Source organism: Streptacidiphilus sp. MAP12-20 (assembly GCF_041262525.1).
Taxonomy (GTDB): domain Bacteria; phylum Actinomycetota; class Actinomycetes; order Streptomycetales; family Streptomycetaceae; genus Streptacidiphilus.
In genome coordinates, this window is record NZ_JBGCCK010000014.1 from 1 (window position 1) to 54172 (window position 54172).

Consider the following 54172-nt stretch of genomic DNA (forward strand, 5'->3'; position numbering starts at 1 on the left):
CGTGCGTGCGGTGAAGCCTAGACACCTCCACCACACCGGAGGTCTTCGTCATGATCAAGCCCCCAGGACCGTCAACAACGCTCGTGGTCAATACACCTAGCCAGGTTTGGTCACCTCAGCCGAAGCGGGGCTCGTCCGCCGCCGCGGAGGCGACCGTTCCGGCGCCCACCAGCTGGTGGCCGAGGTCGAGCAGGGCCCGGCCAGCGGCGAACTCGTCGCCGATCTCGGGCGCGGGCTCGTCGCGCGGGCTGCGGCGGGCGGAGGTGCTGCTTTCCAGCGTGCGGTCCTCGGTGTGCAGGACGGCGTGGACCTTGGTGTCGTCGCCCGCCTCGACGAGCTCCAGGTCGATGGTCCAGTGCTTGCGCCGGACTTCGCGGGCGGTGTCGGTGGTCATGGCGAGTCGTCCTTCCGGCGATCGGCGGACCCGGCCGTGTGTCGACCGGCCCTCACCTCCAGGCTCCTGCTCCCGACGCGTCGGCGCATGCCGAACCGCTGCCGGCTGCCGCCGCTCACACCGCGAGCGGCCGGTCCCAGGCGCTGACCGGCGCGGGCAGCGTCGTCGCCCCGGTCAGGTAGCGGTCGGCGGCCGAAGCGGCCGCGCGGCCCTCGGCGATCGCCCAGACGATGAGCGACTGCCCCCGCCCCGCGTCGCCCGCGACGAAGACGCCCGGCGGGCCCGCGGCGAAGGCCGCGTCGCGGGCGAAGGCGCCGCTCGGGGTGAGGTCGAGGCCGAGCTGTTCGGCCAGTCCGCTGTCCGGCTCGGGGCCGGCGAAGCCGAGGGCCAGCAGCACCAGGTCCGCAGGGACCTCGTACTCCGTGCCGGGCACCGGGCGTCTCGTTCCGGGTTCGGCCTCCATGAGCTCCAGGCAGCGGACGCGGCCCTGCTCGTCACCCTCGAAGCGGACCGTCGCCGCGGCGAAGACCCGGACGTCGCGCTCCGACTCCGGGACGGCGCGGAGCCTTTTCGGCGCGCCCTCGGCGATGCCGCCGCTCGCGATGAGCTCGCGGCCCTCCTCGTGGGAGGGTGAGACCCGGTGGATCCGCGGGTAGGTGGGCCACGGTTCGTCCTCGGTGCGGTCGGGGCCGGGCAGCAGCTTGATGTCGAGCTGGACCACCGAGGCCGCTCGCTGTCGCAGTACCGTGCCCAGGCAGTCGGCGCCGGTGTCCCCGCCGCCGACGATGGCGACGTGCCGGCCCTCGGCGCTCACCGCCGGGGCGGGGAAGTCGCCTTCCTGGACCCGGTTGGCCTGGGTCAGGTACTCCATCGCCTGGTGGATGCCGGACAGTTCGCGTCCCGGCACCGGCAGTTCGCGGGCGAGTGTCGCGCCGACCGCGACCACGACGGCGTCGTGGCGCCGCCGCAGGTCTCCGGCGTCGATGTCCCTGCCCACGGCGACGCCGGTGCGGAAGAGCGTGCCCTCCGCGCGCAGCTGCGCCAGGCGCCGGTCCAGCGGGAGCTTCTCCATCTTGAAGGCGGGGATGCCGTAGCGCAGCAGGCCGCCGGGGCGGTCGTCGCGCTCGTAGACGGCGACCTGGTGTCCGGCCCTGGTGAGCTGCTGGGCCGCGGCGAGTCCCGCCGGGCCCGAGCCCACGACCGCCACGCTGAATCCGCTGAGCCGCGCCGGCGGCAGCGGACGGATCCAGCCCTGCTCCCAGGCCCGTTCGACGATCGCCAGCTCGATGTTCTTGATCGTCACCGGATCCGCGTTGATCGCCAGCACGCAGCCGCTCTCGCACGGGGCGGGGCAGAGAAAGCCGGTGAACTCGGGGAAGTTGTTGGTGGCGTGCAGCAGTTCGCTCGCCGCCGCCCAGTCCCCGAGCGCGACCCTCGCGTTCCAGTCCGGGATCAGGTTCCCGAGCGGGCAGGCGCTGTGGCAGAACGGGATGCCGCAGTCCATGCAGCGTCCGGCCTGTGCCGGGGCGATCGGCAGCAGCGCCCCGGGCCGGTGCACCTCCTGCCAGTCCCCCAGCCGCTCGGGGACGGGGCGCAGTGGCCAGGTGCGCCGCGGAGTGGTGAGAAAGCCCCATGGGTCGGCCATGGCGGACTCCTGAGACGTTCGGGGAGGGACGGCGCGGCCCGTCGCCCCTGCGTCCCACCATCCGCGCAGGCCACAGGGGTGTCAAACGGGCTCGACCGTGGCGGGTTCGGCGGCGGGCCTGTCCGTGGCGGGAGCCGCGGACTTGCCCAGCGGGATGGTGGCGGCGACTGCCGCGGCGAGGAGGGCGACGCCGCAGCCGATCAGCAGGCCGGTGCGGAAGCCGTTCTCCGAGGGCAGGGTGTGACCGCCCAGCTGAATCGTCATGTGAGCCAGGACGACCCCGATCACGGCGGCTGACAGCGTCGTGCCGATGGAGCGCATCAGGGTGTTGAAGCTGTTCGCGGAGCCGGTCTCCGACAGCGGCACCGCGCCCATGATGAGCGCGGGCATCGCGCCGTAGGCCAGCGCCACGCCGCAGTTGCCGATGCAGGTGACGGCGAGCAGACCCCAGGTGGAGCCCAGCATCGCCATCGACGAGCCGTAGCCGAGCGCGATGATCAGGCTGCCGACGACGAGCGTGGTCTTGGGGCTGCGCGCGGCCGACAGCTTCGCGCCGAGCGGCGAGATGAGCATCATCATCAGCCCCGAGGGCGCCATCCACAGGCCGGCCGCCTGCATCGACTGGCCGAGCCCGTAGCCGGTGGCCTTCGGCAGCTGGAGCAGCTGCGGCACGATCAGCATCTGCGCGTACATCGCGAAGCCGACGACGACCGAGGCGGCGTTGGTGAGCAGCACCTGCCCGCGCGCGGTGACCCGCAGGTCGACCAGCGGCGCGGCCGACCGCAGCTCCCACCAGCCCCAGGCGAGCAGCACGACCAGCGCCGTGCCGATCATCCCCAGCGTGGTGCCGCTGCCCCAGCCCCAGTCCGCGCCCTTGGAGACGCCGAGCAGCAGGCAGACCAGTCCGACCCCCAGGCCCAGCGCGCCGACGGCGTCGAAGCCGCCCTCCGCGCGAGCCGTCGCGCCCGGGATGAACAGCCAGATGAGGACCGCGACGACGACGCTGAGCCCGGCAGCGGCCCAGAACAGCACGTGCCAGTTGGCGTGCTCGGCGACCGAGGCCGCGATCGGCAGGCCGAGCGCGCCGCCGATCCCGAGGGAGGAGCTGATCAGCGCGATGGAGGTGCCGAGCCGCTCCGGCGGCAGCAGGTCGCGCAGCGCGCTGATGCCGAGCGGCACCAGACCCGCGCCCATGCCCTGCAGGCCGCGGCCCACGATCATCGGCAGCAGCGAACCGGCGAGCGCGCAGACGACCGAGCCGGCGACCAGCGGCACCGTGCAGACCAGCAGCAGGCGGCGCTTGCCGTAGAGGTCGCCGAGCCGCCCGATCACCGGCGTGGTGACGGCCGCCGCGAGCAGGGTGGCGGTGACGGCCCAGGAGGCGTTGGAGGCGGAGGTGTGCAGCAGCAGCGGCAGGCTGCCGATCAGCGGCACGATCAGCGTCTGCATGAGCGAGGCGACGATGCCGGCGACCGCGAGGACGCCGACGACGGCGCCCGGTCGGGCGCTCTGGGTTGAGCCGTTCACGTGGATCTCCCTGTGTCTCGACGGCGAGGAGGCGGGCGTCCTTGGCCGCGACGTGCACTCTACACATGATGTGCGGCCCACACATCATGTGTGCATCGCATATTCATGGCACCCTGCATACTGACGTGCGGGAACGCAGACCGGAGCGGAACGGGGTGCCGTGGAGAAGCCGACAGACCTGGTCGAGTACGAGAGCATGCTGCTGGGACGGCATGTGCACATGCGCACCCGCGGCATGCGGGAGGCGGAGCAGCTGGACCGCAGCGCTTACATCCTGCTCAGCCGCCTGCGCATGGAGGGGCCGATGACCATCGGTCAGCTCAGCGAGGCCTTCGACCTGGACGTCTCCACGCTGAACCGGCAGACCGGTGCGATGACGCGGGCGGGCCTGGTCGAACGCATCCCGGACGCCGAGGGCGGGATCGCCCGCAAGTTCCGGCTGACCGAGGAGGGCGTGCGCCGCCTGGAGGAGACGCGCGCGGAGCTGGTCCAGGGCTTCGACAAGATCCTCGCGGAGTGGACGCCGGAGGAGGTCGAGGTGTTCGCCGCCTGCCTGCGGCGCTTCAACACCGACATCGAGCGTCTCGAAGGCCGCCCCTGGCCCCGCCCCTGATCCACCGGGGTGGTCTTCGTCGCCGACTCGCGCGGCGCTGCCGTTCCGAGGCCTTGCCGTGTGCTGGCGTTGACACATGCGGACATGGACAGCCCTCGGCCTCGCGGTCGGGCTGAGCCTGACGGCGTCGGCCGCTCCCGGCCGGGCAGCCGACGTGCGACCACTGCCGCTTCCCCTCGCCGGGCGGACCATCGTGCTCGACCCCGGCCACAACCCGGGCAACGCCGCCCACCCGGCCGAGATCGGTGCCCTCGTCGACGTCGGCAACGCCCGCAAGCCCTGCAACACCACCGGCACGGCCACCGCGCGCGGATACACCGAGGCGGCGTTCACGCTGGACCTGGCCCGGCGGGTGCGCGCGCTGCTGGTCGCCCAGGGCGCGCGCGTCGTTCTCACCCATGACGGCGACCGCCCCTGGGGGCCGTGCGTGACGGAACGGGCCGCCATCGGGAACGCGGCCCGCGCCGACGCGGTGGTCGCACTGCACGGCGACGGCGCCGCCCCCGACGGGTACGGCTTCCATGTGATCCTGCCCGCCGTCGTCGTCGCGGGCTCCGCCGACACCCGTCCGATCGTCGCGCCCTCGCGTCGCCTGGGGCTCGCCGTCCGAGCCGACTTCGCCGCGGCCACCGGGGAGCCGTACGCCACCTACCTCGGCGGCGGCACCGGCCTGATGGTGCGAGCGGACCTGGGCGGGCTCAACCTCTCCACCGTCCCAGCGGTCTTCATCGAGTGCGGCAACATGCACAACCGCGCCGACGCCGCCCGGATGTCCGCCGCCGGCTGGCGCGAGGCGGCTGCGCACGGCCTGGCCCTGGGCATCGCCGCGTACCTGGCTTCCAAATCCTCGCTCCCGACTCCGGAACCATGAATCGGCCGCAATCGGGGAGACTGTGCCTCATGCGTCAAGGACTCCCCACCGGGCGGCTCGCCACGCTCGGCGCGGCCGCTGTCGTCGCCGTTCAACTGCTGGTCAGCGGTTGCTCCTCCGGCGGCAGCACCGTGCCCTCGGCCGTGCAGAGCGCGCTGACCGCGCAGTCCAGCGGCGCAGCCACGGGCGGCGCGCTGCCCAGGCCCGCACACGTGGTGGTCGTGGTCGAGGAGAACCACTCCTACGGCGACATCATCGGCAGCGCGGACGCGCCCTACCTCAACTCGCTCGCCGCGGCCGGTGCCTCGTTCACCGCCTCGTACGCGGTGGCGCACCCGAGCGAACCCAACTACCTGGCGCTCTTCTCCGGTTGGACGCAGGGTGTGACCGACGACTCCTGTCCGCACAGCTTCCCAGGCCCGACTCTCGGCTCCGAGCTGCCGGCCGCGAAACTGACGTTCGCGGGTTACTCGGAGTCGATGCCCTCCCCCGGCTACGCCGGCTGCACGGCCGGCGACTACGCCCGCAAGCACAACCCCTGGGCGAACTTCCCCGCCCTGCCCGCCAGCGTCAACCGCACCTGGTCCGCGTTCCCTGCCGACGCAGCCGGTTTCGCTAGCCTGCCGACGCTCTCCTTCGTCGTGCCGAACCTGCAGCACGACATGCACGACGGCTCCGTGCGCGAGGGCGACGACTGGCTCCACGCCCACCTGAGCGCCTACGCCGCCTGGGCGCAGGCGCACAACAGCCTGCTCGTGGTCACCTGGGACGAGGACGACAACTCCGCGTCGAACCAGATCCCGACCATCGTCCTCGGCGCAGGCGTACGCCCCGGCACGTACGCCGAACCCCTGGACCACTACCGCGTGCTGCGTACGCTGCTGGCCCTCTACGGCCTGCCGCCGATCGGCGAGAGCGCCAACCGGGCCCCGGTCACGGACATCTGGCAGCACTGACGGTCCGCCAGTTCCGCTAGGAGACCTGCCGGATCGACGCTCCGACCAGGACGCCGCCGCTCACCGTGTACGTGCCCTCGTAGACCCGCAGCGAGCCGTCGGTCTGCGTCGCGTACAGCACCGCCTGCACCTGGGAGCCGCCGAACTCACTCACCGTGCCCAGGCTGATCGAAGCCGTGGTCGCGTATCCGGCGACCCACTGGTCGTAGCTCTCACCGGCGATGTTGGCTCCGCCGAGGGCCCACGCCGCAGGGTGCCGAACTGCTGGGACTTGACTTCCTGACTGTCACCGTGGGCGCGCGCCGCGCAGGGTGACGGAGTGGGCTGCGGTCGCGCAGGCCCGCTCCGCCGCGTGCAGCGGGGTGGCTCCCGCGAGGCGGGCGGCGAGGTAGGCGCCAGCGAAGGCGTCGCCCGCGCCGGTCGTGTCGACGGCGGTCACCTGGGGGCTCGGCACCCGGCCGAGGAAGTGGCCGGGTTCGGCGAGGGTGGCGCCGAGGGGGCCGAGTTTGACCGCGACGAGCGCGCCGGTGCGGTCGGCGAGGCGGCGGGCGGCCTGGTCGGCGGCCGTGGCGCCGCTCAGCAGGCGGGCCTCGTCGAGGTTGGGGAGCAGCAGGTCCACTCCGGCTGCCAGGTCGAGGAAGGTGGCCGGGCCGAGCACCGCGAGCGGCCCGGCCGAGGCCGGGTCGAGGCTGGCGCCGATCCCGGCGGCGCGAGCGCGGGCCAGCAGCGCCTGCGTGAGTTCCCGGCCGGGGGCGGAGAAGAGCAGGTAGCCGGAGAGGTGGAGCCAGGCGACGCCGTCGAGGAGCGCATCGTCCCAGTCGGCGAGGCCGAGAGCGCCGCTCGCGCCGCGGTCGTTGAGCATCGTGCGCTCGCCGGAGGCGTCGACCAGGCAGACGACGAGCGTGGTCGGCCGGTCGGGGTCGATGCGCAGGACCGGGCGGACGCCGGTGCGTTCCAGCTCTGCCCGGTGCCAGGCCGCCGACTCCGCGCCGACGCGGGCCAGCAGCGTGGTCGCCGCGCCGCGGTCCGCGGCCCAGGCCGCGACGTTGGCGGCCGAGCCGCCCGGCAGCAGCGCGATCCGGGCCGGGGTGTCGGTGGCGGGGGCGAGCGGACGGTCGTGCGCGGCGACGACGTCGGTGGCCAGGTCCCCGACGACGAGCAGCCCCGAGCCGGTCATGCCCGCGCGGCGGTCGCGTAGGCGGCGGCGATCTCGGCGGCGAGTCGCACGTTGCCGCGCACCGCGGCGAGGTTGGCCTCCAGCGAGGCGCCTGCCGTGTGCTCGACCAGGTAGGCCAGTAGGTAGGGGGTGACGGCCTGGCCCTTGACGCCTTCCCGGCGGGCCGCGTCCAGGGCCTCCGCGAGGACGCGGTCGTGCAGGGCCGGGTCCAGCTGCTCCGCCTCGGGCACCGGGTTGGCGACCACGAGCGCCGAGGAGTCCGTGCCGAGCGCGTCCTGAGCGCGCATCACCTCGGCGACCTGCGCGGCGTTCTGCGCGCTCCAGTCGACGGGCAGGCCGGAGCTGTGCAGGTAGAAGCCGGGGAAGGTGCCGGTGCGGTAGCCGATGACGGGGACGCTGAGGGTCTCCAGGCGCTGCAGCGTGGCGGGAACGTCGAGGATGGACTTGACCCCCGCGCACACCACGGTGACCCGGGTCCGCGCGAGCAGGCCGAGGTCGGCGGACTCGTCCTGGTCGGTGACCCAGTCGCGGTGCACGCCGCCGAGCCCTCCGGTCGCGAAGACCCGGATGCCCGCCCGCGCGGCGAGGAAGGCCGTGCCGGAAACGGTCGTCGCCCCGCTCTCCCCCAGCGCCAGCGCGGGCGCGAGGTCGCGGACGCCGAGCTTGCGCAGGCCGTCCTGGAACGCGACCCGCTCCAGCTCCTCCTTACGCAGTCCGATCCTCGCCGTCCCGCCCAGCACCGCGACGGTCGCCGGGACGGCTCCCCCGGCCCGCACCAGCTCCTCCAGCTCGCCCGCGAGCTGGAGGTTGCGCGGCCGGGGCAGCCCGTGGGCGATGATCGTGGACTCCAGCGCGACGACGGGCCTGCCCCGGTCGAGCGCGTCCCGGACCTCGTCGGAGAGCTGCAGCGCGGAGTTCACCATGGTGGTGATCCTGGCCCGGCGAGCCGGCCGCGAAACCCGACCACCGGATCTTGAAAGACTTTGCAGAAACTCGCCGAAAACTCTTCCAGAAGTCTTGTCGACATGCCCGAGCGGTGGCACTGTCGTGCCCGCGCGGTGCGGCGCTGCCGGGGCGGGTCCCGGTGTCGCGGCGACCGTCGCCACGGACCGGTCCACCCACAGCACTGCCCCCGGAGCCGAACATGCACCTCACCACCCACGCGCCCGCAGCTGTCAGACCGAGAAGACTGCGGGCCGCTCTGGCCTCGGCCGCCCTGGTCGCGGCGGTCCTGCCGCTCGGCCTCGCCGGCGGCAGCACACCCGCTGCGGCCTCGCCGCCCGGCACGGGCAACGACGTCATCGCGAACCTGTTCCAGTGGAACTGGAACTCGGTCGCCTCCGAGTGCACCAACGTGCTCGGCCCCGACGGATACGGCGCCGTCCAGGTCGCGCCGCCCGAGGACTCCATCAGCATCGCGGGACATCCCTGGTGGGAGGTCTACCAGCCGGTGGACTACAGCCTCAACAGCCGGATGGGCAACGAGACGCAGTTCACCGCCATGGTCAACGCCTGTCACGCCGCGGGTGTGAAGGTCTACGCCGACGCGGTGCTCAACCACATGACCGGCCAGGGGAGCGTCTCCTACGGCGGGGTCACCGGCTTCAGCAAGTTCAACTACCCCGGCCTGTACTCGAGCGCGGACTTTCACAACTACCCGAGCGACTGCCCCGAGTCGGACGACCAGATCCACAACTGGAACGACTACACCGAGGTCACCAAGTGTGAGCTGTCCAACCTCTCGGACCTGCGCACCGAGTCGGACTACGTGCGCACCCAGCTCGCCGGATACCTCAACCACCTGCTGAACGACGGCGTGGACGGCTTCCGTCTGGACGCCGCCAAGCACATCGGCGAGACCGACCTGGCCGCCATCGAGGCCAAACTGACCAAACCGGCCTACGTCTACCAGGAGGTCATGCCCGGAAGCTCCGGCTCCCTCGCGCCCAGCGCCTTCGAGCCCACCGGCGACCTGCTGGAGTTCACCTACGGCACCAGCATCAAGAGCCAGTTCACCGGCAGCATCGCCAATCTCAAGACCTTCGGTCAGAGTTGGGGCATGGAGCCGAGCAACAAGGCGGTCGTCTTCGTCGCCAACCACGACACCGAGCGCAACGGCTCCACGCTCAACTACAAGAACGGCGCCACCAACACCCTGGCCACCGAGTTCGAACTCGCCTGGGGCTACGGCACCCCGCAGGTGTACTCCAGCTTCGACTGGACCAACAGCGACGACTCCCCGCCTGCCGACGCCAACGGCTATGTCAGCAGCACGACGTGCGGCAGCGGCTGGGAGTGCCTGGACCGCAACCAGGGCGTGGTCGGGATGGTCGGCTTCCACAACGCCACCAAGGGCCAGAGCGTGGCCAACTGGTGGGACGACGGCAGCAACGCGATCTCCTTCAGCCAGGGCGGCAAGGGCTGGATCGCACTCAACAACGAGTCCGCCACCGTCAGCCGCACCTTCGCCACCGGCCTCCCCGCGGGCGCCTACTGCGACGTGATCCACGGCCAGGCCGCCTCCGGCGGCGGCTGCACCGGACCGGTCGTGACCGTCGACGCGAGCGGCAACGCGACGGTCGCCGTCGCCCCCAAGGACGCCGTCGCCGTCGACGTCAACAGCCCCTGCACGGGCAGCAGCTGCAGCCAGGCCGGACAGGTGTCCGTCACCTTCGACGAGTACGCCACCACCTACTACGGCCAGAACGTGTACGTGGTCGGCTCCATCCCGGCGCTGGGCAGCTGGAACCCGGCGGCAGCGGTCCCGCTCTCGTCGGCCGGCTACCCGACCTGGTCGGCCGCCGTCACCCTCCCGTCCAACACCGGCTTCTCCTACAAGTACATCAAGAAGAACCCGGACGGCACGATCACCTGGGAGAGCGACCCCAACCGCTCGTACACCACCCCCGCCTCCGGAGCCGTCACGCTCAACGACTCCTGGAGGTGACGGTCTTCAAGACGAACTGACGCCGCGCCCGAGCGGCCGGCCCCGCGCTCCGGCGCGGGGTCAGCCGCCGAGGGCGTGGACCATCCCGCCTTCACGTACGATCCCCCGGGGCTCACTGCGTCGGCTGTGGGACGGCATCCGCTGAGCAGGGCTCACGCGTGGTCCTTCGGCTCCTCGGGTGGCTCCGGCTCCTCCCCCTCCTTCGGCCCCGCCTCCAGCGACGGCGGTGCGGGCGAGGATGCGAGCTCGGCCTTCATCGCGGCGAGCTCGGCCTCGACGTCTCCGCGCGCGGAGATGGCGTCGAGCTCGGTCTTCAGGCCGTCGTGGGCGACGGGCGAGGTCGCGTCGTCGAGGGCGCCGGAGGCCATCAGCTCGTCCAACGCGCCGGCACGTGCCTGGAGCTGCTCGGTCTTGTCCTGCGCCCGCTGGACGGCCGCTCCGACGTCGCTCATCTCCCCCGAGATGCCGGTGACCGCCTCGCCGATCCGGGTCTCGGCCTCGGCGGCGGTGTAGGAGGCCTTGATGGTCTCCTTCTGGGTCCGGAAGGCCTCGACCTTCGCTTGCAACCCCTGCTCGGCAAGGGTGAGCTTCTCCTCCTCCGCGCGCAGCGTGGTCACCTGCGCCTGCAGGTCCTGGTCCTGGGCGAGCACGGCCGTGCGGCGGGTCAGCGCCTCACGGGCCAGGTCTTCCCGGCCGAGAGCGAGCGCCTGCTGGGCCTGCTCCTGGAGCTTCGCTGCGGACTGCTCCAGCTGGGCGTGCTGCAGCTCGACGCGCTTGCGGCTGGTGGCGACGTCGGCGAGCCCGCGGCGAACCTTCTGCAACAGGTCCAGCTGCCGCTGGTAGGCGTAGTCCAGGGTCTCCCTGGGGTCCTCGGCGCGGTCCAGCGCCTTGTCCGCCTTGACCTTGAACAGTCCGGTGATGCGACGCGTGATGCTCATCCCGCACCACGTCCCTTCTCCTCGAATGCGGATCCCTGCCCCTTTGACCGTCTCACCTGGTCGGGCGCGGTGCACGGCGGCCCGTCGATCGAACCGGACGCGCAGGCCGACCGGGCGGGGTGGTGCAACCTCGGCTGGGGACGGGTAGCGTCGCCCAGGTGTTGAGACTCACCGACGGACGCACCGCACGGCCGGTCAGCCTGCCACCGGACGGGCGGCGCCTGGTGCGGCTGCGGGCGCTGCCGACGCTCCAGAGCGGCGCGATGGGGATCGACGACGTGCGCGTCATGGTCGTGGCGGACGTCCTGCGGCGAGCCCTGGAGGTCAGCCGGGTCGTGGTCGTCCATGCGATGGGGCTCCCCCCGACGGTACCGCGCGAGCTGGCCCGCGGCCTGGAGCGCCACCTGACCGCTTTCAACGTCCATCCGCCCATCGCCGAGGACGACGGGCGCGCCGACGTGGAAGTGGTCCCGACCGGCGGCGCGAAAGGAGACGCGAACGGAGACGCGGGAGCCCGGGTGGAAGTGGCACGCGTACGTTCTCTGCTGACCGCACCGCTTCCCGGCGGCACCCCGGGCGACGCGCCCGAAGCCGACCCGCTCGCTCTGCGCCTGGCGTTGCTCGCGCACCCCTACCGGGAGCCGGTGGAGCTCACGCCCGACGCCGTGGCGGAAGCGGCGCTGAGCCTCGCGTCCTGGCGGGCGCAGGTTGCCGGATGGGCACGGTCCTCCTCGGCGCCGGTTTCCGAGTCGCTGCAGGCCGAGGCCCGCGCCGCGCTCGACGCCGATCTCGACACCCCGTCACTTCTCGCTCTGCTCGACCTCATCGGCACGACGGCCGACCTGCCGGACGGCGCGCGGTTCGAAGCCCTCGTCTGGATGGACAGGCTGCTCGGCCTCGACCTCGCCCGTGACCTCGGCTCCGGCTGACGCCGACGACGGCGTGCCGGTCGCCCCATGGGCTCCGACGCACGGTAGCAGCCACCTCGCATGCGTGCGCGCGCAATCGACGATCCGCTCCGCCCCGGAGTCGCCGGCTCGTCGAAGCGGCAGTTCAGGGCGTGGGGCCGGGGGCGCGCGCCGGTGTGTGCTCCCCTCGCCTGGTACTTGCCGTGTACCGACCATAGGCTTTGGCGTCGCGCAGCCGCGATAATGGACCTCGTGGATGCGATCGAGCCCATGGGCACGGGAGGGCAGGCGGGCGAGGACTTGGCCGCGCTGCTGCGGGGTGTACTGGCCGCGAACCCTGGGTTGACGCAGAAGAAGATCTCCGAGACCTCCGGCATCCCCTACGCGACGCTGAACGCCTGGGTGACCGGGCGGCGGGGCGCGGGCGGCCGGATCGCGGCGGACGACCTGCGGGCGCTGGCCGACGCCCTGCCCCCCGACTACCCGCCCGCACGCGTCTTCGCCGCGGCGGGCCGCCGCACGCCGGCCGATCTGGACGCCGAGCGTGAGGCCCGACTGCTGGAGATCTTCCGCGAGTTGGACACGGATCAGCAGCGGGTGCTGGTGGAGATGGCCAGGGCCCTGGCCAAGCTGCCGCGGGCCGTGCACGCGGAGTAGTCGTCGTTCCGCTGCGTAGCGGGGCGCGCGGTGCAGGTGTTCGCTTCTGGAATTCCTGATTCGTCCTTCACGGGGTCCTCACAGGCCACTCTCGTCGGAGTAGCGTCTTTCCCCCAGAGTGCGGCAACAGTCGCCACCGCGTGCCTGCCGCGCGCTTCCCTCCCGAGGGGCCCGCCCATGTGTATCCACATTCGCATGGCAGACGTCGCACCCCAGGCTGTCGCCTGGGACCCACTCGAAGTCTCCATCGTCGTCAGAAGCGGGACCCCGGCCCGGATCGCCCTCGACGAGGTCTCCGCCGTGCTCCAGGATCTGGGGGCCACGCGGACCTGGGAGGGCTACCGCTGCTTCTGCGGTGACCCGCTCACTCTGCCCGCCGCCCTCGCCGGCCTCGCCAACCACTGAGGCGGCGAGCAGGACGTCCTGTTCGACGGCGGCGTGCAGTTGCGTCAGGCATTCCTGGAACCAGTCGCGTTCGCAGCTGCGGGAGTCCGGCTGGACGAGGTCGACGCGATCCGCGAAGCGGCGGGCGCGGAGCCGGGAGAGCTGCCATGCCGAGGCCGCCCAGGCGACGGTGCCGAGGGCGGCGATTCCGGTCAGCCCCAGCAGGGTGAGGGTGAGGACGGTAGTCACTCCCTGCTCCCCGCCTGGACGGGAACGCTCACGTCAGTGGCGAGCGCGGCGGGCGCGGCCGATTCCTGTTCCGGTTCCGCGGCGGCGGCAGCGGCAGCGGCAGCGGCAGCGGCAGCGGGCGGAACGGCGGCAGGGTCGGGTGCCGCCGGGCGCAGGGCGGCGGGGACGTCGTTGACGTTCCACACCTGGACGCGGACCCGGTCGACCACGGTCGCCAGCTCGCTGTAGACCACCGCGCGCTCACCCCCGCCCGGGTCAGGCTCGGCGCCGTCGCGCCAACGGCGGGTCAGCTCGCCCCCGAAGGCGCGCTGGTACTCGGTCATCTGCGCGTCGTCGGGATCCGGGTGCAGATGCACCTGAAGCCACGGCGCGGACCAGTGCGGTGCGGTGAACAGCTGGACGCTCTCGGGGCGCGGCACCCGCATCAGCAGGCCGGCCAACACCTGGCAGGCGTGCAGGGCCTGCACGCGGTAGGCGTCGGGGGGCGCTCCGAGCGGGAGCGGGGCTCGGGCGAGCGGCACCACCGGAGTGGTTCTCTGGGTGGGCTGGGACATCTGACGGTCTCTCCAGTCGAGCGGCGAGGTCGGGCGGGGCGCCGACGGCTCGACAATCTACGCGTAGATGTAGATGCCTTCCACGAATCCCGAAATCTCTCGGCGCGCGGCGACAGCCGCGCGCCCCCGAGCCGCCGTTGCTCACGCCCCGGGCTTCGGCGCACTCCGGTCACAACGGACGAGGAAGAGCACGCCGCCCACCAGCACCGCACCGACCAGGCCCGCGACGATCGGCAGGATCGTCCCGAAGAGTGAGAGCGCGTCACGGCCCTTGTTCGCGTCGTGCAGGGCGGCCTGCGTGCCCGCGGCGGTCTGCCCGTAGGTGTAGTCCGCGACCGGGAAGAGCGGGATGAAGGTGCTGCTGCCCGGAACCGCCAGTCCGACCGTCCGCGTCTGGGACCGCTGGACGTCGATCACGACGCCCGTCTCCGGGTCGACCCAGAAAGTGTCCGAGCCCTGCAGCGTGTAGGCCAGCGGCACCGGGTCGCTCAGCCGCGGAAGCAGGGCCGCCAGCTGTGCCTTCTGCGCGGCCGACGCGGGCCCGAAGTTCACCGCCAGGGCCAGGGTCTGCCGCGGGATGGAGGGCGGCAGCGCCGCCAGCACCTGGCTGTCGGTGATCCGGGAGGGACCGTAGGCCGACTGGTAGACGTAGGTCGACAGACCCGACTTCGACTCCGTGCGCACGTAGGTCACCGGCGTGGTCGTGAGGGTCTCGGGCACCCAGCCGGTGTAGGTCTGCTTCGCCGCACCGAACGGGAAGCTGACGGTGAGGCCCTTGGCGTCGACGACGGACCAGCTCTTCGGGTGGTTCGCCACCGGCTCCAGGCTCTTCCGGTCCAGGGCGTACTGCCACGACGTCTGCTCCAGGACGTTCCCCGCCTCGCTGGTCGTCCGCTTGTCCGCCACCAGTGCGGTCCCGCCCGAGGTGCTCTTCACGGTGACGGTCCGGTCGACGGTCAACGGCACGTTGGTCTTGAAGGCCGCGGCGAGATTGCCCCGGGCCACCGCGCGGGGGTCGAGCAGCGTCTTGAACGTGCCGGCGTAGCTGCGCTGGGCATTGGTGTCCGAGGGCAGGCGCGCGACCAGGCTGGGTGTGATGGCGAAGGCGAGCACGAAAGCGCCCGCGATCAGGACCAGGCCCAGCACGAGGGCCACGACGCGGAGCGCCTTGTTCGCCAGCATGATCTGCTCCCTGCTGCCCTGCTGCCCTGCTCCGAGGCGGGAAAGGGTCCGCACCCCGGCATCTCCGGCCAGGATCGGTCCGTGCCGACGATCTCGCCACCGGAGGCTTCGAGAACGCGGCCGGACCGGACGCGACGGCTCCGCCTTCGCCTTGACACGCTTGGGGGGCGGGCGTAGCAAGGAGAGATGCGCCAGGGTGGTCCGAAGGGGCCGCAGGGCACCGAAGTGACCGACGGTAGTGGGACGGCACGCGCAGGCCCGGACAAGGGTCCTGTCCGCCGCGCTCGGCGTGGTCCAGAGCCTTCGCCGGCCACATCCGCCGGGGCCTCTCGACGTGCTCGCGAGGCGGCCGGGCACTGCGACGACCTCCTCGCCGCCGCCGTCCGCCGGACGCTCGCGGGGACCGACGCCTACAGCGCCATGGTCTACCTGCGCTCACGCGACCGGCGGTCCCTGGTGCTGAGTACCGTGGCCGGCGTTCCCGTCTCCGTCCTCGGCGCGTTCCGCCGGGTCGCCGTGAACAGCCCGCTGCCGGTGCCGCTGGCCTACCGCTCGGGACGGAGCGTCTCGCTCTCCGGCGCCGAGGAGACCATGAGGCGCTTCCCCCAGCTGCTTGTGGGCCTGCCCTACTCGTTCGCCTCCGCCTACGCGCCGGTCACGGCCGGACAGGAGACGTTCGGGGTGCTCTGTGCGCTGTGGCCCGCCATCGCCGACGGAGTTCCCACGCCGGCCCGTCGGCAGTTGCGCTCGACGGCCAACCGGCTGGGCGTTTCGCTCGCCGAACTGGCCGCGGGCGGCGATCCGGTGGAGAGCCCCGGAGAGACCGTGGTGGTCGAACTGCCCATCCGCTCCGACCCGGCGATCCGGGTCGGCCTCTTCGACCTGGACCTCGCGACCGGCACGGTGGTGGCCGACGAGGAGCTGTGCGAGATCTTCGGGGTGCCCGCCGACTCCTTCGACGGGCAGCTCGCCACGCTGACCGCCGTGGTGGACCCCGGGGACCTCCCCCGCCTGCGGGCCGCCACCCGGCACGCCCTCGTCAACGGACGGTTCCCCCCAGCGCCGGTTCGGGTACGGGTACGGGTCGCGGACAGCAGCCGACGGTCCCGCTCCGTCCGGCTGTGGGCCCGGATTCCGGAGCACCCGGCCGTAGCCGGCGGAAAGCGTCCCCACCTGGTGGGGGCCGTCCTCGACGCCGGTACCAGCGCGGCGGCCGCCGAGGCGGTCGAGCGGCTGCGGCAGGGCATCTTCTCCCTCGACCCGGGCGGCCTCGTCGACTACATGAACCTGGGCGCGGAGCTGCTCCTCGGCCTCCGCCGAGAGGAACTGCTCGGTCGGCAGCTGTGGGAGGCACTCGACTGGCTTGCGGATCCCGCCTACGAGGACCGGTACCGGTCCGCGCTGATCTCCAGGCAGCCCACCGCCTTCCTGGCCTGCCGCCCACCCGACCACTGGATGGCCTTCGCCCTCCATCCGGACGCCAACGGCATGACCGGGACCGTGGTCCCTTCCGCCCAGGTCGGCACGGCCGGCGACACAGCGGGCGGGGCAGCCGGCGGCACGGGGACGATCGCCACGCCGCCGGCAAGGCTCGGTGCGATCTACCACCTGCTCCCGCTCTCCAGCGCGCTGACCCGGGCGGTGACGGTCCACCAGGTGTGCGGCACGGTCGCGGAACAGATCCTTCCGGCCTTCGGCGGCCAGGAGCTCGCGATCTACGTCATGGAGGACAACCGGCTGCACCTCACCCTTCAGGTGGGATACCCCGAGGGCTTCCTCGACCGATTCGAGGGCACGCCGATCCGGGCCCGGCTGCCGGGAGCCGACGCGTTGAGCAACGGCGCGCCGATCTTCTTCGAGTCGGTCGACGAACTCGCCTCCGCCTATCCCGGAATCCCCCTGGACGAGATGTGCGCGTGGGCGTTCCTGCCGCTGATCGCCTCCGGGCATCCGGTCGGCAGCTGCATTCTGGGCTTCGACGAGCCGCACCCGTTCACCTCCGAGGAGCGCGGCGTGCTGACCGCACTCGGCGGGCTGATCGCCCAGGCCCTGGAGCGGGCCCGCCTGTACGACGCGGAGTTCACCCTCGCCCGCGGCCTTCAGCACGCGCTCCTTCCGCGCCGGCTGCCGGAGCTGCCCGGCGTGACCATCGCAGCCCGGTATCTCCCCGGGACGCAAGGCATGGAGATCGGCGGCGACTGGTACGACGCCGTCCTCACTGCCCGCGGGCTCTCCCTGGTGATCGGCGACGTGGAGGGCCACAGCGTGGCCGCCGCCGCGACGATGGGCCAACTGCGCAGCGCGGTACGGGCGTTCGCAGCCAGCGGGCAGGAACCCGGCGAGGTGCTGGCGCATGTCAACCAACTGCTGCCCGACCTCGGCCTCGATCTGCTGGCCAGTTGCTGCCTGATCGAGCTCGACCCGACGACCGGACGGGCCCGCGGCGTCCGCGCCGGACACCTGCCGCCGCTGCTGCGCCACCCGGACGGCCATACGGAGGTGCTGGAGTTGACGGACGGGTTGCTCCTCGGCGTGGACCCGCACGCCCACTACGCGGTGGCGGAGTTCGAGCTGCCGCCGGGCTCGGTACTGGCCCTCTACACCGACGGTCTCGTCGAGCGTCCGGACTCGCGGATCGACCACGGGATCGACCGACTCAGGGTCTCCCTCGCCCATGCCGAGGCGACCTCGCTCGAAGCCCTCGCCGACCGACTGCTCGCGGACGCCCTCCGCGCGACGAACCGCGCGGACGACGTCGCACTGCTCCTCGCCCGGTTCACTCCCGTGCGGTGACCCCGGACGGAGACTCGGCGAACGGGTCCCCGCCGCCGGCGACGGTGCGGAGGGCCTCCTCGGTCGCCGCCTGCGCGATCCCGAACAGGCCGGGGCCGTAGCTGATCCTGGCCACTCCCAGCGAGGCCAGCTCGTCGTGGGAGAGGCCCCCGGGCCGAGCCAGGATGTTGACGGGCATCCCGACGCCCTCGACCAGCGCCGTGATGGTCGGTGCGTCCGCGACGAGGATGGGGTAGAGCGAGTCGGCACCCGCGTCCCGATAGAGGCGACCGCGGCCCAGGGCCTCCGCGAGCCGCTCGGCCTCGGAAGCCGTCTCGTGGAGGAACACGTCGACCCGGGCGTTCAGCACCATACCGAAGCCCGCCGCGTCGGCCGCTGCCCGGATCGCCGCCAGGTACTCGGCCTGACGCCCGGCGGCGTGCAGCTCGCCGGTCCACGCGTCGGTGTCCTCGATGTTGACGCCCACCGCTCCCGTCGCGGCAACACGCTCCACGAGCTCGGCCGGCTCCAGGCCGTAGCCGCCTTCCAGGTCCGCGGTCACCGGGACATTGACGGCACGACAGATCCGCGTGACGGCCGCGAACATCTCCTCGGCCGGCGTCGCCTCGTGGTCGGCGTAGCCGAGCGTGGGCGCGATCGCGGCGCTGGCGGTGGCCACCGCCGGAAATCCCGCGCTCTCCACCAGCCGCGCAGACGCGGCGTCCCAGGCGTTCGGCAGCAGCAGCGGCTTGCCGGGCACGTGCAGCGCGCGCAGCGTCGCGGCCCGAGCACCGGTCGTGGGGCGCACCGGGTCGGTGCCTGAAGGAGTCGGTGTGGTCATGCACTCGACTCTAGGGACCGAACGGCCCAGTGCGCAGGTCCGCATCCGCGCCGCGGGAGTGGTCCACTTCGGCGGTCCGCGTGCTCGACGCTCAACCGGGGTTCGACCCACCACCGAGTCCGGTGTGCCGACGAACGTCCCGGCCGTGCTGAGGCCGTCTGCGCGCAGACCGGTGACGCTCAGGGTCAGCACGCCCAGCAGTACCGCCGTGGTGACCCACACCGTGCGGGGCCGATGTCCGATCGCCCGGCCGACCCGGGCCCAGAAGCCGGTCGCCGTCGGCTCCGGGGGCCCACGGGCTCGGGAAACCCCAAGGGGCCCGCGGCCGTGCGAACGGCGGCGGGCCCTCGGCACGCGCTTGTCGAACGCGTCAGCCCTGGCTGAAGGAGCCCAGGTAGGCGCCCGCCGCCTCCGGGGTGAAGAACCAGTTCGGGAAGTCCGACGGGTTGTCGAACCCGTTGGCGAAGCGGTCGGCGACCGGCTGGATCTCGCCCGCCGCGCCGATCAGCTGCAGCACGTGCTCCGGCGGCGGCGCGAGCATGGCGTTGGTCCACGCGGTGACGTCACTCGCGGCATTCGTCCAGAAGGTGTCGAAGGCCGACTCCATGAACGCCCGGTCGAAGGGGCCTTCCACGTGGGCGCGGATCGAGTCCAGGTAGCTCGCCGCGCACTTGGACGCGGTGTTCGATCCCTGGCCGGTGATCGGGTCGTTGGCGACGACCACGTCCGCCACGCCCAGGACCACGCCGCCGCCGGGCAGTTCGCCGACGGGTCGGCGCACGGTCGGCGCGTAGCGGCCGGCGAGCGTCGCCCGCTCGTCGGTGAGCTCGACACCGCCGAGCGTGCGCTCGTACTCCCACGGGGTGTACGTGCGCATCAGGTCCAGCGTCCGGCGCAGGTGCTCGGCGGGCTCCAGAGCGGGCTCGAAGACGTCGAGCGGTCCGCCGGGGACGCCCTCCCAGAAGAGGATGTCGCAGGGCCCGGAGAGGGTCAGCGCCGGGATGACGAAGAGCTCGCCGACGCCGGGGACCAGGTTGCAGCGCACGGCAGGGAAGTCGTGCTCGGGACGCGGTCCGAGCCCGTGCACGTAGGAGACGGCCAGTGCACGCTGCGGAGCCGTGTACGGAGACCGCTCGGCGTCGCGGCCGAACATCGAGACCAGCTCGCCCTTGCCGGCCGCGACGACGGTGAGGTCGTAGCCGCGCACCAGGTAGTCGAGGTCGGAGACGGTGACGCCGTTGATGACGACCTTGCCGCCGCGCTCGGCGAACAGCTCGAGCCAGCCGGGCATCTTCACGCGCTGGTCGACGGACTGCGCGTTGCCGTCGAGGCGGCCGACCCAGTCGATCACGCGGGCCGCCTCAGGACCGCTCACCGAGACGCCGAGGCCCTGCACGCGAGGGGCCTCCGCCTCCCACAGGTTGAGGCCGAGGTCGCGCTCGTGCTGCAGTGCGGTGGCGAACATGCACTGGGTGGACAGCACTCGGCCGCCGCGGACCTCGTCCGGGGTCCGGTCCGTCATCACGGTGACGTCGTGGCCGTCGCTCTGCAGGCCGAGCGCCAGCTGCAGACCGGCCTGGCCTGCGCCGACGACGAGTATCTTGGCCAAAATGGGCTCCTGGAAGACGTTGTGGAAGATCGTCAGACGGCAAGAAGCTACCGGTTCAGGCCCCGTCGGTGGCGAGGGTGTGCTGAACCAGCGCGGCCAGCGTCAGCGCGGAGGAGGACCGGGAGCGCGCGTCGCAGCGCAGCAACGGCACCGCCGGGTCCAGGCTCAGCGCGTCCCTGATGTCCGCGTCGCCGTACTCGGGAGCCCCGTCGAACTCGTTGACCGCGACCACGAAGGGCAGCCCACTGCTCTCGAAGTAGTCCACCGCCGGGAAGGCTTCGGCCAGTTGCCGGGTGTCGACCAGCACGACCGCGCCGACGGCGCCGCGGGCGAGGTCGTCCCACATGAACCAGAAGCGGCGCTGTCCGGGCGCGCCGAAGAGGTAGAGCACCAGGTCCTCGGCGATGTGCAGCCGGCCGAAGTCCATGGCCACGGTGGTCATGGTCTTGTTGCTGCCGAAGGCGAGGGAGTCGGTGTCGCTGCCGGCGTCGGTCATCACCGCCTCGGTGCGCAGCGGGGTGATCTCGGAGACCGAGCCGACCATGGTGGTCTTGCCGACTCCGAAGCCGCCCGCGATCACGATCTTCGCGGAGGTGACCGGAAGCTCGGTGAGCGGGATGCCGGGGGTCCGGGCCGCCTCGGCGGTTCTGACGTCAGGCGAGATCACGGAGACCTCCGAGGATCCGCTCCAGCACGACACGGTTGGGGCGGGCCGGGACGCCGATGGGCGAACCGCCCGCACGCACCGAGATGGACGAGCCGTGCACCCGGATCCGGCCGGCGTCGACCAGGTCGCTGACCCAGACCCTGACGACTCCGAGCGGGAGCTTGAGCAACGCCGACACCTCGGCGATGGAACGCATCTCCCCCTGGCACAGGGCACAGATCCGCTCGAGCTCGGGCAGGGCGGCCTGCACGGGTTGCCGGGCGGCAGCACTGTGGACCGCAGCACCGTAGTCAACAGCGGAGATCAGCGTCTCGACCAGCAGCACCTGGCCGAACCTGGTCCGGCCGCCGGTGAGCGCATACGGGCGCACCCGCAGCGATCGCGTCGCAGGAATCACCGGGTCGCCTCCTGGCGGACATGTGCGGTCAGGACGTGGCCGGCCTGTTCGACCAGGCGGGCCATCTGGAACGCCGCCACGCTCAGGTCGCAGTCGGCGCTGGTGTAGGCGGCCAGGCAGGCGGTCGCGTCCACGGACATCAGCACCAGCGTGCCCTCGTCCAGGGTGACCACCGTCCGCTTCAGCCGACCGAGTTCGAGCAGCGTGGTGAGCCCGCCGGCCAGTCCGTTGATCCCGGCGACGAGCGTCGCCAACTCGTCGACGGGGCAGTGCTCGTCGACCGCGACCAGGGGCAGGCCGTCGGTCGAGACCAGCGCGAGCGCACGCAGGCCGGGCGTGCCCATCAGCACGTCACCGAGCAGCCAGCGCAGCCGCTGCTGCGGATTCGCCTCGGTCATCCCTTGTCCTCCTCGCCGCGCGGGGCGGCGGCCGCGCGCAGTCCGTTCTGGAAGCCGCCGAGGCGGCGGCGCAGTTCGTCGGCGGCGGAACTCGCTCCGCCGCGGTCGTGGGGCTCGCCGGTCGTTCCGGCTTCGGCGGAATCCGGCGAGTTCGCGGGGCGGGCCAGCTGGCCGCTCTCCCCCGGCACGCGCTTGGGCAGGCCCGCCGCGCCGGGACGGGTGCCCGGCGTCGCGGAACGGGCGCCGGGGACGGCGGTCAGCGTCGGGCCGGTGCGCGGCCGCGACGTCGGCCCGGCCGGGCTGTGCGGGCGGTGCGACGCGGGCTGCCCGAAGGAGGCCGGCTCCGGCTCGGCCGGTGGCGCGACGAGCACCGTCGCCGGCAGCGCGACCAGGGCGGTCACGCCGTCCGCGCTGGGGCTCTGCCGCAGCTGGACGCGCAGGCTGTGACGGTGCGCCAGCAGCGTCACCACGCGGAGCCCGAGCGAACGCCCGCTGCCGGGCCCGACGCCGTCGTCGTCGCGCCCGGCGGCGAGGTGGGCGTTGACCTCCCTGAGCAGCTGGTCGGTCATGCCGATGCCACGGTCCGCGACGGAGACCATGAGCTCGCCGCTGTCCAGGTGCCAGGCCGTCACCGTGACCGCCTCGGTGGGCGGTGAGAAGGCGGTGCCGTTGTCCAGCAGTTCGGCGAAGAGGTGGCTGAGGTCGTCGGCGAGGTCCGGGCGGACCCAGAGCGGCGGCAGCGCGGTCAGATGCACCCGCTCGTAGCGCTCGATCTCGGAGAGGGCCGCGCGCAGTACGTCGAGCAGCGGGGCGGGCTCGGCGGGACGGGCCTGACGCTGGTGGTCGCCGCCCGCCAGCAGCAGCATGTTCTCGCTGTTGCGGCGCATCCGGGTGGCCAGGTGGTCGAGCTGGTAGAGCTCGTCCAGCCGGACCGAGTCCGACTCGACGTTCTCCATGCCCTCCAGCCGGCCGAGCTGGCGCTCCACCAGGATCAGCGAGCGCATCGCGAGGTTGGCGAGCACCTCCGCGCCCTGCGTGCGGCTGCGGCGGACCGCGTCGGCGAGCTCGTCGCATTCCTTGACGAGCCGCACGTTGTGATCCTGCGTCTGCCAGTGGGCCCGTTCGAGCTCGGCCAGGGCCTTGCGCAGTTCCTCATGACCGGCCTGATGCGTCGTCCGCTGTCGCGCAACGGCGCTTCGGGCACGGAGGAACAGGACCAGCAGTACCAGAGCAACCGTCAGAGCCACAGCCGCCAGGGCGTTGGATGTGGACACGAAACCCCACAGTTCGCGCAGCATCTGGCGCATTGGAATCTTCTGTCACATCCATCACATCATACGTATGATTCCGGATTCCACCCCAAGTTGCCGACGGACCGTCAACTCATGGGGTGGAAAGGGAGGTTACGCAGGTCTGACGGTGTGCAGAACTTCCTCGACCGGGAGTCGGCTCGCGCCGAGCCGGCCGAAGGTCCAGCCGCGTTCCCCGGCGACCGCTGCCAGTTGCCGGGTCAGCAGCTCCGAGGCGATCGCGAGGGCAGCCCGATCTCCAGGGCCAGCGGAACGGGCACGCCGTCGGGACCGACGGCCTCGATCGCACGGCCGGCGATCACCTGACCGAGCTCTGCCTCGCTCATGGCACCGGGCCTCACTGGTCGGAGTAGCTGAGGTCCCCCACCGTCCAACTGCTGATCTGATCGATCGCGATGCGGTACATGCCCCCGGTGTGCGGCAGGCCGTAGCTGCCCTGCAGGATGCGGGCCAGATGCACGTGCAGGTGGGTGGGACGGTCCGGCCGGTCCTGTCGGTCCGGTCCGTCCGTCGGCTCTGTTGGGCCACGCTCGGCGGGAGGGACGAAGAGCGCGGCGAAGGCGCCCAGTCGGTCGGAGGCCTCCAGCACCTCGGCGACCCGCTTCTTCCACACCGCCTCGGGGGCCAGTCGGCCGGTGATCACCGCTCCGGGGACGACCACCGTCAGCGGCATCTGGTTGCTGCCCTCGGTTTCCACCAGCGCAGCGATCGCGACGAGAAGCTCATCGGGGTGAGACATGGGAACAGGCTATCGCCCCTGACGATCACGAGCGGGTCGGCGGACCGAGCCGCTCGCGCGGGTCAACCGGCGAGTCGGGCGGGCGCTCGATCAGCGGCGCGCGGCAGGCGGCAGGCGGCGCGGCCGGTTCCCGGTCAGGCTCGTCGCCGCCCTGGTCGGGTTCCGCTTGACCCGCGCTCGCGGTCCCCCGGGTCGGCAAGTCCCACTCCCCCCTCCTTCGCCGTGCACAGGATCCTGCGCCCAGGCCGGTGCCGTCGCGCTGCGTCCCCGGCTGCTGGGGCCGACCCGCTGGCACCTCTCTCCGCAGGCCTCTTGTTCGTGCTCGGAGGGGTGGCCTGCGCTGTCGCAGCCGCCTGCCACCTCCGGGAGTTGAGCCGGAAGAGCCCCGTTCAGGGACCGACGCGGCGCCGCGATCCGCGGTCCCCTCGGGCGTCGGCCAGGCCGGAAAATCTGTCACGGCCGCAGTAGAAAACCGCCCGCAGCCGACGCGGGACCGGGCGACTCGCCGAGCGACGCGATTCTGCTGCCACGCCGGAAACTCTCGCAACGTGCTAGCGTTGATCTCAGTTGCAGTTGTGGTTCCCAAAAGACTTCAAGCGCTCCTCACGGGAAGTTTCCGGCGAGCGCGCTTTATGTATGACCGGTGTCGTTCCGGACGGGTTAATCATCGCGGCGACACCGGCGCCCGCACAGTGCGGACGCCGGGCACTGCCCCGAAGGAGATATGACATGGCTACTGGCACCGTGAAGTGGTTCAACGCGGAAAAGGGCTTCGGCTTCATCGAGCAGGACGGCGGCGGCCCGGACGTCTTCGCCCACTACTCGAACATCGCCACCTCCGGCTTCCGCGAGCTGCAGGAAGGCCAGAAGGTTAACTTCGACGTCACGCAGGGCCAGAAGGGCCCGCAGGCCGAGAACATCGTTCCCGCCTGACGCTGAGCGTCCAACGCGCTGGGGCCCGCACCTTGGGTGCGGGCCCCGGCTCGTTTGCTTTTCCGGGGCCGGACCACGGCTGACTTGAGAACATTCGCGCTCGACCCGTCGGAACCGTTCCAGCCGAACCGTTCCGCCGCAGCCGAGTGGCGATTCCCGTCCCGCCCCCTTTGATATCTGCGCGCCCGGCTTGTTCTTTCCTGTCACGGGCTCGTGTTTCCGGACGTCCGTGCGGTTCCACCGCCGAAAACGTCCCAACGTGCCCAACCAGGAAGGTTCGCTCCATGAACCACACGTCCAGCAGGAACGACCGCTCCTTCCGAGGGCGACCCCGCACCGGGGCCGGCGCCGGGATGAGCAAGGGATCCAGCGGCGCAGCCGCAGGCCGCCCCGGCGCCCGTAAGAGCAGCGGCCCCAGCCGCACCGCTCCGGCCAGGCCGGCCGAGTTCACGGTGCCCACACCGATCGTCCCGAGCCTGCCGGCCGTGGCCGAGTTCGCCGAGCTCGACATGCCCGCCGCGCTGCTGGCCGCGCTGACCGCGGAGGGCGTCACCACGCCGTTCCCGATCCAGGCCGCCACCCTCCCGAACTCACTCGCGGGCCGCGACGTACTCGGCCGCGGACGGACCGGCTCCGGCAAGACGCTCGCCTTCGGCCTGGCCCTGCTGGCCCGGACCGCGGGCCTGCGCGCCGAGCCCCGTCAGCCGCTCGGCCTGGTGCTGGTTCCGACCCGCGAGCTGGCCCAGCAGGTCACCGACGCGCTCACCCCCTACGCCAAGCCGCTGCGCCTGCGCCTCGCGACCGTCGTCGGCGGTCTCTCGATCAGCCGCCAGGCGGCCATGCTGCGCGGCGGGACCGAGATCGTCATCGCCACGCCGGGCCGCCTCAAGGACCTGATCCAGCGTGGCGACTGCCGCTTGGACCGGGTCGGCATCACCGTGCTGGACGAGGCCGACCAGATGGCCGACATGGGCTTCATGCCGCAGATCACCCAGCTGCTCGACCAGGTCCGCCCCGGCGGCCAGCGGATGCTCTTCTCGGCCACCCTGGACCGCAACGTGGACCTGCTGGTCCGCAGCTACCTGCACGACCCGGTCGTCCACTCGGTCGACCCCTCGGCGGGCGCGGTGACCACCATGGAGCACCACGTCCTGCACGTGCACGGCCCCGACAAGTTCGCCACGGCGACCGAGATCGCCGCCCGTGACGGCCAGGTGATCATGTTCCTGGACACCAAGCGGGCCGTCGACCGGTTCACCAAGGACCTGCTCGCCAGCGGCGTCCGCGCCGGCGCGCTGCACGGCGGAAAGTCGCAGCCGCAGCGCACCCGGACCCTCGCCCAGTTCAAGTCCGGGCACGTCACCACGCTGGTCGCCACGAACGTGGCCGCGCGAGGCATCCACGTGGACGACCTCGACCTGGTCGTCAACGTCGACCCGCCGACCGACCACAAGGACTACTTGCACCGCGGCGGCCGCACCGCCCGCGCCGGGGCGTCGGGCATAGTCGTCACCCTGGTCCTGCCGGAGCAGCGCCGCGACATGGTCCAGCTGATGCGACACGCCGGCATCACCCCGCAGACCACGCAGGTCCGCTCGGGTGAGGCGGAGCTGACCCGGATCACCGGCGCGCAGCGCCCCACGGGCATCCCGGTCACGATCAGCGCGCCGGCCGCCGAGCCGACGCAGCGCGCCGCGACATCGACCCGCACCCGCCGCAAGCCGTCCAGCGTCGCCCGCGGCCAGGCCTCCGGCCAGGGGCAGAGCGCACGCCAGGGACAGGGATCGCGTCAGGGCCAGGGCTCGCGTCAGGGCCAGGGGCAGGGCTTCGGCCGTGGCCAGGGCAGCGGTCAGGGTGGCCAGGGCGGCGTCCAGGGCAGCCGGACCGGCGGCGCGAAGCGCCGCTTCGGCACGCGCGGCCAGGCCTGACCGACCACCGAAGAGGCCGCCGCTGACAGGTCCTGCCTGTCGGCGGCGGAAGCTGCCGCCTCGCCGTACGCTTGATTGCCAGTCCGGAGACGGACCGGCTCCAGGCCGACGGGCGCGAAGAAGAGGTGCAGTGGCAGCCAAGACCGACCCGACGCCCAGCAACGCCGGTGATGCCGGAGGCGTCGGGGCCGCTGAGGACGCCGGGGCCGCTGAGGACGCTTTCGATGACGCGGACTACCCGGCCTACACCATGGGACGGGCCGCCGAGATGATCGGCGCCACCCCGGGTTTCCTGCGCGCGCTGGGCGGAGCCGGGCTGATCACGCCCCTCCGCTCGGAGGGCGGCCATCGCAGGTACTCGCGCCACCAGCTGCGCATCGCCCAGCGCGCCCGCGAGCTGGTCGACCAGGGCACCCCGATCGAGGCGGCCTGCCGGATCATCACGCTGGAGGACCAGTTGGATGAGGCCCTGCGCGCCAACGAGCAACTGCGCGCGAGGGCCTCCGCCCAGGACTGACGTGCCGCTAGGGCAGGGTCCACTTCTGATTGGCGTTGCCGGAGCAGTCCCAGATCTGCACCTGGGTGCCCGGGGTCGTGGACCAGCCGGTGTCGTCCAGACACCTGTTCGACTGCGGGTTGTAGAGCGCGCCGTTCGACTGCGGGATCCACACCTGCGCGGCGGTGTTGTTGCAGTCGTAGAGGTCGACGGTCGTGCCGTTGGCGGTGCCGCCGCCGTTGATGTCGAGACACTTGCCCAGCACGTGCAGGGTCGTCCCGGCCTGGACGAAGGTCCACTGCTGCGCCGCCGTGCCGTTGCAGGTGTAGACCTGGACCGGGTTGAAGTTCGCCGTGCTGCCGGAGCGGTCGTCCAGGCAGAGCCCCGCGTAGCCGGTCACCGGGCCGGGCGTGCCGGTGCCTCCACCGCCGCCTCCCCCGCCGCCGCCGGTCGTGGTGTACGCCGCGACGTAGCCGACGCTCATGGTCCCGCCCGAGCTGGTGGCCGACGTCGGCGTGGTGCAGCCGCAGACGCCGTTGGGGAAGCCGCCGCCCATGGCGAGGTCGAAGATGATGGACAGGTTGTGGTCGTAGGCCTGCTGCCAGGTCGCGGTCCCGACCTGGGCCTCCGTCACCGAGAAGTACTGCGTGCCGTCGAGGTAGAAGGTGATGGACTCGGCGGACGTGTTGGTCCGGTCGAGGATCATCGAGTAGGTGTGGAAGCCGGTCTGACATCCTGAACAGTTCTGCAGGCCGCTGCCGATCCCGTTCCCCTCGTTGCAGGGACCGCCGGGGTAGGTGCCGCAGTGGATCGTCCCCGCCACCTGGGAGCGGGCGTTGACGTCCTCCATGATGTCGATCTCGCCGTTCTCGGGCCACTGTCCGGGGCCGAGCATCCAGAAGGCGGGCCAGTAGCCGAGGCCGGACGCCGGGTTCGGCTGCATGATCGAGGCGGTGACCTCCAGCTTGCCGCCGGCCGGCGCGCCGACGTTCGCGCTCGTGGTCTGGATCCGCCCCGAGGTCCAGTTGCCGCCGTTGTCGAGCGCGGTGATGTTCAGATGGCCGTTGCCGTCCAGGTTCACGTTGGCAGCGGAGTTGGTCATGGTCTCGATCTCGCCCGTGCCGAAGGAGGAACCCGGGCCGGTGTCGAACATCCACTTCGACGCGTTCGGGGCGCTGCCGGACGCGCCGGAGAAGTCGTCGCTGAAGACGGTGGTCCAGCCGGACGGCGGACCCGGAACGGTCGCCGCGCCGGAGCTCGCCGGAAAGGCGAGCAGCAGGCCGAGCACGGCGAGAAGGGCGGCGAGGGCGCGCCTGCGGGCGCGCCGGAACGGTGGTGCAGTCAGCATCTACGGCTCCCGGAGGTGGGGGTGGGGACAGCCGTGATCGCGTGCGCAGGGACGGCGTCCATCGCCGTCCCTGAGGGATGCGCCGCGTCTCCGCGGTTCATCGAAGACTCTCCGCGCCTGACGGACACACGTCAAGACCTGTGACCCGGATCCTCCTGCACGGCCTGCCGACTTGAAGTGTTGAACACTGTCACGGCCCGGCCAGGATGTGAGCCGTGTTTGACCGGGCGACCGCGCAGTGCTGCAATCAGGACCGTGCCTGCCGAGACTCCACTGGTGACCCGGGCCCACATCGACTTCGGTCGCGTGTGGTCGGCGGCGTGTCCGCGTTACTGACACTGCCGCCCTCAGTCGACCACCCCTCCTCCGGCTCGGAGTCTCACTTGCCCAACGTCCCGGGCACGCCCGCCCTGATCGACCCGCGCGGCCCGCGTTTCGCCGCCGCGCTCACCACCCTCGTCCTCGCCGCCGCCCTGATCACCGGCAGCGGCGCGTTGCTGGCGGCGCAGACCCTCGTCTTCGCGCTCGGCGCGACGCTCGGCCTGCGCTTCTCCCCCTACGGCCTGCTCTACCGCACGCTGGTCCGGCCGCGCCTCGGCCCGCCCGGCGAGCTGGAGGACGAGCGTCCGCCGCGCTTCGCCCAGGCCGTCGGCTTCGCCTTCGGCGCGGTCGGGACCATCGGCTACCTCGTCGGGCCGTCCTGGCTCGGCGTCGCCGCGTGCGCGCTGGCGCTGGCCGCGGCCTTCCTCAACGCGGCCTTCGGCTACTGCCTGGGCTGCGAGGTCTACCTGCTCCTCGTTCGCAGTCGCGGGAGGCTGGACCATGGCTGACCCGACCGGCCTCATCGTCTGCGCAGCCGTCCTCGTGGCCGCCACCGTCTTCGGCCTGATCCGCGCCGCCCGCGACGGCAAACTCCGCCCCCGCCGACCGCGCGACGACGCCTCGCGCCTCTCCGCCACCGACCTCGGCGAACCCCTGGGCACGCGGGCAACGCTCGTCCAGTTCTCCACGTCCTTCTGCGCGACCTGCCCCGCCACCCGCCGCCTCCTGCGCGAACTGGCCGCCGCCACCCCTGGGGTGACCCACGTCGACATCGACGCCACCGTCCGCCTCGACCTCGTCCGCCAGTTCGACGTCCTCCGAACCCCGACCGTCCTCGTCCTCAACCCCACCGGCCACCTCATCCGCCGCGCCTCCGGCCCCCCGACGCGCACGGAGCTCCTGGCCGCGCTCGAGGAGGCGGCAACCGCCTGAAGGAAACCGCGTGGCGGCGGATAGGCGCCGGTACCACTCCGACTGCCCGAGCAGCCGATCTTCTAGACGCGCGATGGGCGCGGGTAGAGCCGTTGCGAAGCGCGGAGGACGGTGGCGGGATCACCGACAGGTTCGGCCTCATGCCCGGCCAGTGCCTGCGACGCGGTTCAAGCTATGAGCAGGCGGAGGCCGAGATCTGCCGCGTCGAGGTCGGCGAGGTCGCTGTTACGCTCGGCCCACCGGCCGGAGTCGAGGTCGTCGCTGAGGCTTCGTACCGCCCGCTGCTCGGCGTCCGGCCCGACCCTCGTCCACACCGACATCGCGCCGCGCACGTGATCCTCCAGATACGCTCCCGGTCGGCGCCAGTACGCCTCGAACAGGCCGTCAGCGCAGTCCCACGGGATGGGTACCGGCTCAGCGCGGGCGCCGATCGCGTCGGCCATTCCAGCAAGCGAGGGAAATTCTGCGAGGACGCCGGCGAACTCGGGCAGGTAGTCGCGGGTAAGCCAGAACCGGTCCTGCCATCCGGGCTCGTCGGTGTCGAACGTGAGCACCACCACGCGGCGGGCCACCCGCCGCATCTCGCGCAGCCCCGCTATCGGGTCCCCCCAGTGGTGAACGGTGGAGACGGCCATCGCGACGTCGAAGGAGTGGTCCTCGAACGGCAGGCTCTCCGCGGCGGCGGCCATGCACGGCGCCGAGCCGGCAGGCCGCTGCCCCCGCATGACCGCCGATGGCTCCACCGCGGTCACGTTGCGATCAGCAGGTTCGTAGGAGCCGGTGCCGGCCCCGACGTTCAGCACCGTCTGCGCGTCCCCGAGCGCGTCCCAGATCTGCGTGGCGATCCGCGGCTCGGTTCGCCGTGTCGCGGTGTAGGCGCCGCCGATCGCGTCGTACAGCCGTGCACCGAGCATCCCCAACTGTTCCTCCGGTGTCACCATCAGTCCCTTCGCCCGTGCCTCAAGTTCCCTGTCGATAGCCGCCACCATGGCGTCAGCTCGATCACGCCGTTCCAGCAGCAGGCCGCGCAGCCGCCCCAGGCGCGCGACCGCGTCGGTGGCTGGGTCGCCGACCAGTTCCGCAACCTCCCGCAGACCGAAGCCCAGCCGCCGGTAGGCCAGCACCTCCCGCAGCCGCTCCACGTCGCCCGCGGAGTAGGCCCGGTACCCGGCCGCGGTACGCGCCGACGGACACACGAGCCCTATCTGGTCATAGTGATGCAGCGTGCGGACGCTCACGGCGGCAAGCTCGGCCACGCGTCCGACGGTCCAGTGATCGTCCACGGCACCGACTATGCAGCCTGACGCCACGTGAGGGTCAAGAGCCTCACTCACGGCAGCAAGAGCCGAGCGCGAACCAGCGGTCCGAGCCGACTCCTGCAAGCCAGAGCAATCGTCTGGTTCAGAGAATGCCGTGCAGCGAGACGGTGGCGGTCCTGGTAACGCCTCGTGCAGCACGAGTTGATGCTGCGGTGGCGGTGACAGGCGGTCACGATCCAGCGTCGATAGGGACACCGGCCCTGCCCAGAGGCAGTGACCTGAGCCGGCCCGGACGCCGACGCCAAGCGCGACCACGACGCCGGTGCCACCGAATGGCAGTGCCAGTCCACCGGGCACGGCGACGGGTTGGCGGACCCGTTGACCAGGAACTGGATCACTCGGCAGACGCGTCCCCCTCTGCGGCACCTGGTGTCGCTGCCGCCGAGAGGAATTGCCCGCCATGACTGAACTCGGACCCGTCGTCTGGCCAGCTGCCCCGATCAGGACCGAGCGGCTCGTGCTCCGTGAACCCGAGGCCCGGGACCGTGCGGCGTTCATCCAGTTGCTCGCCTCACCGGAGGTGCACACCTACCTCGGCGGCCCCCGGCCGCGTGCCGAGCTTGAGCTTGAGATGCCCGAGGTGCCCGAGCGGTGGCCTGGGAGTTTCGTCGTTGATCTCGACGGGGCGATGATCGGCCAGATCCTGCTCAGGAGGGACCGGAGCACCATCGCCCGGCTGCTGCGGGGAGGGCCGACCTCGGTTACCTGTTCCTGCCACGGGCGTGGGGCTTTGGGTATGCCGCCGAGTCGTGCGCGGCGGCACTTGAATGGCTCGCCGATGTCCTTCCCGGTGAGCCGGTGGTGCTCGCCACCCAGACCGCCAACGTCGGCTCGATGCGCCTCGCGGCAAAGCTGGGGTTCACCGAGGTGGAGCGGTTCGAGGCATGGGGCGCCGAGCAGTGGCTCGGCATGCGGTCCCCAGTCAGGCCGTCCGAATGATCTCGTGCTCGACAGCGCGGATCCGCGAGGCCACCGATCGGTCGTCGGCCTCGGCCGCCGCTTGACCTCGCGGAGCACGTACGCCTGCCGCCAACAGGCGACGTGCGGGCGAGCAGCGTGGCGGCGGGTACGGTGTGGCAGTATCGTCCGCTCTCCCGACCAGCCGCTTTGGTAGCCCCCGACCTCCATCGACTTGGAGTAACACAGATGCTGCTACGTGATGTCGACCCCGGCGACGTCGACGCCTACGTTCGGATGCGATGTGACCCCACCATGATGGCCGAACTCGGTGGCCCGCTGCCCCGCGCGGGCATGGAGGCGAAGGTCCAGCGCGATGTTCAGGGGGCAGCGTCGGGCACCCAGTGGATCAAGATGATCGTTCCCGACGAAGCCGATCCGGCGGTGGTGGCGGGGAGCGTGACCCTGTGGCCTCATGACGCTGATGGTGCCGGGCAGATCTCGGAGATCGGCTGGATGGTACTGCCGGAGTTCCAGGGACGGGGACTCGGCAAGACGGCTGTCCGCGCGCTGCTCGAGCTGGCCCGCGACGACGGTCGCTGGGGGCTCGTACACGCATTTCCTGGGACAACGAACGCCCCGTCAAATGGCATCTGCAGAACCCTCGGCTTCAGGCTCCTGGGCGAGCAGGACGTGACCTTCGCCGACCGAGTCCTGCGAAGCAACCACTGGACGATCGACCCATCCACTGACCTCAGCTGAAGCCTTCGTCCAGTACCGCCCGGATCACGTGCCGGGCGTTGAGCGCCGTCGCAGGGTTCGTCCTCCGGTAGTACGGCAGTGCGATCAGCGCCTGCGAGAGTGTCCGCCCCCGGCCGCGGATCCAGGTCGTGTCGTCCACGGCCAGCGCCTCGCGGAAGACTTCCCTTGCGTCGGCGGGCAGCAGGTTCCAGGGCGGGAGCAGGCCGCAGACCGGATCTCCCACGCCGCCCGGGTCCCCCGCGTCCAGCGAGGCGACCGGCCCACCCCGGTATGCCTTCGGCGCAGCCGATAGTGGGAAGCTCCCCCGCCAGCCATCGATACACCGACCAAGGCCACGGATACCCCGTGGGCAGGCTTCCCGACCCCCAGCATTCAGGGATGCGCGTGGGCACGTGGGGCGCGAGGCGGGGCAGCCACTCCTGCTCCATTGCCAGGTCCTCGGCTCCACCCCCTACCAGCGGCAGCCGCACGACCAGGTCATCACCCAGCCCCACGACCGCTCGTGGCAGCCAGCAGGCGACGTTCAGCCGCGCGGCAGTTGCTCGCCGAGGACGGCAGGCAGTCCGGTCCAGTCGCAGGAGACGAACGACGCGTGGTGCGCGGCCAGTTCGGCGACGCGGGCGGCCGCGTCAGCCGCGGACGGCGCGGTCGCCGACAGGGTCGGGGTGACGTTGTGCGCGTCGGTCATGACCAGGAGATAGTGCTGGGCGTCGTACCAGGAGGTGTCGATGCCGCCGTCCACGTAGGCGTGGGCGTCACCGTCGAAGACGACGAACCACGGGCGCAGCGAGGCGTCGCCGTAACGGGTGCGCGGATCGCCCGAGGCGGCGCCGAGTACCGAGGGGAAGATCTGGGCCTGCCCCAACTGCCCGGCCGCCCGCAGGGCGGAGAGGTGCTGGGCGTATTCGGTGTCGGTCCAGAGGTGGTCGAAGGGGTTGTTCATCTCGAAGGTCCCCGGGATCGCCTCCAGGATCACCTTGCCCGCCAGCGAGGCGCGGCTCGGCCAGTTGCCCGCGCGGGCGGCCGCGTCCAGCGTCGGGTAGCCGCCGAGCAGGTCGGCCGGCCGGTAGACGTCACCGGCCAGGTGGGTCCGGACCAGGGTGTCGAGCTGGGTCGGGCCGAGACCCACGGTGGCGTCGAAGCCGGCCTTCATCTCCAGCTTGACCATGATCGGCGGATGGCCCGGATGGGCGGCCAGCCAGATCCGGATGTCGTCCAGGCAGCTGCCCAGGTCCTTGTTGGCCCCGCCGCGGTAGAGGTCGGCGGCGGACGTGGCGTCGACGCAGTTGTTGACGTTGCCGAGCGGGTTGCTGTGGCTGACCTTCCACTCGTGGGTGAACGGGTCGACCCAGGTGTCGAGCTCGATCAGCGACGCCCCCGTGTCCAGGGCCTGGGCCAGGAAGGGGAACGCCGTCGTGTCGTCGTAAGTGTTGTGCAGCCCGACCGAGGTCGCGGCGGCCAGGGAGAGCGAGCCGGTGTCGGCTGCGGCGGCCTCCCCGGGCGTCGTGGCCAGGGGCAGCAGGCAGGCGGTGGCGGCGAGGACGAGTGCCAGGGCGCGGCGCGGGACGGACATCGGACCTCCGGGGACGGGTCGGGGGGACGTCCGCCGACGTTACCCGCCACCGATGACGAGGACATGACCACTCGTCAAACTCGTGTCGGCATCCAGCCCCACACACCGCCCGCGCGCCGCGCGGCCCGACGCCCGGTCCCTCGCGGACGCCGAACACGGCACTAGCATGCCCCCATGGCCACCTGGGACGACGTACGCCGCATCGCACTGGCCCTGCCCGGCACCAGCGAGCGGCCCTCGCGCGACCATGCGCACTGGTGGGTCGCCGGCAAGGGCTTCGTCTGGGAGCGGCCGCTGCGGCAGCCCGACCTCGACGCGCTCGGCAAGGCCGCCCCCGAGGGCCCGGTGCTGGGCGCACAGGTGGCCGACGAGGGGGTCAAGGCGGCGCTGATCAGCGGGGATCCGGGGGTCTACTTCACCACCCCGCACTTCGACGGCTATGCCGCGGTCCTGGTCCGCCTCGACCGGATCGACGCCGCACAGCTGCGCGAACTGATCACGGAAGCCTGGTTGGTGCGTGCTCCCAAGCGACTCGCCCAGCAGTTCCTCGACGATGCCGAATGACCGAATGACCGGATACCCGAATGGCCGTACGTCGGACAGCAGGAGCCCCTGGGCCCTGCTGTCCGACGCGGCCGGGGTCAGCTCCAGCGGCTGCGACGGCGACGCGTCTCCTGCGCCGGGTCGGCCGGCGGAAGCGACGCGACCTGCAGCGCGCGGGCGAGCGCGACGACGTCGTCCACCGGACGGTTGAGCGCGGCGACCTGGAGGGCATGCGAGACGGCACCGGACTGCTCGCCGCCCAGGGCGGCGACGAGCTGCACCACCTCCTCGACAGGGCGGCTCAGCACGGCCACGCGCAGTATGTCCTGACCTCGCGTCAGCTGGGCCCCGCGCAAGGCGGCGAGCAGCTGGGAGAGTTCGTCGACGGGGCGGCCGGCGGCGACAGCGCTGGCGGGGCTGGGGCAAGGGATCTCCCCGCCCGAGTCGAGCAGCGCGAAGAGCCTGACCACCTCCTCCACCGGGCGACCGGCCACGGCGGTATGGACGAGCGAGGTCGCCCAGTCCGCGCCGGGTTGGGCGGAGGGATCCGCCTCCGCCGGAGGTCGGTCGGCGTCGGCGGCGACGCCGGTCGTTGCCTCGGCCGAGCCGGAGACCTCGGAGAGCTCGGAGACCCGAGTGACCTCGGGGGCGGTCGGTATGAGCGAGATTGCGCGTGCCACGGTACTTCTCCAGTGCTGTTTCAGCCATGACCACAGGCGACCGAACCGAGGGGACGGGCGACCGCCGCGTGCGTGGCATGCACCACGCCTGACCAGCGTCCCCGTTCCCCGAGCGGCCCAACCACCCCGGAGCGCCATGTGGGGGACGGCCGTTGCAAAGCTTTGCGTGTGCACGCCCAGTAGCGCGCACGCTCAGTAGCGGCTGCTCATCGCCGCACGGACCTCGTCGAGGGTGGCCTCGGCGACCGCGTCCGCGCGCTCGTTGCCCGCCCGCAGGACCGCACGTAGGTGGCCGGGGTCCCGCGCGAGCTCGGCGCGGCGGGCCCGGATCGGGGCGAGGAAGCCGTTGACCGCCTCGGTCACGCAGCGCTTGAGAGCGGCTGCTCCTCCCGAACCGATCTCCTCGGCCAGCACGGCCGGCTCGCGGTCCAGACACAGCGAGGCGAGCAGCAGCAGCGAGGCCACCTCCGGGCGGCGCTCGGGGTCGTAGGTGATGTGCCGGTCGGCGTCGGTCTTGGCGCCCCGGATGAGGCGCGCGGTCTCGTCGGCGTCGGCGGCGAGGGAGATCGCGTTGTCGCGGCTCTTGCTCATCTTGGTGCCGTCCGTGCCCAGCAGCAGCGGAGCGGCGGAGAGCAGCGCCTCCGGTTCCGGGAAGACCGGCGAACCGGTGGCCGGGTAGCGGTCGTTGAAGCGGCGCGCGATGGTGCGGGTGATCTCCAGGTGCGGCAGTTGGTCCTGTCCGACCGGCACCAGACCGGCCTTGCAGAAGAGGATGTCGGCCGCCTGGTGCGCCGGATAGGTGAACATCAGCCCGCTGACCGAGGACTGGCGGGAGTGGTTGATCTCGTCCTTGACCGTCGGATTCCGGCGCAGTTCGGCGACGGAGACCAGGCTGAGGAAGGGCAGCAGCAGTTGGTTGAGGGCCGGGACGGAACTGTGGGTGAAGATCGTGGCGCGGTCCGGGTCGATTCCGACGGCGAGGTAGTCGAGCAGCAACTCCTCAACGTAGCGGGGCAGGTCGTCCGCGACGTCACGGTCGGTGAGCACCTGGAAGTCCGCGATCACGACGAAGAGATCGGCGCCGCCCTTCTGGAGGCGGACGCGGTTGGCGAGGGTGCCGAAGTAGTGGCCGAGATGCAGCCGCCCGGTCGGCCGGTCCCCGGTCAGGACGCGCGCGGCGGGCTCGGCGGGCCCAGCGGTGACAGGCTCGGCGGGGGCGGCAGTCGTGGCGGCGAGGGCGATGGTCATGGCTGGGTGCTCCTGGTCGGTTCGTCGGGTGGTTGGCGGGCCGCGCTGCAAAAGGACGGCGGATCCACCCCGAGCCGGGGAACACCGAAGGGCCGTCCAATCGAACGGCCCTTGGCATGCGTGAGGAAGTCGGCCGCTCCTAGGAGGAGCGCCACCAGCTCAGGCACGAAAGTCGATGCATACAGCAAGCATAGCGCGGTAGTCGCTCGGGTGCAGGGGGCCTCGCCTTCGCGCACCCTGGAGTCATGACAGCCGAAGCGGTTTCGATCGACGTCGTGCCGGTGCTCAAGCCCGACGATCTCAATGTGGTGATCGGCCAGTCCCACTTCATCAAGACCGTCGAGGACCTGCACGAGGCCCTGGTCGGTGTGAGCCCGCATCTGCGCTTCGGGCTGGCCTTCTGCGAGGCATCCGGCCCCCGGCTGGTCCGCCGTTCCGGCAACGACCCCGAGCTGACGGCCCTCGCCGTGACGAACGCGACCGCGATCGGCGCGGGCCACAGCTTCGTGGTGCTGCTGCGCGAAGGCTTCCCCGTGAACGTCCTGAACGCCGTCAAGGCGGTCCCCGAGGTCTGCGGCGTCTTCTGCGCCACGGCCAATCCCGTCCAGGTCCTGGTCGCCGTCACCGGGGCGGGCCGCGGCATCATCGGCGTCGTCGACGGCGCGCCGCCGCTCGGCGAGGAGACCGAGCAGGACGTGGCGGACCGCAGGCAGTTGCTGCGCACCATCGGCTACAAGCTCTGACCCCGGGTCGGACACAGGCTCTCAGGGCGCAGGCGCCGGCAGGTGGTCGCTGAGCCAGGTGAGCGCGGGCGGCAGCAGCCGGACCCAGGTGGTGAAGTTATGGCCGCCGGTGGGCACGCTGGCCTGGGCGACCGTCGTGGGCGGGCGGACCAGGGCCGCGAAGGCCTGGCCGTCGGCGTAGGCGGCGCCGTCCTCCCTGCTGCTGGCGAGCATCAAGGAGACCGGAGGCGGCGGCAGATGGAGCAGCCGCCAGGTGAGGTCCGCCTCGTCGCGGCGCAGGGAGCTGCCGCCGAAGAGGTCCCCGGTGGTGATGTCGTGGGCGGCCTTGAAGTAGCCGGAGAGCGACGCGGCGGTGGTGTAGACGCTGGGGTTGCGCATCGCCAGTTTGAGAGCGCAGTAGCCGCCGGTGGAGTCGCCGATCGCGCCCCAGCCCCGGCCGCCGCCGGACTGCACCCGGTAGGAGCCGGCGATGTCGAGCGGGACGTCCGCGGTGAAGTAGGTCTCCGCCTGCGGGCCGCCCGGGACGTCCTCGCACTCGCTGTCCCTCGGCATCGACGGCGAGGGACGCATCAGCACCAGGACCATCGGCTTGATCCGCCCCTCCTGGATCAGCGTGAGCGAGATCGACGGATACTCCAGCTTCGTGACCAGGTTCTTCGCGTCGCCGGGGAAGCCGGTCATCGCGACCACGACCGGGAACCTGTCCTTGGCGAAGGCCGGCTGGAAGTACTGCGGCGGCAGATAGACGTAACCATCGGTGGTGAGGCCCGTCACCGTGCCGGGGATCCGCACGTGGTCCAGGCGGCCTGCCACCTCGGGGGCGCGCAGGCCGATCCCCGCCGCGCCGACGGTCTCCGTGCCGAGCCACTGCACCGCGCCGTGAGCCGGGCCCTGGGTCGCGGGGTGGGTGCCGGAGTGCGGCGCGCCCGCCTGGACCGCTGCGGCGCCCGTCCGGCCGGTGCCGAGCAGGTCGGACCAGCTGCTGTAGAAGGAGAAGTAGTTGTTGGCCAGCAGGCCGAGCGTGCAGAGCAACGCCAGTTGGGTGAACAGGACGGTGCCGAGTCGCCCGAGCACCGCCCGCCAGCTGCGGCGGGCCAGCCTCGGCCACACCCACACCGTCGCGGCCACCGACAGCACGGTGAGCGCGATCGACAGGATCAGCACCCCGCCTCCGGTCAGCCCCATCGCCGGCCCGTCCCTCCGGTCGTCAGCTCGGTCAGCTCGGGCGGCTGCGCTTGGGCAGTTTGGCGACGACGGCCTCGTAGGAGTCGTCGACGGCCGCCAGCAGCTCGTCGTCGGGGATCGCCCCGTCGAGCGCGAGACTGTTCCAGCCGTAGCGGCCGATGTAGGCGCTCGCCGAGGCGGCGTCCGGGTAGCGCAGCAGCCACTCGTCCGCGGTGTCGCGGTCCGGTCCGCACTTGAGCCCGATCGAGGTGCCCGGCGCCGAGCCCAGGAAGGCGAAGATCTTGTCGCCGACCTTGGCGACGAGATCGCCCTCCCAGGGCTCGTCCTGCCAGGCTCCGGGCTTGGCCAGGCAGTAGGCCACCAGTTCCGCCCAGGTCATGGGATCACCTCCACGTTTCGGACTCTAGACCACTCCCCGCGAGGCGGGCTCGGGGCTCGCGCGCGAGAATGGTCCGGGGGGTTCCTCGATCGCCTGGGAGGTCTCGATGAGGTCCCATGCGCGTTTCGCGGCCACGGCCGCAGCAGTAGCGGCAGCAGGTTTCGTCCTGGTCGCGGGCGGCAGTGCTGTCGCCGACACCACCTCGCCCAGCTCGTCCAGCTCCTCCGGATCGATGACGCCGACGACCGTGAAGTACTACGGTGTCTCGACATCGAACAACCTCTATACGGCCGACGGCCGCGTAGTGACCAACCCCAACACCGCACCCGCCGTAGGCGACTACTTCGTGGCGACGGACAACGACTACACCGGCACGCAGGCCAGCCACGGCAGCGATGTCGTGGCCACCGACCACGTCTTCTGCCTGTTCACCAAGGCACCGGCCGCGGCCACCTGCTCGGCGGAGATCGCGACGGGCACCGGCATGATCTACACCGACAACTCGCAGCAGAACTTCGCCTCCGGGGCCCAGTCACAGACCTACAAGATCACCGGCGGCACCGGCGCGTACCAGGGTGCCAAGGGCACCGTGGTCGTCACCCCGGTGAGCGCGACCAGCAACAACTCCGACTTCGTCGTCACCTGGTCGAAGTAGCGTCGAGCAACCGCGCTCAGTGCGGCGTGGCGGCCGGTTCCAGGACGAACACCGGGATCAGGCGCGAGGTCTTGCGCTGGTAGTCGGCGTAGTCCGGATAGGCCGCCACGGCCCTCTCCCACCACAGCTCGCGTTCCTCGCCCTCGAGTTCACGGGCGATCATGTCCTGCTTCTTCGGCCCGTCCTGGAGCTCGACGCGCGGGTCGGCGCTCAGGTTCCAGTACCAGACGGGGTGCTTGGGCGCGCCTCCCTGGGAGGCGACCACCGCATAGTGGTCGCCGTGCTCGACCCGCATCAGCGGCGTCTTGCGGATCAGTCCGCTCTTGGCCCCGACCGAGCTGAGCAGCACCACCGGCAGGCCCCGGATCGTCGTGCCCTTCGTCCCTCCCGACGACTCGATCAGCTCGACCTGCGCGCGTACCCACTCGGTGGGGCTCGGCTCGTACTCTCCGTGCAGCGGCATGCGTCATGTCCTCCGGGCGCGGCAATGATCTGACCCAGCCATGGTGCCGCATCGGGCGCTGCGACGGTCGTCGAATTGCCCCGAACGGCGGTAGCAGCGCGCCCCTCGCGCCCGCGCGACGGAGGATTGGCGGGTAACTCCAAGTCAGCCCCAGTCCGGAGGTGGACAGCGTGGCCCAGGACGCCGGCGATGAATTCGAGGCCGAACTCGACGAGGAGCAGCTCGGGACCCCAGAGCCGTGGTTCTACTGCACCCGCCACCACCGGGTCGAGCAGGGCCGCCAGTGTCCTGGCCGTTTTCTGCTCGGCCCGTACGAGACGGCCGAGGCCGCCGAGCACGCGCTGGAACGGGTACAGGAGCACAACGAGGCCTGGGACGCCCAGGACGAGCCGCGCGGCGAGGGGGGTAAGCCGTGAAGGACATGTCCGAGGACATGGAGCACGACGACAAGGTGCTCTTCTTCACGATCACCGATCCGGACCGGGCTACGGCGGCCTTCGGTGAGGTGACCGCGCTGCCGACGGTGAGCCGTGCCGCGCTGCTGCGCAGGGACGCCGACGGCACGGTGACGATCCCCCAGGACTTCGACCCGGCGGCGGGTGGCTCGATGCTCGGCTTCGGTACCGTCGGCGCGTTGCTCGGCCTGCTCGGGGGCCCGCTCGGCGTCGCGATCGGCGCGACGCTCGGCCTCGGCCTCGGCGCGGTCTCGGACGGCGCGCAAGCCGAGAACGAGACCGATGCGCTGGTCGGACTCGTGCCCTGGGTCGACCCGAACAGCTGCCTGCTGGTCGCGGAGATGGTCGAATCCGACCCGCGCGCCGTCGACGCGATCGCCGCCCGTTACGACGCGAAGCTGGACCGCGTCCCCGCCGCGGAGGCCGCGGCCCGCCTCGCGAAGGCGCAGGCCGCCGCTGCCGGCGGCGTCGACGGCGAGGGCGAGGGCGAAGCAAACGGCCGGCAAGGCTGACCGCTGCCGCCGGCTCGGACGTGGCGAACCGTCAGCGACCGGCGTCCCGCAGACCGGACCGCGCGCCTCGAACAGCCCGCCCCGCGTCGGCCCGACTCCTGGTGCACCTGCATTCGCAACGCACTACCTCGCGATTCCGACGTTCTGACGCCTGAGCGGCGGCCTCTGGACTCCCTCCTGGTTCGCCGGGGCGGGCCCGTGACGCGAGCCGCCTGTGCCACGCGCGGCTTCAGCCCAGGCAGATGACGAGCAACTGCACCCGGCAGGTCGACGCAGGGGCCGGGGTGGATGTCGGGGTCGGGGCGGCGCTTGCCGTCGCCCCCGTGGTTCCCGACGGTGTGGGCAGCGTGCGCGGGGAGGGTGAGGACGAGGCAGGTGTGGGAACCGACGGGCCGGTCGCCGGATTCTGAGGCGTCGTCGCCGCCGGGCCCACAGGCGTGGTGGTCGGGGCAGCGGACGTGCTCGCGGAACCTGACGGCGTGAGTGAAGGAGCCGTGCCGGTGCCCGAGGTCGTCGGCGCGGGCGCGACAGCCGCCACGCCGGCGGTGTGGGTCGGCTGCGCACCCACGCCGGTGGCACCCGGGGTCGACGCTCCGGCAGCAGGGCCGTCGCCGCCACCGGTCAGCGGCGCGTTCGCTCCCGGAGCGGCCTGGGCCGGCCCCGAGCCGGGGCCCGAACCGGCGATCCCGCACAGACCCGCGACGCCGAGCCCCGCGACGAGCAGCGCCGGCACCAGCCGGCGTCCGGGTACCGCACGCCGCGCGTGGTGCGCGGGTGGCGTGACGCGGGTGCGTGGCGGCGTCGCGGTGGGCGGCGGGGATGCGGCCTGCGCCGCCACAGGTGCGAGCGAGGGCGGCGCTTCGGGGCCGACCGACGGCAGCTTCGTGGACGCCACGCCGCAACCGGGGCAGCAGAGCGCGCCATTCACGTAGCGTCGGCAAGTCGGGCAGTACCTCACCCGCTACACGCTCGCAGGTCAGCGCCGCGGGCAGGTCGGACTCCGTGAAAGTCTCCGCTCGTCACACCCTCTCCTGCTACTCTCCGCCCGCTCGCACGTGCTGCGCGGCCCCGCCGCCCTGCCGGTCCGGCACGGCGGCGAATGACACGCGGCGGCCTCAGTCGAGCCTGGCGTCGAAGGCGAGCGAGGCGGTCAGCTCGTCGACACGGCGCTCGGAGAGGCCGCGCGCGACGAACCAGGCGCCCACGTTGCGCACGTCGCGCTCCAGGAAGGAGCGGCCGCGCGGGTTGGCGATGACGTCGACGATCTGCGGGACGTCGATGATCACCAGCCGTCCGTCCTTCACGAGGATGTTGTAGGCGGAGAGGTCGCCGTGGGCGAATCCGTCGCGGGCCAGCAGTGAGAGGCTCCGGCCGAGTTGCTCCCAGAGGCCCTCCAGGTCGGCCTCTTCGGACCGCAGTTGGGCCAGTCGCGGGGCGGCCGTGCCGGACTCGTCGCCCATGAACTCCATCAGGATCTCCGTCCCGAGGATCTGCACCGGGTAGGGCACAGCCGCGCCCGCCAGCCAGAGCCGGGACAGCGCCGCGAACTCGGCTGCGGCCCACTGGCCGGCGATGGCCTGCTTGCCGAAGTCGGAACGCTTGGCCATGGCACGGCTGACCCGCGACTCCTTGTGGGCGCGGCCCTCCAGGTAGCCGGAGTCGCGGTGGAAGAGCCGGTGTTGACCGTCGCGGTAGCGCTTGGCGGCCATCAGGGTGCGGCGGTCGGTGCCGGGCACCGCGCGCTCGATCAGGAAGACGTCGGCCTCCTTGCCGGTCTTCACGATTCCGAACTCGGTGTCGACGGCGCCGATTTCGGTGACAACCCAGCGCGGGCGGGGCTCTGGGCCCTTTTCGGTCGGCGTCGACTGGTCCCAGGTGGACCAGCGGTCGCCCTGCGGCGGGCCGTCGTGGTCGCCGTGTGCGTCCGGCTCCAGGACGTCATCGGCGCGAAAGAAGTCTTCGTAGGCCTCGAAGGCCTCGTCGAACCGGCCATCGTGGCCGGTCTCGGTGTCCCGGTCGCGGTCACGACGGGTGCTGCCGCCCTTCGGGCGGATACGGACGAAGGAATCGCTGTCGGCGAAACGCTTGCTCAAGGTGAGGATGCTCCTGCGAGGGGGCCCGCCGGAGGATGTGAGAACGCGTCAGGAAATGGGCGCGACTCAGCCGGCGAGCGGAAGATGAGGGAAGGCGTCCGGCGCGCACACAACAGCGCGCCCCGTCGGGGCGGTAACCATCCGGCGCACCTCCACTCCCATCACCACCGAGCAGCCCACGGCCAGGCCCGGCATCTGCAAGAACTCCGCCATCGTATCCAGTCGGGCGGACAGCGCAAGCGAATTACTGCGGGACCACAGCGACTGTCCGCTTTCGGCGTACAGACATGCGAACAGCGCCCGATCATGGGCCAATGGGCGGTGCCGTTCGTCGCCGAACCGAGGAGAACGCGCGATGCCTGTCCCCCTGCCCGGAGCCGACCGAGTCAACCTGCGTCCGCCGGACCGGGCCGAGACCGTCGCGATCGTGCGCGGGCTGCGCGGCATGCTCGCGCCCAGCGGCGAGCCGACCGAGCTGCAGCGCCTGCTGATCCGCGCCATCTCGCGCTCCATGACCGGCCACGACGTCGATCCCGACGCCGTCACGCCGCTCCCGCCCGAGCGGCTCGCGCAACTGCTGGAGCGCCGTGACGCGATCTTCCGCACCCGCATCCTGCAACTCGCCCTGATCGGCGAACTCGTGGCCCGCAGCCCCCGGCGGACGTCTGCGCCGCCATCGAGACCTTCGCGCTGGCGGCCGGTGTGGACGACGGCATGCGCCAGGTCGCCCGCGACCTGGCCGACGGCGCCCTCGGGCTCGCCCTCACCGACTTCGAACGCAACGGCTACACCGCCGACTGGGACCCGACCCGCTGCGACCAGCTCCACGCGACGGCCGCACTGGCAGAGCCATGGCAGCAGGCGGCCGACGACCCTGAACTCGCCGCCCGCTGGGCCGAACTGGCGAACCTCGCGCCCGGCACGCTGGGGCGCGGAGTCCACCAGTTCTACCAGGCACGCGGTTTCATCACTCCGGGCCTGCCCGGCAGCGCCCCGCCCTACCTCGCGCAGCACGACTGGGTGCACGTGGTGGCGGACTACGGCACCACGCTCGAGGCCGAGCTCGAGGTCTTCGGCCTGATCGCGCGCGGCATCCCCGACCCGCGCGGCTTCTCGATGCTCGCCATGGTCCTCGGCCTCTTCGAGACCGGCCGGATCGAGCGTGCGGCCGGTCTCTTCGAGGCGGACGCCGGTCACCTCTCCCAAGACGGCATGGCCGTGCGACTGGGCGACGCGATGCGCCGGGGCGCGGTGGCCGGCGTCGACCTGCTCGCGGTCGACTGGTTCGGCCTCGCCCAACTGCCTGTCGACGACGCCCGCCGGGAGCTGGGGCTGCCGCCGAAGCACGACGAGGCGCTGGCGGCCGGCTCGGTCGGCCCCTGGGACCGGGGCGGCATCTCCCCGTTCCAGCAGAAGTCCGGCCGGGCCCAAGCCGACGCCGAGGGCCGCCCGTACCTCTCCTACGGCGCGGAACTGGGCTGAGCTTGGCTGAGCTTGGCTGAGCCCGAGGCGGAGAGTACTGCGGCCGGTCGGACTGCTCCGGCCAGAGCTCCGGCCCCGCGCGGGGGAAACGACTGCCGCGATCCACAGCTGAGGCGGAGCTCCGGCCCCAGGCAGGCGGTCTTCCGGCTACGCGCGGAAGCGCTCGACGTACCGTCGCTGCCACGGCGTCTCCACCGCATGGGACGAGTAGTGAGCCCGTACATACGCGACAGCCTCGCCCGCCGGGACGCCGTCCAGGATCGCGAGGCAGGCGAGCGCCGTCCCGGTCCGGCCGCGCCCGCCCGTGCAGGCGACCTCGACGCGCTCGTCGGCCGCGCGTCGCCAGGCGTTCCGGTAGGCCGCCCGCGCGTCGGCGCGGTCGGTGGGCAGGCGGAAGTCCGGCCAGCGGACCCAGTGGGACTCCCACTCGACGCACGGCGGCTGCCTGCCCTGGAGGTACAGGGCGAACGTCGGCGGCTGTCCCGGCGGCAGCGGATCGCGCAGGCCGCGACCACGGACCAGCCGCCCCGAGGGGAGAGCGAGCAGTCCGGGGGTCGACGGGTCCCAGGTGTCGTTCACCCGGCCAGATTACGGCCGGAGCGGGCGCCTGACCGCGCGCCTGGCCTCCGCGAATATCCGAGGCGGCCCCCCGCGCCCATCTGCAATGATGCGCCCGGAGGAAACCCATGCACCGTCTGTTCGCCCCTTACCGTTCCATCTTCGCCATCCCCGGCAGCCGCGCTCTGTTCGCCGTCGCGTTCCTCGCGCGGATCCCGGCGACGGCGAAGGGCATGCTGCTGACCCTGCACGTCGTTCTGGACCAGCACCGCAGCTACGGAGCCGCCGGTCTCGCCACGATGGCGCTGACTCTCGGCTTCGCGCTCGGTTCGCCGCTCGTCGGCCGACTGGTCGACCGGCACGGACTGCGACCGGTGCTTCTGGTCACCGGCGCGGCGGAGTCGCTCTACTGGGTGAGCGCGCCGTTCCTCCCCTACCCGGCGCTGCTCGCGGCGACGCTGCTCGGCGGACTGCTCGCGGTGCCGGTCTTCCCTGCCATCCGCCAGGTCGTGGCCTCACAGGTCCCCACGGAGCAGCGGCGTCAGGCGTTCGCGCTGGACTCGATGCTCGTCGAGATGGCCTACATGATCGGCCCGGCCGTCGCGGTACTGGCAGTGACGGGCCTGCAGACCGCCGTCCCGTCGATGCTGGGCCTGAGCGCGCTTACCCTCGGCGCCGTCGCCGGCCTCTGGCCGCTTGGACGCGTGCTCCGCCGCAAGGACGCCGGCCCGGACGCCGCGGCGTCCGACGCGCCGGCGGAGAAGCTGCCGCGCGGGACCTGGTTCAACCCCGGCCTACTGCTGGTCCTCGGCGTCTGCATGTCGGCGAACCTGGTCCTTTCGGGGACCGAGGTCTCCGTCGTGGCGACGCTGCGCTCGCTCGGTCAGACCCAGTGGGCGGGCGTGACCATCATCGCCTGGTGCCTTGCCTCGCTCGTGGGCGGCTTCTGGCACGGCTCGACCGCCAGGCCGCGTCGCCTCCCCGTGCTGATGCTGCTGCTCGGCCTGCTGACCATCCCCGTCGGCGTCATCGGCGCGCTCGGCTGGCAGTGGACCTGCCTGGCGATGATCCCCGCCGGTTTCCTCTGCGCGCCGACCATCGCCTCGACGGCGGAGGCGATCAGCAAGGCCGTGCCCGCCTCGGCGCGCGGCCAGGCGATGGGTCTGCAGGCGGCGGCGCTGACCCTCGGCGGCTCGCTCGGCGCGCCGCTCGCCGGGTCCGTGATCGACCACGCCTCGCCGGTCTGGGGCTTCGCCGTGGCCGGAGCGATCGGCACGGTCCTCGCCGCGCTCGCCGTGGCCTACCGCCCCAAGCGGGCCGCCCGGGTCGTCGCCGTGGAGCCGGTCGCGGTCGCCGACGCGGCTTAGAAGCTCAGGCCGGGTTCGCGGGGCGCAGGATGTCGGCCAGGTCGTAGCGCACCGGCTCGTCCAACTGCGCGTAGGTGCAGCTGTCCGGCTCCCGGTCCGGGCGCCAGCGGCGGAACTGCGTGGTGTGCCGGAACCGGTCCCCCTGCATGTGGTCGTAGGCCACCTCGCAGACGCGTTCGGGCCGCAGCGGCACCCAGGACAGGTCCTTGGAGCCGGTCCACCTGCTTGTCGCGCCCGGCATCCGGGAGCGCGCCTGCGCCGACTCGTCCGCCCAGTCGGCCCATGGGTGGCCGTCCGTCGCGTCCGTCCGCAGCGGCGCGAGCTCCTCGACGAGTTCCTCGCGCCGCCGCATCGGGAAGGAGGCGCAGACGCCGACGTGCTGCAACCGCCCGTCCGCGTCGTGCAGGCCGAGCAGCAGGGAGCCGACGACCGGGCCGCTCTTGTGCTCGCGGTAGCCGGCCACCACGCAGTCGGCGGTGCGTTCGTGCTTGATCTTGAACATCACCCGTTGGTCCGCGCCGTACGGCGCGTCCAGCGGCTTGGCCACGACGCCGTCCAGACCCGCGCCCTCGTACTGGCTGAACCACCGCTGGGCCAGCTCCTGGTCGAGGGTCGCGGGCGCGAGGTACAGCGGCGGCGCGATGCCGACCAGCATCTGCTCCAGCGCCGCGCGCCGCTCGCGCTGAGGCTCCGCCAGCAGGCTGCGGTCACCGAGCGCCAGCAGGTCGAAGGCGACGAAGGAGGCCGGGGTCCGCTCGGACAGCAACCGCACGCGGGACGCGGCCGGATGGATGCGCTCGGTCAGCGCGTCGAAGTCGAGGCGGTCGGCGGACACCAGAATGATCTCCCCGTCCACGACGCAGCGCTTGGGCAGCTGGTCCTCCAGCTCGCGCACCAGCTCGGGGAAGTAGCGCGTCAGCGGCTTGCCGCTGCGGCTGCCGATGACGGTCTCCGGGCCGTCGCGATGGATGATCGCGCGGAAGCCGTCCCACTTGCCCTCGTAGAGCATCCCCGGCGGGATCTTGGCGACCGCTTTGGCCAGCATCGGCTTGACGGGCGGCATCACGGGCAGGTCCATGTGCCGATTCTCCGGTGATCCGCGCTGTCCGGCGATCCGAGCCGCGCGGCGTGCCGACGCTCCGCTGTCCGTTCCCACCGCCATCCGGCCGCCGCACGTGGGGCCCTTCACCGGCCGAGGCCCGGCTCGGAGCGCCGATAACAGACTTGTGTTATCGACGCTTGCGCTTCCATCGATAACGTACCACTGTTATCAGCGTAAGCAGACGCCGCGAGGCCATCCCACCTGAGAGACCTGGAGATCCCCCATGACTGACACCCAGACGCGCCGCGTGGCCATCGTGACCGGCGGCTCCCGTGGCATCGGCAAGGACGCGGCACAGCGCCTGGCCGCCGACGGACAGGCCGTCGTCATCGCCTACGCCGGCAACAAGACCGAGGCCGACAACACAGTCGCGGAGATCACGGCCGCCGGCGGTGCCGCCTTCGCCCTGCAGGCGGATGTCGCGGACGAGAACGCGGTCGCCGCTCTGTTCGAGGCTGCGGAGCGCGAGTTCGGCGGTGTGGACGTGGTCGTCCACGCGGCCGGCGTGATGGTGCTCGGCCCTGTCGCCACGTTCGACCTCGATGCCCTGGACCGCATGCACCGCACCAACATCCGTGGCACCTTCGTGGTCAACCAGCAGGCCGCGCGCCGCGTCCGCACCGGCGGAGCCATCATCAACTTCTCCACCACGGTGACGAAGCTCTCGCTGCCGACCTACGCGCCCTACGCCGCGACCAAGGGCGCGGTCGACGCGATCAGCCTGATCCTGGCCAAGGAGCTGCGCGGGCGGGACATCACCGTCAACGCCGTGGCCCCCGGCCCCACCGCCACGGCGCTGTTCCTGGACGGCAAGGACGAGGAGACCATCGACCGCATGGCGAAGATGAACCCGCTGGAGCGCCTCGGCACCCCGGGGGACATCTCCGAGGTCGTCTCCTTCCTCGCCGGTCCGGCCCGCTGGATCAACGGCCAGACCATCTTCGCCAACGGCGGCATCGCCTGACAGGCCCGCCCTGGCGAATCGACGGAACCCGTCCGGCAACACGGCCTGAGCCGCATCCCACTCGGGCCCTGGCCGGGCTCCGCCCAAGCACATACGGGGCCGCATCACGACAGCGTGCCCCGACCCATCTGAAGGAGATCCGATCATGAGCTCTGTCATCCTCGTCACCGGCGCCGGCTCCGGCTTCGGAGCACTCACCGCCCGCGGGCTGGCCGCCGCGGGCCACACCGTGTACGCCAGCATGCGCGACGTCGACGGCCGCAACGCCGACCGGTCCAAGGCCGTGCGCGACTACGCCGCCCAGCAGGGCGTCGACCTGCGAGTGGTCGAACTCGACGTGCTGTCGCAGGACAGCGCCGACAAGGCCATCGCCACCGTCGTGGCGGAGGCCGGCGGCCTGGACGTGCTCATCCACAACGCAGGCCACCTGGTGGTCGGCCCGACCGAGGCGTTCACCCCGGAGGAGATCGCGGCTGTCTACGACACCAACGTGCTCGGGACCCAGCGCGTCAACCGTGCCGCGCTCCCCCAGCTGCGCGCCCAGGGCAAGGGGCTGGTGGTCTGGGTCGGCTCCACCAGCAGCCGCGGTGGCACGCCTCCGTACCTCGCGCCGTACTTCGCCGCGAAGGCCGCCATGGACTCCCTCGCCGTCAGCTACGCCGCCGAACTCGCGCGCTTCGGGATCGAGACCAGCATCGTGGTTCCCGGCTCCTTCACCTCGGGCACCAACCACTTCGCCAGCGCGGGCCACCCGGCCGACGCGGAAACCATCGCGGTGTACGAAACCCGCTACGCGGGCCTGATGGAGCAGGTCGGTGCACGCCTGGCCGCCCTCGCTCCGGCCGATGCCGATGTCGCGGACGTCGCGCGGGAGATCGTCCGCGTCGTGGACCTGCCCGTCGGCGAGCGACCCTTCCGCACGCACATCGACCCGGCGAACGACGGGTCCGAGGAGGTCTCGGTCGTCGCGGACCGGATCCGCTCCGAGTTCTACCAGCGCATCGGCCTCGAGGACCTGCTCCACCCGGCCGGTCTCTGACCGCAACCCGGCCCGGCTTCCTTTGATAACAAGTCTCTGTTATCGTTGATTCTATGAATGGCCGGGCAAACACCAAGGAGCGGATCACGTCCGCCGCAGCCGCCTTGCTCGCCGAGGGGGGCCGGGAAGCCGTGACCACCCGGGCGGTCAGCAAGGCTGCGGATGTGCAACCGCCCACCATCTACCGAATCTTCGGCGACATGCAGGGTCTGCTCGACGCCGTCGTCGCCGAGGGCTTCGCCGAGTACCTGGCCAAGAAGACCAACCGAGTGCGCGCCGCCGACGCCGTCGACGACCTGCGCGAGGGCTGGGACCTGCACATCGAGTTCGGCCTGTCCCATCCCGAGGTCTACAAGCTGATGTACGGGCAGCCCCGCCCCGGCATCTGCTCCGACGCAGCACGGGACGCCGCCAACGTCCTTCGGGATCTGGTCGAGCGGGTCGCCGAGTCCGGCAAGCTCCGCTTCGATGTGGACCGTGCGGCGCAGATGATCCACTCAGCCGGGGCCGGGGTCACGCTGACCCTGATCGGGATCGAGCCGGAAGACCGCGATCCGGAGCTGTCCCGGCAGACAAGGGAGGCGATCCTCGCCGCCGTGACGATCTCGGACGCATCCGAGACGCCGCCCGGATCCGGGAAGACCACGGCGCGGGCAGTCGCCCTCAAGGCGGTGCTGCCCGAGCTCACGGACACGTTGACGCACGCCGAGCGCGGCCTGCTCGCCGAGTGGCTGGACCGGATCGCCGCGACGGCATAGCGGACATGCGAGGACGAGCGAGGACGGGCTCGTCAGCCCGACGCGCGAGCAGACGCTCCGCGGCGAAACAGTCCCCGGGTGGCGTGTGCCCAGCTCGAGGATTCAGCCGCCGGCCGCCTCGAAGGCCCGGCCGGCGTCGGTGGCGACCGGGCCGCTGCGGAACAGCCCGGTGCTGGGCGTGGTGTCGGACGCAGGCAGGGCGAACCAGGCGTAGCGCTGGAGGTAGGACAGCCCGGCGAGCATCCGCGTGGACGCGGTGACGAACGCAGCCTGCTGGGGGCCGGTGGGGAAGCGGGTGCCGTGCGAGAAGTCGATCAGGGCGTACTCGGTGAGCCAGACCGGAAGGTGGTAGCGGTCGTGGACGGCCTGGAGGTAGGCGCGCAGTTGGTTCACCGCGTCCGCCGTGACGAAGTCCCCGCCGTACCAGTGCAGAGCGATGAAGTCGACGCGGTAGCGCTTCGCCTTTGCTCCGCTCATGAAGCGGTCCAGCCAGCCGCCGGGGGTGTCACCGCCGTAGGCGACGGCGGGACTGCCGAGTACGGCACCTTTCACCATCAACTGCGGCCACAGTGACAGTGCCTGACTTACCGTCATATTGGATTGAGCCGCCATGTCGGGCTCGTTGAAGCCGAGCAGGTACGGTCCGGCGCTGCGGGCCTGCGCCAGCGCCGTCGGGGTAACCGCGCCCGGCCCCCAGATCATCGGAACAAAGCCCACATTCGCTGGGCTGCTGATGCCCGCGTGGGTGGTCGACCAGGTGTAGTACCAGCTCGCACCGGACTGGGCGAGCGCACTGTTCACCCCCGGAAAACTCCAGACACCGACGCCCTTCCTGGACGAGCCGGCCGGAGCGGTCACCGGGGCCTTGGCCGCGGTGGGTGCTGACGGTCCGGGAGACGCGGTGAGTGCTGTCACCGGGTGCCCTGCGGCGGGGCGCACCGCCGCCGAGGCCCGGCTCGAAGCCACGGCCGCTGCCGCTGCCGTCGGCGATGCCGCCGGGCGGCCGCCGAGCCCGGAGAGCAGCACCGCGCCGACCGCGACCGCGGCGACAGCAGTCGCGGCAGCCGACGCCGGGAGCAACCGACCGTGCCACAGCCCGTGCCGGCCGGAAGGGAGCCCTGCCCCGGCGTGCGGCTGCTGAGCCGCCCCTGGCCTGATCGTGGCCGGTGCGGTGGCCGGGGCCGAGGTCAAGGTCGGCGGCGGCAGCAGCGGAAGTCCGCCCAGCAGTCGTCCCATCGGGGCGAGCGCCCGGTCGCGTCGCCCGCACATGTCGCAGATGCGCACATGCCGGGCCAGGCGTTTGCGCCACAAGGGGCTGGGCGTCCCGTCCCAGGCCCGGGTCAGTTCGCCCAGCTCCGAGCAGGTCCGGTCGGACTGCAGCGCGCGGACGACGCCGCGCGCACTGTCCAACTGCTCCTTCATCCGCTGCACCCGGACCGCCGCGTGCCGTCCGGACAGCCCCAGCGCTTCGGCCAGTTCGGCCCGCTGGAGCTGTCCGCTCTGCTCCAGCCACCACAGTGCCAGCAGCGATCGGTCGTCCCGGTCCAACCAGCGGGTGGCCTCGGCGAGTTCCCGGCGCTGGTCGGTGAGACCGAGCCGCAGGACGGTGAGCGACGCGAAGTCGGAGCCGGGGTCGGGTATCTGTTCGGCACTGTCCAGATCGGCGCGGTGGCGGAGCGAGCTGCGCTGCTCGCGCTCGCGGTCGTGCACCTGCCGGATCGCGATGGCGACCAGCCAGGACCGGTACGCCTCGGGCCGCCGCAGCTCGCCCAGGCCCCGGACGACCCGCAGCAGGGTCTCCTGCACCACGTCGTCCACGTCGGGGTGCCCGTCCAGCGCGCGTCCGACGATGTTGTAGACCAGCGGCAGCGAGGCGGCCACCAGCTCGTCCAGCGCTCGGGGGTCGCCCTCGCGTGCGGCCAGTACCGTCGCGACGCCCGCTTCGCCGACCGTCGTGCCACGCCTGGATGCCCGCATCTCGCTCTGGTTCCTCTCACTTTTCGTACAACCTGCCGTACAGGAGACGGGACGCGACGGCCCGGACAACGAGATTCCGGCCGAAGATTTCCGTTGTCCGCCATCCACTGCTCCGTCTCCTGTTCGGCAGGGTTCGGGACGACGCCGATGCGTCGCAGACAAGCAGAGGTGCACGTGGCCGGCGGAAAAAGAAGGCGCAGCTCGGGGCGGGTTCGGCAGTGGTCGGCGGTGGTGCTCGCGGCACTGGCGGTGGCGGCGCTGTCGATCGTCCTCCTCTCCCCGTCCTCCCGGCCGCCCGGATCCGCCACGTCGGCTTCCGGCGCCCTGACCTCCGGCTCCACGGTCTCCACTGCGGCGAGCCCGGCCCCGTCCGGGACGACGTCTGCCACTACTCGGGCGACGTCCTCGGCGCGGCCCCACGCTACCCCTGGCACCGTGAACCCCTCGGCCCGCCCCGGCACCAGCGCTACCAGCCCCGCTGTCCCTGTCGCGGCCGCCGGCCACCGCACGGTGACCTTCGTCAACGCGCTGTCGCGGACCGTCTGGGTCGGCTCAGGGCAGCAGACCGCGCAACCCGCGCTGTCCACCTCCGGTTGGGTGCTGGAACCGGGGCAGAGTCTGTCGATCAGCGTGCCGGACCACTGGAACGGGCGCTTCTGGGGCCGGACCGGCTGTGCCTTCGACGCCTCCGGGCACGGCCACTGCCAGACCGGCGACTGCGGCGGGCAGTTCCAGTGTCCCGGCTACGGCTCGATCCCGGCCACGCTCGCCGAGTTCAACCTCAACTCCTTCAGCGGCCTGGACTTCTACGACGTATCCATGGTGGACGGCTCCAACCTGCCGATGTGGATCAATCAGGTGGGCGGCACCAGCCGAGACAAGATCAGCTCGAACGGCTGCTCCGCCGCAGGCTGCACGCGCCCCGTGGTCTGCCCTGCCGCCCTGCAGATCCACTCGGGCGGCGCGGCGGTCGGCTGCGAGTCGCCGTGCGGCGTGCTCGGCACCGACCAGTACTGCTGCCGGGGCCAGTGGTCGGCAAGGGCCGCCTGCGACCCGACGAAGTGGCCGGTCCACTACGCAGAGGTGTTCAAGCGCGCCGAGCCGTTCGCCTACTCCTACTGCGACGACGACGCGACCAGCACCTTCACCGCCACGGGTGAGGCCGGGTACCGGATAACCTTCGGCCTGTCCCCCTGACGGACCATCAGCCGAGCTTCGCGACAGGCGAATGGCGCCGACAGCGGGTCAGTAGCCCCAGAGGCATGTCCACCGCGAAAGCAACCCTCTGTTCGCGTGCTCCGGCCGGACTCGCCTCTACGGCCGTCCGGTTCGCCGAGGTGGCGTCACGAATCAGTCCGTGCAGACCGAAGGGAGGGCGCGGAGCAGGGCGGTGTAGTGGAGGGTGTCGAGGCTCTGCTGGTGGCGGGCGTGGACTGCGGCGGCGGTCAACTGACCGTCGCAGGAGGGTGCCTGGGGGGTAGTTCCGGCTGCGGCGATGGCCTGGACGAGTTCGGTGCCGATGGTGTTGAGCTCGACGCGGACGGTGGCCAGGCTGGGCTTGGTGGTCGGGGCGAGCGACGGGTCGGCGTCCCACTCGGCGAACAGGGCACGCTGAACGATCTTGCTGGCCTCGATCTGGTCGCGGAAGATCTTCGCGACGGGCGCGGGGTCGATGCCCAGGGCGGTGGCTTGCCGCTCGGCGTCGGCGATCACGGCCGCCTCGC

General features: G+C 71.9%; 57 protein-coding genes and 2 pseudogenes (1 of these 59 cut by a window edge). 26 read left to right on the forward strand and 33 right to left on the reverse strand.

Features of this window, described 5'->3' with window-relative positions:
* Positions 1-115: 115 nt before the first annotated feature.
* From ABIA32_RS19950 to ABIA32_RS19960, 3 genes are all read right to left on the reverse strand, one after another.
* Entirely contained in the window at positions 116-394 is a 279-nt protein-coding gene (locus ABIA32_RS19950; protein WP_370097021.1) for a dsRBD fold-containing protein, read from the reverse strand.
* A 115-nt stretch (positions 395-509) separates the two neighbouring features.
* On the reverse strand, positions 510-2039 hold the full coding sequence (locus ABIA32_RS19955) for a glutamate synthase subunit beta (RefSeq protein WP_370097023.1): 1530 nt from the start codon (positions 2037-2039) through the stop codon (positions 510-512).
* A gap of 81 nt (positions 2040-2120) precedes the next feature.
* Complete coding sequence (locus ABIA32_RS19960) at positions 2121-3566, reverse strand: MFS transporter (protein ID WP_370097025.1); 1446 nt, start codon at positions 3564-3566, stop codon at positions 2121-2123.
* Between the two features lie 160 nt (positions 3567-3726).
* Between ABIA32_RS19960 and ABIA32_RS19965 the strand changes: the two genes are divergently transcribed.
* The 3 genes from ABIA32_RS19965 (at position 3727) to ABIA32_RS19975 (ending at position 6006) form a co-directional block, all read left to right on the forward strand.
* On the forward strand, positions 3727-4179 hold the full coding sequence (locus ABIA32_RS19965; RefSeq protein ID WP_370097027.1) for a MarR family winged helix-turn-helix transcriptional regulator: 453 nt from the start codon (positions 3727-3729) through the stop codon (positions 4177-4179).
* A gap of 76 nt (positions 4180-4255) precedes the next feature.
* Entirely contained in the window at positions 4256-5050 is a 795-nt protein-coding gene (locus ABIA32_RS19970; protein ID WP_370097029.1) for an N-acetylmuramoyl-L-alanine amidase, read from the forward strand.
* 29 nt (positions 5051-5079) lie between these two features.
* Positions 5080-6006, forward strand: a complete 927-nt coding sequence (locus tag ABIA32_RS19975; RefSeq protein WP_370097031.1) for an alkaline phosphatase family protein — start codon at positions 5080-5082, stop codon at positions 6004-6006.
* A gap of 16 nt (positions 6007-6022) precedes the next feature.
* Here the strand turns inward: ABIA32_RS19975 and ABIA32_RS19980 are convergent, their stop codons facing one another.
* The 3 genes from ABIA32_RS19980 to ABIA32_RS19990 all read right to left on the reverse strand — a co-directional run bounded on the left by ABIA32_RS19980 (position 6023) and on the right by ABIA32_RS19990 (position 8106).
* Positions 6023-6160: a hypothetical protein gene (locus tag ABIA32_RS19980; RefSeq protein ID WP_370097033.1), complete on the reverse strand. Its 138-nt coding sequence runs from the start codon at positions 6158-6160 to the stop codon at positions 6023-6025.
* Positions 6161-6292: 132 nt separating this feature from the next.
* Positions 6293-7183 carry a carbohydrate kinase family protein gene (locus ABIA32_RS19985; protein WP_370097035.1) on the reverse strand — a complete coding sequence of 297 codons (891 nt, stop codon included), beginning with the start codon at positions 7181-7183 and terminating at the stop codon, positions 6293-6295.
* Complete coding sequence (locus tag ABIA32_RS19990; protein WP_370097036.1) at positions 7180-8106, reverse strand: pseudouridine-5'-phosphate glycosidase; 927 nt, start codon at positions 8104-8106, stop codon at positions 7180-7182. Before ABIA32_RS19990 ends, ABIA32_RS19985 begins: the two co-directional genes overlap by 4 nt.
* A 221-nt stretch (positions 8107-8327) precedes the next feature.
* On the opposite strand from ABIA32_RS19990, the gene ABIA32_RS19995 reads away from it, so the two are divergent.
* Positions 8328-10130, forward strand: a complete 1803-nt coding sequence (locus ABIA32_RS19995) for a carbohydrate-binding module family 20 domain-containing protein (RefSeq protein WP_370097038.1) — start codon at positions 8328-8330, stop codon at positions 10128-10130.
* A gap of 152 nt (positions 10131-10282) precedes the next feature.
* On the opposite strand, the gene ABIA32_RS20000 is transcribed toward ABIA32_RS19995, so the two are convergent.
* A complete protein-coding gene (locus ABIA32_RS20000) occupies positions 10283-11068 on the reverse strand; it encodes a PspA/IM30 family protein (protein WP_370097040.1) in 786 nt (261 codons plus the stop codon).
* Positions 11069-11226: 158 nt separating this feature from the next.
* Between ABIA32_RS20000 and ABIA32_RS20005 the strand changes: the two genes are divergently transcribed.
* The 3 genes from ABIA32_RS20005 (at position 11227) to ABIA32_RS20015 (ending at position 13038) form a co-directional block, all read left to right on the forward strand.
* Positions 11227-11997, forward strand: coding sequence for a hypothetical protein (locus ABIA32_RS20005; protein WP_370097042.1), 771 nt, complete (start codon positions 11227-11229; stop codon positions 11995-11997).
* A gap of 231 nt (positions 11998-12228) precedes the next feature.
* Positions 12229-12633, forward strand: coding sequence for a transcriptional regulator (locus ABIA32_RS20010; protein WP_370097044.1), 405 nt, complete (start codon positions 12229-12231; stop codon positions 12631-12633).
* A 195-nt stretch (positions 12634-12828) separates the two neighbouring features.
* Complete coding sequence (locus tag ABIA32_RS20015) at positions 12829-13038, forward strand: hypothetical protein (RefSeq protein WP_370097046.1); 210 nt, start codon at positions 12829-12831, stop codon at positions 13036-13038.
* A gap of 224 nt (positions 13039-13262) precedes the next feature.
* On the opposite strand, the gene ABIA32_RS20020 is transcribed toward ABIA32_RS20015, so the two are convergent.
* Both ABIA32_RS20020 and ABIA32_RS20025 read right to left on the reverse strand, forming a co-directional pair.
* Positions 13263-13820, reverse strand: a complete 558-nt coding sequence (locus ABIA32_RS20020) for a hypothetical protein (RefSeq protein WP_370097048.1) — start codon at positions 13818-13820, stop codon at positions 13263-13265.
* 141 nt (positions 13821-13961) lie between these two features.
* Positions 13962-15002 (reverse strand): porin PorA family protein, encoded by a 1041-nt coding sequence (locus ABIA32_RS20025; protein WP_370097050.1) that lies wholly within the window; start codon positions 15000-15002, stop codon positions 13962-13964.
* A gap of 225 nt (positions 15003-15227) precedes the next feature.
* On the opposite strand from ABIA32_RS20025, the gene ABIA32_RS20030 reads away from it, so the two are divergent.
* Positions 15228-17795 carry a SpoIIE family protein phosphatase gene (locus ABIA32_RS20030; RefSeq protein WP_370097051.1) on the forward strand — a complete coding sequence of 856 codons (2568 nt, stop codon included), beginning with the start codon at positions 15228-15230 and terminating at the stop codon, positions 17793-17795.
* Here ABIA32_RS20030 and ABIA32_RS20035 read toward each other — a convergent pair.
* The 8 genes from ABIA32_RS20035 to ABIA32_RS20070 form a co-directional block, all read right to left on the reverse strand.
* Complete coding sequence (locus ABIA32_RS20035) at positions 17779-18615, reverse strand: isocitrate lyase/phosphoenolpyruvate mutase family protein (protein WP_370097053.1); 837 nt, start codon at positions 18613-18615, stop codon at positions 17779-17781. The two genes, ABIA32_RS20030 and ABIA32_RS20035, sit on opposite strands and share 17 nt — an antisense overlap.
* Before the next feature lie 370 nt (positions 18616-18985).
* Complete coding sequence (locus ABIA32_RS20040; RefSeq protein WP_370097054.1) at positions 18986-20224, reverse strand: styrene monooxygenase/indole monooxygenase family protein; 1239 nt, start codon at positions 20222-20224, stop codon at positions 18986-18988.
* Positions 20225-20279: 55 nt separating this feature from the next.
* Positions 20280-20843, reverse strand: coding sequence for an ATP/GTP-binding protein (locus ABIA32_RS20045; RefSeq protein ID WP_370097483.1), 564 nt, complete (start codon positions 20841-20843; stop codon positions 20280-20282).
* Between the two features lie 34 nt (positions 20844-20877).
* A complete protein-coding gene (locus ABIA32_RS20050; protein ID WP_370097056.1) occupies positions 20878-21288 on the reverse strand; it encodes a DUF742 domain-containing protein in 411 nt (136 codons plus the stop codon).
* A complete protein-coding gene (locus ABIA32_RS20055) occupies positions 21285-21686 on the reverse strand; it encodes a roadblock/LC7 domain-containing protein (protein ID WP_370097058.1) in 402 nt (133 codons plus the stop codon). Before ABIA32_RS20055 ends, ABIA32_RS20050 begins: the two co-directional genes overlap by 4 nt.
* Complete coding sequence (locus ABIA32_RS20060; RefSeq protein ID WP_370097060.1) at positions 21683-22984, reverse strand: ATP-binding protein; 1302 nt, start codon at positions 22982-22984, stop codon at positions 21683-21685. Before ABIA32_RS20060 ends, ABIA32_RS20055 begins: the two co-directional genes overlap by 4 nt.
* A 212-nt stretch (positions 22985-23196) precedes the next feature.
* Complete coding sequence (locus tag ABIA32_RS20065; protein ID WP_370097062.1) at positions 23197-23322, reverse strand: hypothetical protein; 126 nt, start codon at positions 23320-23322, stop codon at positions 23197-23199.
* 11 nt (positions 23323-23333) lie between these two features.
* Entirely contained in the window at positions 23334-23735 is a 402-nt protein-coding gene (locus ABIA32_RS20070) for a hypothetical protein (RefSeq protein WP_370097063.1), read from the reverse strand.
* Between the two features lie 729 nt (positions 23736-24464).
* On the opposite strand from ABIA32_RS20070, the gene ABIA32_RS20075 reads away from it, so the two are divergent.
* The 3 genes from ABIA32_RS20075 (at position 24465) to ABIA32_RS20085 (ending at position 27113) form a co-directional block, all read left to right on the forward strand.
* Entirely contained in the window at positions 24465-24668 is a 204-nt protein-coding gene (locus ABIA32_RS20075) for a cold-shock protein (protein WP_370097065.1), read from the forward strand.
* Between the two features lie 284 nt (positions 24669-24952).
* Positions 24953-26596: a DEAD/DEAH box helicase gene (locus ABIA32_RS20080; RefSeq protein ID WP_370097066.1), complete on the forward strand. Its 1644-nt coding sequence runs from the start codon at positions 24953-24955 to the stop codon at positions 26594-26596.
* Between the two features lie 130 nt (positions 26597-26726).
* Complete coding sequence (locus tag ABIA32_RS20085) at positions 26727-27113, forward strand: MerR family transcriptional regulator (protein WP_370097068.1); 387 nt, start codon at positions 26727-26729, stop codon at positions 27111-27113.
* Positions 27114-27120: 7 nt separating this feature from the next.
* Here ABIA32_RS20085 and ABIA32_RS20090 read toward each other — a convergent pair whose 3' ends face one another.
* Positions 27121-28440 carry a ricin-type beta-trefoil lectin domain protein gene (locus ABIA32_RS20090; RefSeq protein ID WP_370097070.1) on the reverse strand — a complete coding sequence of 440 codons (1320 nt, stop codon included), beginning with the start codon at positions 28438-28440 and terminating at the stop codon, positions 27121-27123.
* Between the two features lie 383 nt (positions 28441-28823).
* Between ABIA32_RS20090 and ABIA32_RS20095 the strand changes: the two genes are divergently transcribed.
* On the forward strand, positions 28824-29270 hold the full coding sequence (locus tag ABIA32_RS20095; protein ID WP_370097071.1) for a DUF4395 domain-containing protein: 447 nt from the start codon (positions 28824-28826) through the stop codon (positions 29268-29270).
* A complete protein-coding gene (locus tag ABIA32_RS20100) occupies positions 29263-29694 on the forward strand; it encodes a TlpA family protein disulfide reductase (protein ID WP_370097073.1) in 432 nt (143 codons plus the stop codon). Before ABIA32_RS20095 ends, ABIA32_RS20100 begins: the two co-directional genes overlap by 8 nt.
* Before the next feature lie 167 nt (positions 29695-29861).
* Here ABIA32_RS20100 and ABIA32_RS20105 read toward each other — a convergent pair whose 3' ends face one another.
* Complete coding sequence (locus ABIA32_RS20105) at positions 29862-30977, reverse strand: methyltransferase domain-containing protein (protein WP_370097075.1); 1116 nt, start codon at positions 30975-30977, stop codon at positions 29862-29864.
* Between the two features lie 436 nt (positions 30978-31413).
* Between ABIA32_RS20105 and ABIA32_RS20110 the strand changes: the two are divergent.
* Together ABIA32_RS20110 and ABIA32_RS20115 are read left to right on the forward strand one after the other, a co-directional pair.
* A pseudogene (locus ABIA32_RS20110) lies at positions 31414-31952 on the forward strand (GNAT family N-acetyltransferase).
* A gap of 207 nt (positions 31953-32159) precedes the next feature.
* Positions 32160-32672 carry a GNAT family N-acetyltransferase gene (locus tag ABIA32_RS20115; protein WP_370097077.1) on the forward strand — a complete coding sequence of 171 codons (513 nt, stop codon included), beginning with the start codon at positions 32160-32162 and terminating at the stop codon, positions 32670-32672.
* On the opposite strand, the pseudogene ABIA32_RS20120 reads toward ABIA32_RS20115, so the two are convergent.
* Together ABIA32_RS20120 and ABIA32_RS20125 are read right to left on the reverse strand one after the other, a co-directional pair.
* Positions 32665-33172, reverse strand: a pseudogene (locus tag ABIA32_RS20120) (phosphotransferase); the annotation flags it as partial. The gene ABIA32_RS20115 and the pseudogene ABIA32_RS20120 overlap by 8 nt on opposite strands.
* 23 nt (positions 33173-33195) lie before the next feature.
* Positions 33196-34245 carry a phosphatidylinositol-specific phospholipase C domain-containing protein gene (locus ABIA32_RS20125; protein ID WP_370097079.1) on the reverse strand — a complete coding sequence of 350 codons (1050 nt, stop codon included), beginning with the start codon at positions 34243-34245 and terminating at the stop codon, positions 33196-33198.
* Between the two features lie 174 nt (positions 34246-34419).
* On the opposite strand from ABIA32_RS20125, the gene ABIA32_RS20130 reads away from it, so the two are divergent.
* Complete coding sequence (locus ABIA32_RS20130) at positions 34420-34809, forward strand: MmcQ/YjbR family DNA-binding protein (RefSeq protein WP_370097081.1); 390 nt, start codon at positions 34420-34422, stop codon at positions 34807-34809.
* Between the two features lie 77 nt (positions 34810-34886).
* Here ABIA32_RS20130 and ABIA32_RS20135 read toward each other — a convergent pair whose 3' ends face one another.
* Both ABIA32_RS20135 and trpS read right to left on the reverse strand, forming a co-directional pair.
* Positions 34887-35468 (reverse strand): hypothetical protein, encoded by a 582-nt coding sequence (locus tag ABIA32_RS20135; protein WP_370097082.1) that lies wholly within the window; start codon positions 35466-35468, stop codon positions 34887-34889.
* A gap of 192 nt (positions 35469-35660) precedes the next feature.
* Complete coding sequence (gene trpS / locus ABIA32_RS20140) at positions 35661-36716, reverse strand: tryptophan--tRNA ligase (RefSeq protein WP_370097084.1); 1056 nt, start codon at positions 36714-36716, stop codon at positions 35661-35663.
* Between the two features lie 245 nt (positions 36717-36961).
* Here trpS and ABIA32_RS20145 point away from each other — a divergent pair, with 245 nt between their 5' ends.
* Positions 36962-37459, forward strand: a complete 498-nt coding sequence (locus ABIA32_RS20145) for an adenosine-specific kinase (protein ID WP_370097087.1) — start codon at positions 36962-36964, stop codon at positions 37457-37459.
* 21 nt (positions 37460-37480) lie between these two features.
* Here ABIA32_RS20145 and ABIA32_RS20150 read toward each other — a convergent pair whose 3' ends face one another.
* Both ABIA32_RS20150 and ABIA32_RS20155 read right to left on the reverse strand, forming a co-directional pair.
* Positions 37481-38644: an alpha/beta hydrolase gene (locus tag ABIA32_RS20150; protein ID WP_370097090.1), complete on the reverse strand. Its 1164-nt coding sequence runs from the start codon at positions 38642-38644 to the stop codon at positions 37481-37483.
* A 31-nt stretch (positions 38645-38675) separates the two neighbouring features.
* Positions 38676-39023, reverse strand: a complete 348-nt coding sequence (locus tag ABIA32_RS20155) for an MmcQ/YjbR family DNA-binding protein (protein WP_370097092.1) — start codon at positions 39021-39023, stop codon at positions 38676-38678.
* 106 nt (positions 39024-39129) lie between these two features.
* Between ABIA32_RS20155 and ABIA32_RS20160 the strand changes: the two genes are divergently transcribed.
* Positions 39130-39678, forward strand: a complete 549-nt coding sequence (locus ABIA32_RS20160; RefSeq protein ID WP_370097093.1) for a hypothetical protein — start codon at positions 39130-39132, stop codon at positions 39676-39678.
* Positions 39679-39694: 16 nt separating this feature from the next.
* On the opposite strand, the gene ABIA32_RS20165 is transcribed toward ABIA32_RS20160, so the two are convergent.
* Entirely contained in the window at positions 39695-40141 is a 447-nt protein-coding gene (locus tag ABIA32_RS20165; RefSeq protein WP_370097096.1) for a nitroreductase family deazaflavin-dependent oxidoreductase, read from the reverse strand.
* A gap of 170 nt (positions 40142-40311) precedes the next feature.
* Here ABIA32_RS20165 and ABIA32_RS20170 point away from each other — a divergent pair, with 170 nt between their 5' ends.
* On the forward strand, positions 40312-40557 hold the full coding sequence (locus ABIA32_RS20170) for a hypothetical protein (protein WP_370097098.1): 246 nt from the start codon (positions 40312-40314) through the stop codon (positions 40555-40557).
* Complete coding sequence (locus ABIA32_RS20175; RefSeq protein ID WP_370097101.1) at positions 40554-41108, forward strand: histidine kinase; 555 nt, start codon at positions 40554-40556, stop codon at positions 41106-41108. The genes ABIA32_RS20170 and ABIA32_RS20175 overlap by 4 nt, the downstream gene beginning before the upstream one ends.
* A 229-nt stretch (positions 41109-41337) precedes the next feature.
* Here the strand turns inward: ABIA32_RS20175 and ABIA32_RS20180 are convergent, their stop codons facing one another.
* The 3 genes from ABIA32_RS20180 to ABIA32_RS20190 all read right to left on the reverse strand — a co-directional run bounded on the left by ABIA32_RS20180 (position 41338) and on the right by ABIA32_RS20190 (position 43702).
* A complete protein-coding gene (locus ABIA32_RS20180; protein ID WP_370097104.1) occupies positions 41338-42003 on the reverse strand; it encodes a hypothetical protein in 666 nt (221 codons plus the stop codon).
* Positions 42004-42223: 220 nt separating this feature from the next.
* Complete coding sequence (locus tag ABIA32_RS20185) at positions 42224-43201, reverse strand: serine protein kinase RIO (RefSeq protein WP_370097107.1); 978 nt, start codon at positions 43199-43201, stop codon at positions 42224-42226.
* Positions 43202-43267: 66 nt separating this feature from the next.
* Positions 43268-43702 carry a hypothetical protein gene (locus tag ABIA32_RS20190; RefSeq protein ID WP_370097109.1) on the reverse strand — a complete coding sequence of 145 codons (435 nt, stop codon included), beginning with the start codon at positions 43700-43702 and terminating at the stop codon, positions 43268-43270.
* 213 nt (positions 43703-43915) lie between these two features.
* Here ABIA32_RS20190 and ABIA32_RS20195 point away from each other — a divergent pair, with 213 nt between their 5' ends.
* Positions 43916-44683: a hypothetical protein gene (locus ABIA32_RS20195; RefSeq protein ID WP_370097112.1), complete on the forward strand. Its 768-nt coding sequence runs from the start codon at positions 43916-43918 to the stop codon at positions 44681-44683.
* A gap of 147 nt (positions 44684-44830) precedes the next feature.
* Here ABIA32_RS20195 and ABIA32_RS20200 read toward each other — a convergent pair whose 3' ends face one another.
* Entirely contained in the window at positions 44831-45262 is a 432-nt protein-coding gene (locus ABIA32_RS20200; RefSeq protein ID WP_370097115.1) for a protein-tyrosine phosphatase family protein, read from the reverse strand.
* A gap of 107 nt (positions 45263-45369) precedes the next feature.
* Here ABIA32_RS20200 and ABIA32_RS20205 point away from each other — a divergent pair, with 107 nt between their 5' ends.
* A complete protein-coding gene (locus ABIA32_RS20205) occupies positions 45370-46608 on the forward strand; it encodes an MFS transporter (RefSeq protein WP_370097117.1) in 1239 nt (412 codons plus the stop codon).
* 4 nt (positions 46609-46612) lie between these two features.
* On the opposite strand, the gene ABIA32_RS20210 is transcribed toward ABIA32_RS20205, so the two are convergent.
* The gene (locus ABIA32_RS20210; RefSeq protein ID WP_370097120.1) at positions 46613-47686 is read right to left on the reverse strand and encodes an ATP-dependent DNA ligase; all 1074 of its coding nucleotides are present in this window, start codon (positions 47684-47686) and stop codon (positions 46613-46615) included.
* 247 nt (positions 47687-47933) lie between these two features.
* On the opposite strand from ABIA32_RS20210, the gene ABIA32_RS20215 reads away from it, so the two are divergent.
* The 3 genes from ABIA32_RS20215 (at position 47934) to ABIA32_RS20225 (ending at position 50471) form a co-directional block, all read left to right on the forward strand.
* The gene (locus tag ABIA32_RS20215) at positions 47934-48674 is read left to right on the forward strand and encodes an SDR family oxidoreductase (protein ID WP_370097123.1); all 741 of its coding nucleotides are present in this window, start codon (positions 47934-47936) and stop codon (positions 48672-48674) included.
* Between the two features lie 145 nt (positions 48675-48819).
* A complete protein-coding gene (locus ABIA32_RS20220; RefSeq protein WP_370097126.1) occupies positions 48820-49713 on the forward strand; it encodes an SDR family oxidoreductase in 894 nt (297 codons plus the stop codon).
* A 53-nt stretch (positions 49714-49766) separates the two neighbouring features.
* Positions 49767-50471, forward strand: coding sequence for a TetR/AcrR family transcriptional regulator (locus ABIA32_RS20225; protein ID WP_370097128.1), 705 nt, complete (start codon positions 49767-49769; stop codon positions 50469-50471).
* A gap of 102 nt (positions 50472-50573) precedes the next feature.
* Here ABIA32_RS20225 and ABIA32_RS20230 read toward each other — a convergent pair whose 3' ends face one another.
* On the reverse strand, positions 50574-52448 hold the full coding sequence (locus ABIA32_RS20230) for a sigma-70 family RNA polymerase sigma factor (RefSeq protein WP_370097131.1): 1875 nt from the start codon (positions 52446-52448) through the stop codon (positions 50574-50576).
* Positions 52449-52883: 435 nt separating this feature from the next.
* Between ABIA32_RS20230 and ABIA32_RS20235 the strand changes: the two genes are divergently transcribed.
* Positions 52884-53645, forward strand: a complete 762-nt coding sequence (locus ABIA32_RS20235; RefSeq protein ID WP_370097133.1) for a thaumatin family protein — start codon at positions 52884-52886, stop codon at positions 53643-53645.
* A 153-nt stretch (positions 53646-53798) separates the two neighbouring features.
* Here ABIA32_RS20235 and ABIA32_RS20240 read toward each other — a convergent pair whose 3' ends face one another.
* Positions 53799-54172, reverse strand: partial view of a chorismate mutase gene (locus ABIA32_RS20240; protein WP_370097136.1) — the 3' portion only. It continues 229 nt past the right edge of the window; only the last 374 of its 603 coding nucleotides appear in the window; the start codon falls outside the window, past its right edge — the gene reads right to left on this strand; the stop codon is at positions 53799-53801.

Excerpts from the sequence above, each read along its gene's own strand:
- ABIA32_RS19950 (WP_370097021.1), bottom strand. The coding sequence starts at position 394 with ATGACCACCGACACCGCCCGCGAAGTCCGGCGCAAGCACTGGACCATC.
- ABIA32_RS19955 (WP_370097023.1), bottom strand. The coding sequence starts at position 2,039 with ATGGCCGACCCATGGGGCTTTCTCACCACTCCGCGGCGCACCTGGCCA.
- ABIA32_RS19970 (WP_370097029.1), top strand. The coding sequence starts at position 4,256 with ATGCGGACATGGACAGCCCTCGGCCTCGCGGTCGGGCTGAGCCTGACG.
- ABIA32_RS19975 (WP_370097031.1), top strand. The coding sequence starts at position 5,080 with ATGCGTCAAGGACTCCCCACCGGGCGGCTCGCCACGCTCGGCGCGGCC.
- ABIA32_RS19985 (WP_370097035.1), bottom strand. The coding sequence starts at position 7,183 with ATGACCGGCTCGGGGCTGCTCGTCGTCGGGGACCTGGCCACCGACGTC.
- ABIA32_RS19990 (WP_370097036.1), bottom strand. The coding sequence starts at position 8,106 with ATGGTGAACTCCGCGCTGCAGCTCTCCGACGAGGTCCGGGACGCGCTC.
- ABIA32_RS19995 (WP_370097038.1), top strand. The coding sequence starts at position 8,328 with ATGCACCTCACCACCCACGCGCCCGCAGCTGTCAGACCGAGAAGACTG.
- ABIA32_RS20000 (WP_370097040.1), bottom strand. The coding sequence starts at position 11,068 with ATGAGCATCACGCGTCGCATCACCGGACTGTTCAAGGTCAAGGCGGAC.
- ABIA32_RS20015 (WP_370097046.1), top strand. The coding sequence starts at position 12,829 with ATGGCAGACGTCGCACCCCAGGCTGTCGCCTGGGACCCACTCGAAGTC.
- ABIA32_RS20020 (WP_370097048.1), bottom strand. The coding sequence starts at position 13,820 with ATGTCCCAGCCCACCCAGAGAACCACTCCGGTGGTGCCGCTCGCCCGA.
- ABIA32_RS20025 (WP_370097050.1), bottom strand. The coding sequence starts at position 15,002 with ATGCTGGCGAACAAGGCGCTCCGCGTCGTGGCCCTCGTGCTGGGCCTG.
- ABIA32_RS20035 (WP_370097053.1), bottom strand. The coding sequence starts at position 18,615 with ATGACCACACCGACTCCTTCAGGCACCGACCCGGTGCGCCCCACGACC.
- ABIA32_RS20055 (WP_370097058.1), bottom strand. The coding sequence starts at position 21,686 with ATGACCGAGGCGAATCCGCAGCAGCGGCTGCGCTGGCTGCTCGGTGAC.
- ABIA32_RS20060 (WP_370097060.1), bottom strand. The coding sequence starts at position 22,984 with ATGCTGCGCGAACTGTGGGGTTTCGTGTCCACATCCAACGCCCTGGCG.
- ABIA32_RS20065 (WP_370097062.1), bottom strand. The coding sequence starts at position 23,322 with ATGAGCGAGGCAGAGCTCGGTCAGGTGATCGCCGGCCGTGCGATCGAG.
- ABIA32_RS20070 (WP_370097063.1), bottom strand. The coding sequence starts at position 23,735 with ATGTCTCACCCCGATGAGCTTCTCGTCGCGATCGCTGCGCTGGTGGAA.
- ABIA32_RS20075 (WP_370097065.1), top strand. The coding sequence starts at position 24,465 with ATGGCTACTGGCACCGTGAAGTGGTTCAACGCGGAAAAGGGCTTCGGC.
- ABIA32_RS20080 (WP_370097066.1), top strand. The coding sequence starts at position 24,953 with ATGAACCACACGTCCAGCAGGAACGACCGCTCCTTCCGAGGGCGACCC.
- ABIA32_RS20090 (WP_370097070.1), bottom strand. The coding sequence starts at position 28,440 with ATGCTGACTGCACCACCGTTCCGGCGCGCCCGCAGGCGCGCCCTCGCC.
- ABIA32_RS20100 (WP_370097073.1), top strand. The coding sequence starts at position 29,263 with ATGGCTGACCCGACCGGCCTCATCGTCTGCGCAGCCGTCCTCGTGGCC.
- ABIA32_RS20115 (WP_370097077.1), top strand. The coding sequence starts at position 32,160 with ATGCTGCTACGTGATGTCGACCCCGGCGACGTCGACGCCTACGTTCGG.
- ABIA32_RS20125 (WP_370097079.1), bottom strand. The coding sequence starts at position 34,245 with ATGTCCGTCCCGCGCCGCGCCCTGGCACTCGTCCTCGCCGCCACCGCC.
- ABIA32_RS20130 (WP_370097081.1), top strand. The coding sequence starts at position 34,420 with ATGGCCACCTGGGACGACGTACGCCGCATCGCACTGGCCCTGCCCGGC.
- trpS (WP_370097084.1), bottom strand. The coding sequence starts at position 36,716 with ATGACCATCGCCCTCGCCGCCACGACTGCCGCCCCCGCCGAGCCTGTC.
- ABIA32_RS20145 (WP_370097087.1), top strand. The coding sequence starts at position 36,962 with ATGACAGCCGAAGCGGTTTCGATCGACGTCGTGCCGGTGCTCAAGCCC.
- ABIA32_RS20150 (WP_370097090.1), bottom strand. The coding sequence starts at position 38,644 with ATGGGGCTGACCGGAGGCGGGGTGCTGATCCTGTCGATCGCGCTCACC.
- ABIA32_RS20155 (WP_370097092.1), bottom strand. The coding sequence starts at position 39,023 with ATGACCTGGGCGGAACTGGTGGCCTACTGCCTGGCCAAGCCCGGAGCC.
- ABIA32_RS20160 (WP_370097093.1), top strand. The coding sequence starts at position 39,130 with ATGAGGTCCCATGCGCGTTTCGCGGCCACGGCCGCAGCAGTAGCGGCA.
- ABIA32_RS20165 (WP_370097096.1), bottom strand. The coding sequence starts at position 40,141 with ATGCCGCTGCACGGAGAGTACGAGCCGAGCCCCACCGAGTGGGTACGC.
- ABIA32_RS20190 (WP_370097109.1), bottom strand. The coding sequence starts at position 43,702 with ATGGCGCGGATCAGCAGGCGCTGCAGCTCGGTCGGCTCGCCGCTGGGC.
- ABIA32_RS20195 (WP_370097112.1), top strand. The coding sequence starts at position 43,916 with ATGCGCCAGGTCGCCCGCGACCTGGCCGACGGCGCCCTCGGGCTCGCC.
- ABIA32_RS20205 (WP_370097117.1), top strand. The coding sequence starts at position 45,370 with ATGCACCGTCTGTTCGCCCCTTACCGTTCCATCTTCGCCATCCCCGGC.
- ABIA32_RS20210 (WP_370097120.1), bottom strand. The coding sequence starts at position 47,686 with ATGGACCTGCCCGTGATGCCGCCCGTCAAGCCGATGCTGGCCAAAGCG.
- ABIA32_RS20215 (WP_370097123.1), top strand. The coding sequence starts at position 47,934 with ATGACTGACACCCAGACGCGCCGCGTGGCCATCGTGACCGGCGGCTCC.
- ABIA32_RS20220 (WP_370097126.1), top strand. The coding sequence starts at position 48,820 with ATGAGCTCTGTCATCCTCGTCACCGGCGCCGGCTCCGGCTTCGGAGCA.
- ABIA32_RS20225 (WP_370097128.1), top strand. The coding sequence starts at position 49,767 with ATGAATGGCCGGGCAAACACCAAGGAGCGGATCACGTCCGCCGCAGCC.
- ABIA32_RS20230 (WP_370097131.1), bottom strand. The coding sequence starts at position 52,448 with ATGCGGGCATCCAGGCGTGGCACGACGGTCGGCGAAGCGGGCGTCGCG.